Origin of the sequence: Povalibacter sp., assembly GCF_036735925.1 — a bacterium.
Taxonomy (GTDB): Bacteria; Pseudomonadota; Gammaproteobacteria; order Steroidobacterales; family Steroidobacteraceae; genus Steroidobacter.
In genome coordinates this window covers 1-44,649 of sequence record NZ_DAINNK010000045.1, presented here as the reverse complement: position 1 = coordinate 44,649, position 44,649 = coordinate 1, and the positions used below count along the sequence as shown (strand labels likewise).

Sequence of the window (44,649 nt, the reverse complement as noted above, 5' to 3'; positions counted from 1 at the left end):
TGGCGCACTCAATGTCGCCGGATCAAAGGGGGGGACGGGTCCATCCCATTATTGGAGCTAGAGCCGGATGGGCTCTGGCTCACAGCTCATCGCTCGCTGCTCGCAGCTAGATGCTCCTGATCCCGTTCATCAGCATCTGCACGCTGATCATCACCAGCAGCATGCCCATCAGCCGCTCCATCGCGATCAGTCCGCGCTGGTGCAGGATGCGATAGAAGAACGGCGCTGCCAGCAGGATCGCCGCCGTCAGCCCCCACGCCGCCGTCACGGCGATCCACAGGTCCCAGGTCGCGCCCGGTTCGGTACGCTGCAGCAGCAGGAGTGCCGCGAGCGTCGACGGTCCGGCAATCAGCGGGATCGCCAGCGGCACGACGAACGGCTCGCCTTCCGGCGCGTCGGCGTGCAATCCGCCGGGCGAGGGGAAAATCATGCGCAATGCGATCAGGAACAGCACGATGCCGCCGGCGATGCTGATCGTTTCCTGATCGAGATGCAGCACCTGCAGAATGTGGCGTCCGAAGAACAGGAAGGCCAGCAGCACGACATAGGCAATCAGGACTTCGCGGATCAGAATGATCCGGCGCCGCGCCGGCGGGACGTCCTTGAGGATCGAGAGGAACACCGGCACGTTGCCGAGCGGATCCATGATCAGGAACAGCGTGACGATCGCGGACGTCAGATCTTTCATGCGGCCGATTCTGGCATGCGTGAAGGCGGCGCGACCATCGTCGGGAGAGTGGAATGACTGCGAAATACGACCATGATCTGCTGGTCATCGGCGCCGGCTCGGCAGGCGTGCGTGCCGCGCGCATTGCCGCGGGCCACGGCGCCCGCGTTGCCATCGTCGAGGATCACCGCATCGGCGGCACCTGCGTCATCCGCGGCTGCGTGCCCAAGAAGCTGCTCGTGTACGGCTCCCAGTTCGCCGAGGATCTCGAAGACGCCGAGAACTTCGGCTGGTGCATCGACGGCGCGCGCTTCGAGTGGCCGACGCTGCGCGACAACGTGCTGAACGAAGTCTCGCGACTGAGCGAGATCTACACCCAGACGCTCGCCAATCACGGAGTCGTCATGCATCGCGGCCGCGCCGTCGTCACTGGCGCGAACAGCGTGCGCATCGACGACCGCACCGTGACCGCGCGCATCATCCTCATCGCGACCGGTGCACGGCCAGAGATGCCGGAATTTCCCGGTCGCGAACATGCCATCACCTCGAACGACGCGTTTCATCTGCCGGCATTGCCGCGGCGGATCGCCATCGTCGGCGCCGGCTACATCGCGAACGAATTCGCCGGCGTCTTTCATGGACTCGGTTCGAAGGTCACGCTCATCCATCGTTCCGACCAGATCCTGCGCGGCTACGATCAGCAGATCCGCGACCGCCTGCTGCAGATCTCGATGGCGAAGGGCATCCAGTTCCTGCTCAACACGGCCGTCGAGCGCATCGAGAAGAACGGCGACGGCGCACTCGCGCTGTCGCTGAGCGGCGGGATGACGCTGGCCTGCGATGCCGTGCTCGTGGCGGTCGGCCGTGTGCCGAACACGGATGGCCTGGGTCTCGACAGCGCCGGCGTGCGGCTCGATCCGAAGGGCGGCGTCTGCGTGGACGGCAACAACTGCTCCACGTGTCCGTCGATCTACGCGGTGGGTGATGTCACGAACCGCATCCAGCTCACGCCCATCGCCATCCGCGAAGGCCAGGCCTTTGCGGATTCCGTGTTCGGCAATCGACCGACGCAGCTCGACTACGAATGCATTCCTTCAGCTGTCTTCAGTCATCCGCCGCTCGCGGCCGTCGGCATGACGGAAGCCGAGGCGCGCAACAAGCTCGGCGAAGTGAAGGTCTACACGGCGGATTTCCGCCCCATGAAGAACGTGCTCGCCGGTCGCGACGAACGCGCGCTCTACAAGCTCGTCGTCGATGCCGCGACCGATCGCGTCGTCGGCGCGCATCTCATCGGTCCCGATGCGCCGGAAATCGTGCAGATACTCGCGGTTGCCGTGAAGGCAGGCCTGAGCAAGTCGCAGTTCGACGAGTGCGTCGCCATCCATCCGACCATGGCGGAAGAACTCGTGCTGATGCGGTAAGAGAAGGCTGGGAATTTCACACGGAGAGCACGGAGATCAGAGAAGAAGAATTTTCCACGGGGGACACGGGGAACACGGGGCTCGGAACAGAAAAAATCTTCTCTTGTCCCCGTGCTCCCCGTGTCCCCCGTGGAAATTCCTCTTCTCTTCTCCGGTCTCTGTGCTCTCCGTGATCTCCGTGTGAAACTCCTCGTCTTCTCCGTGGAATCTTCACGCAGCCCCGTAAATCGCCTTCAGCGCCCGCGCAGCCGTGTCGTAGCGGAACTCGAACCCGAGTTCCTGTGCACGCCGCGGAATGACGCGCTGGCCTTCTACCAATAGCTGCGACATTTCGCCGAGTCCCGCCCTGACGATGGCGGCGGGCACGCGCATCCAGATCGGTCGATGCAGTGCGCGGCCGAGCAGGCGATAGAACTCGTCGTAGCGCACGGGTTCGGGCGCCGTGCCGTTGATCGCGCCGCTGTAGCGGCCGTTGTCGAGCGTCTGCAGCAGCAGGCGGATGAGATCGTCGATGTGGATCCAGCTCAGCCAGTGATGGCCGCTGCCGAGGATTGCGCCTGCGTACCAGCGCACGGGTCGCGCGAGGCGCGGCAGGGCGCCGCCGTCGCGGCTCAGCACGACGCCGATGCGGATGCACGTGACGCGCATGCCGGTGGTGGCTGCGGCGAAGGCGGTTGCCTCCCATTCGCTGCACAACCGGCTCTGGAACATTGCCTGCGCCGGGTCGCTTTCGTCGACCGGTTCATCGCCACGCACGCCGTAGTAGCCGACGGCCGAGCCGTTGACGAGCACGGCCGGACGCGTGTGCAGGCGATTGCACAGTCCGACGATGCCGCGGGTGATGTCGATGCGGCTTGCCAGCAGTCGCCGGCGGCGCGCGGCGGTCCATGGCCGTCCGAGAATGGGTTCGCCGGCCAGATTGACGATGCCGTCGAGAGACGCTTCGTCGGGGATGTCCGCGAGCGAAGCCACGACGTGAACCCTGGCGCCGAGCTGGCGCCGCGCGCGTTCGGGCCGGCGCGCGAGTGCGACGACGTGATCGCCGCGGCGCAGCAGCGGTTTGATCAGATGACTGCCGATGAAGCCGGTGGCACCGGTGATCAACCAGGTACGACCTGCCGATGGCCGCGGCAGCCAGGCCGAGGTCCCGTTCCCCACGATTGCTTCCCCTGCGCTGCGTCGTTGCGCGACGGCATGACATGCGCGAGGTCGATGCTGACAGGCGGGTCACGTGCCCGACATAGGGTTTTTACGCGCGAAAGGCGCGCTTTGCGTCGCTCTGTGGGGCCGGCTTCAGCCGGCCTGAGCTGTCAGGCTGAAGCCTGACCTACAGTCAGAGGCCGGCTGAAGCCGGCCCCACAGCCAGAGGCCGGCTGAAGCCGGCCCCACAGGGAGAGGGGATTCAGTCCGGTTGTTCGCCGGAGAACCTGATGGCCGTCGCGCCCGTGACCGGACCGATCTGCGCGCGGTCGCTCACGTAGAGTTCGACTTCGCGTTCGAATTTCAGCTCGCCCTGCACGACGGCGTCGGGCCCGATGACGATCACCGGCGGCTTGCGATTGCCGAACCAGTTCGTGCCCCGGAGTTTCTCGACGAGGATGCCGCCCTCGACGCGTGAACCGCGACCGACGGTGATGCTGCCGTTGGTCGTCTCGAGGCCGCCGCCCACGTGCGCTGCATCGAGTTCGATCCGGCCGTTGACGTTCTCCACCTCGCCGCGCACGTCCGTGCCCTTCGCCAGCGAGATCGAGCCGTTCACGGCCGAGACATCGCCGCTGACCTGCGCGCCGGCGCCCAGCCGCACGCTGCCGTTGACGGTGTCGACCGAGCCCGTCGTCGCCTGATCGCCCAGGCGGATGCCGCCGTTGACGCTCTCGATCTTGCTGGTGGCTGCACGATTGCCGATCGTGATGGAGCCGTTGACCGTTTCGACCGACTTCGCCGTGGCGCCGTCGCCGATCGTGATCGATCCATTGACCGTGCCGACGTCGCCGACCACCTGTCCGGCCTCGACGCGAATCGCGCGGTTGACCTTCGAGATGTCGTCGTCGGCTGCCGCGAGCAGCGGAAGGGTCAACAGCAATGCATACAGCAATCGGGTCATGGTGGTCTCCTGTCGTGATGCGGTTTGGACGCGGGCCGCGACGCAAGGGTTGCAATACGTCGGCGGGGAAGATTCGTGTATGGTTGCCGGCGTCCAGTCCGGAGATACGTCATGAAGCTCTACTACGCCCGCGGTGCCTGTTCCCTTTCTTCGCATATCGCCCTGCGCGAAGCCGGGGCCACCTTCGATCTCGTCAGGGTCGATACCAAGACCAAGCTGATGGACGCCGGCGCGGATTTCCGCACCGTCAATCCCAACGGCTACGTACCCGTGCTGGAACTGGATTCCGGCGAGCGCCTGAGCGAGAACGCGGCCATCCTGCAGTACATCGCCGATACGTATCCGGCCGCGAATCTGGCGCCGCCGCCCGGCAGCATGGCCCGCTACCGGATGCTGGAATGGCTGACGTTCATTACCTCGGAAGTGCACAAGGGCTACAGCCCGCTGTTCAATCCCGCCACGCCCGAGGACTACAAGTCCATCACGCGCGAGCGGCTGGCCGGGCGACTTGCGTACGTGGATCAGAAACTCGCCGGCCGGCAGTACCTGCTCGGCGATACGTTCTCGGCCGCCGACACCTATCTGTTCGTCTGCGTGAACTGGTCCGGTGCGGTGAACGTCGACGTATCCGCATTCGCCAACCTGCAGGCGTTCCAGGCGCGCGTCGCGGCGCGTCCGGCCGCGCAGGCGGCGATGCAGGCGGAAGGTCTGATCAAGAAGGCCTGATCCGGCGCAGGACGGTCGAACAACAAGAAAGAAGCCGCATCGCAATGACCCTCACCGATTCGCTGTTCCATGTCACCGGCGTCGCGCAGGTCATTCAACTCGCGGTTGCGCCCGTCTTCCTGCTGGCCGGCGTCGGCACCACGTTGAACGTGCTCGCGACGCGCATCGGCCGCATCATCGATCGGGCGCGCCTGATGGAGGATCGATTGCACACGGCCTCGCCGGAACATGCCGAGGAGCTGCATGCACGACTGCGCGTACTGTCGAAGCGCGCCAGCCTGATCAATCGCGCGATCGCGCTGTGCGTGCTGTGCGGCCTGCTCGTGTCGCTGGTGGTTGCCGCGCTGTTCGTGAGTTCCTCGCTGCACATCGATCTGGCGATGCCGATCGCGATCACGTTCGTAGTGGCTTTGCTGAGTCTCGCGGCGGCATTGATCTACTTTCTGCGCGAGGTATTCATCGCCACGGAAGCCACGACGTTCGGCGGCGCAAGGAAGGAACACCCGCCGAAGTGATCGGACAACGCCCGAGGCGTCGCCAGGCAATGACACAAAGCAACCAAACGTGTCAGTCGCGCCGACGAGCGGTCGCGACCGCACCGATTTCCGTGATCCAGTCCTCACCGTACGCGGTGCCCGACCGGCAAACTGCCATCGAGGAACGCGCTCGCGTTCCGGAGAATCCGAATGTCGGCAGCCCGTCCGGAAATGCTGGTCCAGCCTGATGCGTATCTCGTCTCGAAAGGCGAGTCGCAGCTCGTTGCCGAGCTGACGGCGGCGCTGGCGGTGTGCGTCTACGACGACACGCAGCCGGTCGCGGGACTTCTGCATCTGCGCTATGTCGCGACCGACAACGACCAACCGCTCGATCTCACCGACAACACCCTGAGTTCCGACTTGCTGCTGATGGATCGCTTCTGCAAGGAACTGCGGGCGGGCGGCGGTCGCAAGCAGAGCTGGCGCGTGAGCATCTTCGGCCATACGCCGACCACGCCGGGCATGGCTGATCCCGCGGCCACCGTGATCGACCTGGCCAAGGCGTATTTCTCCGACGGCCGCCTGCCGGTGGAGTGCAAGGAAACCGTGCGGCCGCTCGGCCTCGTGGTGCGGCTCGATGCGCGCGAAGGCAGGATCTGGGTCAACGGCACGCCGGGCACCGCGAGCGGCGCGCGATTCGCGGCGCCTGCTGCGTAGAACTTCCTCTTCTTTGATTCTTCCTGTGGGGCCGGCTTCAGCCGGCCTTGCACTTGAAGAGCCGGCTGAAGCCGGCCCCACAGGAAGAGCTTCCTGTTTCTTTGCATCCGCCGGACGCGGCCGCGCTTGCAACTGCGACCGTCGTCGGTAGCCTGTCCCGGTCGCCTATAACAACGATGCCGGGTCATGGCCACCGACGCAGCTCCGCAGCCCTTCTATCGCACGCTGTATTTCCAGGTCCTCGTCGCCATTGCGATCGGCGTGCTGCTCGGGCACTACGCTCCGGAAGTCGGGGCGCAGATGCGGCCGCTGGGCGACGGCTTCATCAAGCTCGTGAAAATGATGATCGGCCCGATCATCTTCTGCACCGTCGTTTCCGGCATCGCCGGCATGGAGAGCATGAAGTCGGTCGGACGCACCGGCATGCTGGCGCTGCTGTATTTCGAGATCATGAGTACGGTCGCGCTCATCATCGGCCTGGTCGTCGTCAATGTCGTGAAGCCCGGCGCCGGCATGAACATCGACGTCTCGAAGATGCAGGTCGACGCGGCGGATGCCGGCAAACTCGCGGGCTACGAGCACGCGGCGCAGGAACAGAGCACCGTCGACTTCCTGATGAACGTGATCCCGACGACGGTCGTCGATGCCTTCGCGCGCGGCGAAATCCTGCAGATCCTGCTGTTCGCGCTGCTGTTCGGTTTCGCCCTGCACGCAGCGGGCGAACGGGCGCGGCTGGTCTACGAGTTCATCGAGCGCCTGTCGCAGGTGCTGTTCCGGATCATCGGCATGATCATGCGGCTGGCGCCCATCGGCGCCTTCGGCGCGATGGCCTTCACGATCGGCAAGTACGGTGTCGGCAAGCTGGGGGATCTGGCCTGGCTGATGATCTGTTTCTACGCCACCTGCCTGCTGTTCATTTTCGTCGTGCTCGGTGCAGTCACGCGTCTGCACGGTTTCGGCATCGGCAAGTTCGTGCGTTACATCCGCGAAGAACTGTTCATCGTGCTCGGTACCTCGTCGTCGGAATCGGTACTGCCGCGCATGATGACCAAGATGGAAAACGCCGGCTGCTCCAAGCCGGTCGTCGGCCTGGTCATCCCGACCGGCTATTCCTTCAATCTCGACGGCACGTCGATCTACCTCACCATGGCCGCCGTGTTCATCGCCCAGGCGACCAACACGCCCATGACCCTGCTGGATCAGCTCACCCTGCTGGCCGTGCTGCTGCTGACTTCCAAGGGCGCGGCCGGCGTCACGGGCAGCGGCTTCATCGTCCTGGCGGCGACTCTATCGGCCGTCGGTACACTCCCGGTCACCGCGCTGGCCCTTATTCTGGGCATCGACCGGTTCATGTCCGAGGCGCGCGCCCTGACGAACCTGGTGGGCAACGGAGTCGCGACCGTCGTCGTCGCGAAGTGGTGCGGCGAGCTGGATGAAAAAAAGCTGCAGCAGGAGCTCGACGGTCCCTGATACCTTGGCGGTCATGACGCTCACCTTCGACCCCGCGCGCACCGACGCCGACATCGCCGCCATTGCCGAGTTGGCCCGGACCATCTGGTACGAGTACTACGTGCCGCTGATCGGGCGCGATCAGGTCGATTACATGGTGGAAAAATTCCAGACCGCAGCGGCGATGCAGCAGCAGGTGCGCGAGGGTTACGCCTACTTCACAGTGCGGCGGGACGGTTCGCCCATCGGCTACACGGCGATCCGACCCGACAAGGACGGCAGCCTGTTCGTCAGCAAGTTCTACCTGCTCCGCGAGGCGCGCGGCGGCGGAACCGGCCGCGCCATCATGACGTTCATCGAGGAATGGGCGCGTCAGCGGGATCTGGGTCGGCTATGGCTGACAGTCAACAAGGGCAATCCGGCAGTCCAGGCGTACCAACGCCTCGGCTTTCGCATCGCCGCACCGATCGTGATGGACATCGGCGGTGGCTTCGTCATGGACGACTACCGGATGGAGAAGACGCTGATCCAGCAATAGCGCCAGAAATTGTGGGCAGGGCAGCACCCACGTTGGTCGGGTCCGGTCGGGAGCGAGCGACAGATGTGCGTCTGCGTCGCGTCTCATAGACTTCGACCGCAATGAGTGTCTCGATGAGCAACGGGCCGAGCGACGAAACCGCCGATGCACGCGGCGATCTTGCCATCTGGCTGGACGATTACACCGCCGGCCGGTGCGATCGTGCGCAGATGCAGGCTTCGTTCCTGGAGATCTGTCGCAGCAATCCGGAGGCGCCGTGGGATGCGCTGGCGCTGCTCGATCAGTACCAGCGGCGCGGCCGCGTCGATCCGGCGCTGGCGCGCACGCTGAAGAGCGATATCGCGCAGCTCGTCTTCGGCGTCGTCAATCAATCCGAAGACGAGGACGAAACAGCCTCGCGTCCGACGTCGCCCACGACGGATCCCGCGCCGGTGTCTGCGGACACCACGGGCACCCGCTGGCGCCGGATGGCCGCGGAGCAGGAGACGCAGGCCAGCCGGCCCGCCGCGGCATTCGTCGATCCCATGCAGTTCGTGCGGGAAGCGCCGCATTCGCGCCCGATGCCGCCCGTGCGTCATCCGGCGGCCGATGAGAGTGCGCCCGGCGGTGTGCTGCGCGATCGTTACGAACTGCTCACGATCCTCGGCCGCGGCAATGCGGGCACCGTCTACAAGGCGCTCGATCGGCATCGCGCGCATCTCGATCCTGCCGCGCAGTGCGTGGCGCTGCGCGTGCTCAAGCGCAATTACCGCGATCGCCCGCAGGCGCTCGGCGAACTCGAGCGCCAGTTTCATATGGCGCAGTCGCTGTCGCATCCCAACATCGTCAGCGTCTTCGATCTCGATCGCGACGGTCCGACGTACTTCCTGGTGATGGAACTGCTCGAAGGCGAACTGCTCTCCAGCCTGCTGCAACGTCTCGATCACCGGCCGATGCCGCGCGAACAGGCGCTCGCCATCCTCGGCAGCATCGGCGCCGGTCTCGCGCATGCGCATCGTCGCGGTGTGGTGCATTCGGATCTGCGGCCGGGCAACGTGATGATTGCGGCCAACGGCGAGGTCAAGCTGCTCGACACCGGCTTCGCGCGCCGCGAACAGGTCGACACGCATCGACCCGAACCCTGGATCGGCGATCCGGTCCTGGGCGGTCGCCAGCCCGCGGTCAATCTCGCGTATGCGAGCGAGGAACGCGTCAATGGCGAACCGGCGGAAGCGGGCGAAGACGTCTACAGTCTCGCGTGCATCGCGTATGAACTGCTGTCCGGACAGCATCCCTTCGGCGGACGCTCGGCGCCGCTGGCGCGCGCCCAGGGCCGGCCGCCGCAGCGCATCGCGGGATTGACCAGCAGACAATGGACGGCGCTGCAGACCGGACTCAAATGGTCGCGTGCCGAACGCAAGATCGACGTCGTCGAACTGATCGCGGCGCTCGGCTGCGCGGAAGTGCCGCAGCGGCTGATGCCGCCGCAGATGATCGTCGCGGCGCCGAAGCGGCGGAAGCTCGGCGGCCTGGGAATGGCGGCGCTGGTGCTGTTGCTCGCGGGCGGCGCGGCAGCGGCTTACTGGTTCAATCGCGATTCGCTGCCGCAGCTGGCAACGCCCACGGCGCCATCGCCGCCGGCGGGCGATGCCGAAGTCATCGCCGATCCGGCGCCATTGCCTGCTGCACAGCTGCCGGCTGAAGCCGGGGAACCTTCCGACACGCCGCCGGAGGCGATCGCCGCGGCGCCGGTCGAATCCTCCGCGACGAAACAGGGCGATCCGACGCCGGCACCCACGGCGCGACAGGAGCCCGCGCAGCAGCCTCCGAAGGCGGCCGAAGCCCCGGCGGGCCGCAGTACGATCGCCTTCGACAAGGACACCTTCGTTTCGACCGAAAGCGACGGCAGCGTGAAAGCCACGGTGAAGCGTTCGGGCAGTGCGGCAAAGGCGGTGACCTTCGAATGGCACCTGTTGCCGAACTCCGCCGAGGCGGGTAATGATTTCGCCGGCATCGGCCCGGGAACCGAGACGATTCCCGCTGGCGCACGCTCCGCGACCATCACCATTCCGCTGGTGTCCGACGCAGTGAAGGAAAGCACCGAACTGTTCCTGATCGAACTCTCCGATCCCGGCGACGGCGCCGAGATCGGCGAACAGTCGCGCGCCGCGATCATCATCGTCGACGACGATTGAGCGTGAACGTCCGACTCGCAGAGGGTGCCGTTCGCATCCGCGTCTCCCGCGGCGAATTCGATACGCTGCTGTCCTCGCGCGCGCTGACGCTCAACGTCGCGCTGCCGCGCAATCATGTGTTCCGCGTGAACGTCCGCCCCGCCGCGATCGGCGGCTGGTCGCTCGACAGCGATCCCACGGGACTGTGGCTCACCATCCCGCGCGCCGATCTGGAAACGTTGTCGCAGTCGCTGCCGAGCCGCGATGGGCTCGAACGTGCGTTCGAGCTGGCGAACGGCGGCAGCGTGGTGGTGAGTTTCGAGGTGGATGTGAAGGCGCGCCGGGCAGAATAAGGAAGAAATGGCCGCAAAAAGGCGCAAAGATCTCAAATCAGAGATTCCAGGCTCTGATTTTTGAGTCTCTTGCGCCTTTTTGCGGCCATTCTCTTTCTCTTCAGTTACTTCCCTCTGTTCTCCCTCGCGATCGCCCGATACCCGATATCGCGACGGAACTGGATGCCGTCCCAGTGGATGCGATCGACGAGGGCGTAGGCGTTCTGTTGGGATTCGCTCACTGATTCACCAAGACCGACGGCGCACAGGATGCGGCCGCCGTTGGTCATGACCTTGCCGTCGACGAGCTTCGTGCCCGCGTGAAAGACTTTCCCCGGCAATTGCGCCGCGGCGTCGAGTCCATGAATGACGTCGCCCTTGCGGTAATGGTCGGGATAACCGCCCGCAGCGAGCACGACGCCGACGGCGGCGCGTTCGTCCCATTCGGCCGCTACCTCAGCGAGCTTTCCCGCGAGTGCAGCTTCGCACAGGCCGGTGAGATCCGATTTCAGGCGCGCCATGATCGGCTGCGTTTCCGGATCGCCGAAGCGGCAATTGAATTCGAGCACGTTGGGCGTGCCGTCGGGTGCGATCATCAGGCCCGCATACAGAAAACCGCAGTAGGGCGTGCCGTCGCTGATCAAGCCGCGCACTGTCGGTTCCATCACTTCGCGCATGACTCGTGCGTGGATCTCGGGGGTCACGACGGGCGCGGGCGAGTAAGCGCCCATGCCGCCCGTGTTCGGACCCTGATCCGCATCGTCGCGGCGCTTGTGATCCTGCGAGGTGGCGAGCGGCAGGATGTCGGTGCCGCTGACGATGGCGATGAAGCTCGCTTCCTCGCCTTCGAGAAATTCTTCGACGACGACCTTGTCGCCCGCGGCGCCGAACTGACCCTCGAACATCGCCTGCGCGCTGCGCACGGCTTCTTCCTGGGTTTCGCAGATGATCACGCCCTTGCCGGCCGCGAGGCCGTCGGCCTTCACCACCAGCGGCGCGCGCTGCGCGCGAACCCAGGAGGGATCGAAACTGGATTTCGTGAACGTCGCGAACGCCGCTGTCGGAATGCCGTGGCGCGTGAGGAAGTCCTTGGTGAAGGCTTTCGAACCTTCGAGCTGCGCCGCCGCCTTGCGCGGCCCGAAGCACTTCAGTCCTGCCGATTCGAAGGCGTCGGTCACGCCGATGACCAGCGGTGCTTCGGGGCCGACGATGGTCAGGTCGATCTGTTCCTGCTTCGCGAATGCAACCAGCGCCGGAACATCGTCGGATGCGATATCGACGTTCTTCACGCGCGGTTCGAGCGCGGTGCCCGCATTGCCAGGGGCGACGAACACCGCAGCGACGCGAGGTGACTGCACAACTTTCCAGGCGAGGGCGTGTTCGCGGCCGCCGGAACCGATGATGAGGACTTTCATCGCGCTCTCCGCGCACCGGCGGCTGGCGACTGGCGACTGGCGGCTGGCCAGAATGTGAAGAGACGAGTTGGCATCGAATTTCCCTGCAGTGCGATCAATGGTACTGGCCCTCTCAGACAAGTCAGAACCGCAGTCTGGCCAGTCGCCAGCAGCCAGTTGCCCGCGGCTCGTTCAATGCCTGAAATGCCTCATCCCCGTGAACACCATCGCCATGCCGTGCTCGTCGGCGGCGGCGATGACTTCGTTGTCGCGGATCGAACCGCCGGGCTGGATCACGGCCTTGATGCCGAACTCTGCCGCGACATCGAGGCCGTCACGGAACGGGAAGAAGGCATCGGAGGCCATCGCGGCGCCCTGCACGACGAGGCCTTCGTCCTTCGCCTTCATCGCCGCGATGCGGCTCGACACGACGCGGCTCATCTGGCCGGCGCCGACGCCGAGCGTCATGCGATCGCGCACGTAGATGATGGCGTTCGACTTGACGTACTTGCACACGCGCCAGGCGAAGAGCAGATCGTCGAGTTCGGCGGCGGTGGGCTGGCGCTTCGTGACCACTTTCAGGTCGGCCTTCGCGACCATGCCTTCATCGCGCGTCTGCACCAGCAGGCCGCCGTTGACGCTGCGGTATTCATGACGCAGGTTGCTGGGCTTGAGGCCACCGGTCGACAGCACGCGCACGTTCTCCTTGCGCGCGCAGATTTCCAGGGCTTCGGCATCGACTTCCGGCGCAATGATCAGTTCGACGAACTGACGCTCGACGATGGCGCGCGCAACATTGGCGGTGAGCGGGCGATTGAACGCGATGATGCCGCCGAAAGCGGAGGTGGGATCGGTCTTGAATGCCTTGTCGTAAGCCGCGAGCGTGTCGGCGGCGATGGCGACGCCGCAGGGATTGGCGTGCTTGACGATGACGCAAGCCGGTTCGTCGAACTGGCGCACGCATTCGAAGGCCGTGTCGCCGTCGGCGATGTTGTTGTACGAAAGAACCTTGCCCTGCAGCTGGGTCGCGCTGCCGATGCTGGCGCCCTGGGCATCGGCGACGGTATAGAACGCGCCAGTCTGATGCGGGTTTTCGCCGTAGCGCAGGTCGATGCGCTTGCGGAAATGCAGGGCGAGCGACTGCGGGAATTCCGCGGAGGCGCTTTCGGTGACGCGGCCGAGGTAGCTGGCGACGGCGGAGTCGTAGCTCGCCGTATGTGCGAAAGCTTTCGCGGCGAGCCGCTTGCGCGTCTGTTCCGAGACGCCGCCGTCGGCGGTGAGCTCATCGAGGAGGACGCTGTAGTCGAGCGGATCGACGACGACGGCGACGCGATCGTGATTCTTGGCCGCCGCGCGCACCATCGCCGGGCCGCCGATGTCGATGTTTTCGATCGCGTCTTCGAAGGTGCAATCCGGCTTCGCGATCGTCGCCGCGAACGGATACAGGTTCACCACCAGCAGATCGATCGGATCGATGCCGTGCGTTTTCATTACGGCGTCGTCGACGTTGCGCCGCCCGAGCAATCCGCCGTGGATCTTCGGATGCAGCGTCTTGACCCGGCCATCCATGATTTCCGGAAAGCCCGTATGCGCCGAGACTTCGGTCACCGGCACGCCGTTCTTTTCCAGCAGCGAGGCCGTGCCACCCGTCGAAAGAATGACCACGCCGCGCTGGTGCAATGCGCGAGCAAAATCGACAAGGCCGTCCTTGTTGGAAACGCTGAGGAGGGCGCGGCGGATGGGTTGAGTCATGGTGAGATCAGGAGTGACACGAGTGACGAAAGTCACGGAAGTGACGAGGGTTCGGATGGAATTCGTACTGACCTACGTCACTTTCGTCACCCTCGTGACCATCGTCACCGGCTCGCGAACATCAGTTCGCGAGCCCATACGTCTTCAGCTTCTTGCGCAGCGTGCCGCGATTGATGCCGAGAATGTCCGCAGCGCGGCTCTGGTTGCCTGCCGCGTAATCCAGCACGGCGCGGAACAGCGGTTCTTCAACCTCGCGCAGCACGAGATCGTACAGCTGACCCGGCTTGTGACCGTTCAGCGACTCGAAGTAGGAGTTCAGGGCTTCCGCAGTCATCGTGCGCAGCGGCACTGCGCGGGAAGCGGCGGGTCGGACAATCGGCTCTCTGCGAGCTCTCGTTTTTTTCTTCGGCGCCATGGGCTCTCCGCCAATTCGTTCCAGGATCTGCGGGCATCAAGCCGCGTCGTTCAACTTCTCCTGGGCATCGGCAAGCGCATCGAAATACGCCCGGGCCTGATCGAGTTGTGATCGCGCGTCTGTTGCCTGCATCAAGGCATGTCGCAGGGCATGCGCACTCGCGCGGCCCTTGGCATACCAATCAATGTGTTTGCGCGCGACCCGGACTCCGACGTCTTCCCCATAGAAAGCATGCAGGTCGCGCAAATGGGTGAGCATGATATCACGTACTTCCGCGATGGAAGGCTCGTTGCTGACGATGCCGTCGCGCAAATACGTTTCGATCTCGCGAAAAATCCACGGACGGCCTTGTGCGCTGCGTCCGATCATCAGGCCGTCTGCGCCCGTTTGTTCAAGTACAAGCTTCGCCTTGTGCGGCGAGTCGATGTCGCCATTGGCAAAAATCGGAATCGCAACGCTTTGTTTGACGGCGCGGATCGTTTCGTACTCGGCATTTCCCTGATACATGCACGCGCGCGTTCTGCCGTGGACCGCCAGCGCCTGAATGCCGATGTCCTGCGCCATGCGGGCAATGGCGACTGCATTGCGCGTCGTCGCGTCCCAGCCGGTGCGCATCTTCAGCGTGACCGGCACATCGACTGCCTTGACAACGGTTTCGAGGATCTGGCGCACCAGCGGCTCATCCCGCATCAACGCGGAGCCCGCAGCCTTGTTGCAGACCTTCTTGGCCGGACAACCCATGTTGATGTCGATGATCTGCGCGCCGGCATCGACATTGCGCTGCGCGGCTTCGACCATCATTTCCGGATCGCCGCCGGCGATCTGTACGACGCGCGGTTCGGACTCGCCGCTGTGATCCATGCGCCGTCGCGATTTCTCGGTGTGCCATAAACGCACATCGGAAGTCAGCATTTCTCCCGCAGCAATTCCCGCTCCCATGCGCCGGCACAACAACCGGAACGGCAGATCCGTCACGCCGGCCATGGGCGCGAGCGCGAGGTTGTTCGGGAGCTGGTAGGGGCCGATGCGCATGGAGGCAGCTTACCTACTGCGGTACTTCCGACGCACACACCACCGCATTCGTCCTGCTCCGCAGGCAGATGTCGAAGCGGAAGCCTTCGGCGTCGGGACCGGGATCCACGATGGTGATCGTGGCGTTCGTCGGCTGGCCGGGCGGCAGCAGGCGGTTGGTCGGCGTGCCGGGGTCGAGATATTCCGCCGGCTCGAATTCGCGGGCGCGGACCTGGTCGCCCCAGCGGTCTTCCAGCATCAGCTTCAGCAAGGGATAAGGCTGCGGGAAGCCGGCCCGATTCGTGACGCTCGCCCGCACCTTGAGCGTGCCCGGCTGCGAGGCGTCGGAGACGACGCCCCACTGCTTCACTTCGTACGCATGCAATTGCCAGTCGGGCGTCAGCTGGATGCCGAAGGTTTCGTAGATACGCACGACGAGCGGCCCGAGCGTCGGATTGCGGGCGAAATCCGCACGATAGTGATGGACGAACTGGGCCAGCAGCGCCAGCACGAGCGGTGCGGCGAGAATGCTCCATAGCAGTGGCGTACGCGTCGCGCCCGATCGCCCGGCGAGCGCGTGCAGTTCCTCGTCCGACGTCGATTCTTCCAGTACGCGTTGCCGTCCCGACGCGAGGCGCCGCGCAAAGCGTTGCTGCTCGGATTCGTCGGCGGGCGGCGCCGAAATCCCTTCTTCGTCGACCTCTTCGACCGCCTCGAATTCGTCGATGTCTGCGTCGTGTTCGGAAACCTCGATACCGTCGTCAGCCGGCGGTTCGTCGAGGATTTCCTCGTCCACCTCGTCGAGGTCGACCCATTCCTCCGTGACTTCCTGGCGGATCTGCGGATCTTCCGGATCGTCCATCACGCGATAGGTGCCGGTGATTTCGATGTGCCGGCCTTCGAGCGTGATGTCTTCCTGCGCCGGCGGTTCGTCGACTTCGATGGCGGCGGCAGGCGGCTCCGGCTTCACGTAGCGGCCGGAACTGGTCTCTTCGACTTCGTTCTCTTCGATCAGCCGTGCCAGCGCATCGAACTGCGTGTGGCAGCGCCCGCACCGCACCTGACCATGCGCGACGCGCAGGATTTCGCTGGTGATGCGAAATATGGTCTGGCAACTGGGGCACTGGGTCAGCAAGCGCGGTCCTTTCGAATGCCGTCGATGCGTGCCCAACCGTCGTGCACGCTTACGGGGGCGATATCAAACCATGGTGTGTAGTGCGTCGCCACCCGTTCGGCTTGCTCGGTCAACAGGCCGGACAGCACGATGCGGCCGCCGGGTTTGACGAGCGAAGCCAGCGTTGCGGCGAGCGTCGTGAGCGGTTCGGCAAGGATGTTGGCCAGCACGACGTCTGCCGGTTCCGCGGCCATCTCTGCCACCGTGCAGACCGCGAGGCGCTCGGCGACTTCGTTGCGAGCCGCGTTGTCGCGCGTGGCGATCACTGCCTGCGGATCGATGTCGACGCCCAGGGCAGAACGTGCGCCGAGTTTCAGGGCGGCAATCGCCAGGATGCCGGAGCCGCAGCCGTAGTCGATCACCGTTCTGTCGCGAAGCTCCGCGCCATCGAGCCAGGTGAGGCATAGCGCCGTGGTGGGATGTGTGCCGGTGCCGAAGGCGAGGCCGGGATCGAGGTCCAGGAAAACGGGTGCGAGAGGCGCGCGTTCTTCCCCTCCTCCGCTTGCGGGGGAGGGCAGGGTGGGGGCTGTCTCCAGTTGTTCCGGTCGCATCCCCGCCGGGCAGATCCACAGTCGCCGGCCGAAGCGCATCGGCCGGAAGTCCTTGAGCCACTCGCGTTCCCAGGGCCGGTCGTCGAGCGTTTCGAACTGCAGCGCCGGCAGACGCGCTCCCAGTTGCGATCGCAACAGCGCTTCGATGACCAGCGGATCGGCGCCGGCATCGAACAGCGCCTTGATCCTGACGCTCGGCCACAGCGGCGTCGTGCCCGGCGCCGGCTCCAGCACCGGATTGTCTGCCGCGTCCTCGAGCGTGAGAGACACGGCGCCGGCGGCGAGCAGCGCGTCTTCGAAAGGCTCGGGATCGGCCGAGCCGACGGGGAAGGTGAGTTGGAGAAAGGGCATGGTGACTGTCGTCACCGTCGTCACTTGATGCCGAGTCTCCGCTCCAGATAGTGAATATCCAGTCCGCCGGCCTTGAACGCCGCGTGATTGAAGATTTCCTGGTGCAGCGGGATGTTGGTCTTGATGCCTTCGATCACCATCTCCGACAGCGCGTTCTTCATGCGCGCAATGGCGGTATCGCGGTCTTCGCCGTAGGCGATCACCTTGCCGATCATCGAGTCGTAGAACGGCGGTACGACATAGCCGCTGTACAGATGGCTGTCGACGCGGATGCCGGGACCGCCGGGCGGATGGAACAGCTTCACCGGGCCGGGCGAAGGAATGAATCCTTTCGGATCTTCGGCGTTGATGCGGCATTCGATCGCGTGGCCGCGGATCTGGATGTCGTTCTGGGTCCAGGGCAGCTGTTCGCCGGCGGCGATGCGCAACTGCGCCTTCACGATGTCGATGCCCGTGATGAGTTCCGACACCGGATGCTCGACCTGCACGCGCGTGTTCATTTCGATGAAATAGAACTCGCCGTCCTGGTAGAGGAATTCCAGCGTGCCCGCGCCGCGATAACCGACGTCGCGGCAGGCGGCGATGCAGCGATCGCCGATCGCCTTGCGCTGCTTCGGGGTGATGCCGGGCGCAGGCGCTTCCTCGATGACCTTCTGGTGGCGGCGCTGCAGCGAGCAGTCGCGCTCGCCCAGGTGAATGACGTTGCCGTAGTGATCGGCCAGCACCTGGATCTCGATGTGGCGCGGCTTTTCGAGGAACTTCTCCATGTAGACCTCGGGGTTGCCGAAGGCCGCCAGGGCTTCCGCCTGCGTCACATTGATGGCATTGAGCAGCGTCGCATCGCTGTGCACGACGCGCATGCCGCGGCCACCGCCGCCGCCCGACGCCTTGATGATCACCGGGTAGCCGATCTCGCGCGCGATACGGAAAGTTTCATCGTTGTCCGTGCCGATCGGGCCGTCCGATCCCGGCACGCACGGCACGCCGGCCGCCTTCATCACGCGGATCGCCGACACCTTGTCGCCCATCATGCGGATCGTTTCCGGCTTCGGGCCGACGAAGATGAAACCGCTCTTCTCGACGCGCTCGGCGAAATCCGCATTCTCGGAAAGGAAGCCATAGCCCGGATGGATCGCCACCGAGTCGGTCACTTCCGCGGCGCTGATGATCGCCGGCATGTTGAGATAGCTTTCTTTCGACGCCGGCGGCCCGATGCAGACGGACTCGTCCGCGAGCAGCACGTGCTTCTGGTTGAAATCGGCGGTCGAATGCACGGCCACCGTCTTGATGCCGAGTTCGCGGCACGCGCGCAGGATGCGAAGCGCGATTTCGCCGCGATTGGCGATGACGACTTTTTCAAGCATGGGTGTGAGATCTTTTAAGAGTTCACACGGAGTTCACGGAGTTCACGGAGTTTTCCGATGAGGGGAAGGCCTCTCTTGCGGTTCTGCCGTTTCGACTCCGTGATCTCCGTGAACTCCGTGTGAAATTCTTCGGCTCTTACTCGATGATGAAGAGAGGCTGGCCGAACTCGACCGGCTCGCCGTTCTTCACCAGCACGGCCGTCACCTTGCCGGCCTTGTCGGACTCGATCTGGTTCATCATCTTCATGGCTTCGATGATGCAGAGCGTGTCGCCGACGTTCACTTCGCTGCCGATGTCGACGAACGACTTGGCGCCGGGCGTGGGAGCCGAATAGAACGTGCCCACCATCGGCGCCGTCACGGTGTGGTCATTGCGCGCGGCGACGGCCGGCGCGGCGGCTGCAACGGGAGCGACTGCGGGTGCAGCGATCGGCGCAGCAGCCGGCGCGGCTGCGTAGTGCACCACCGGTGCAGCGGCGCCGCCGCCCGGGGGATAGCGGCTGATGCGTACCGACTCTTCCCCTTCGCTGATCTCGATTTCTGCGATGCCCGATTCTTCGAGCAGTTCGATGAGTTTCTTTACCTTGCGGATATCCATGCGATGTCCTCTTTGTTCTTTTCCTATTTGCGGCTGTGGGCGGCGAGGTGATGAGCTGCGGCGCGCAGCGCCAGCTCGTACCCGAAAGCACCCAGTCCGGTGATGGTGCCGACAGCAATGTCGGAGAAATACGAGTGATGCCGGAAGGCCTCCCTCGCGTGAACGTTGCTCAGGTGCACTTCGATGAAGGGAATCTTCACGCCCAGCAGGGCATCGCGCAGGGCGATGCTGGTGTGGGTCAGTGCAGCCGGATTGAAAATGATGAAGGCGACATGCGTGCCCGGCGCTTCATGGATCTGGCCGATCAGTTCCGCTTCCGAATTGCTCTGGAAGGCGGACAGGTGATGGCCGGATTCCGCGGCGATCTGGGTCATCCGGGCCGTGATCTGGTCCAGGGTGACCGCCCCATAGAGGCCCGGCTCGCGCGTACCGAGCAGGTTCAGATTCGGGCCATTGAGGAGCAAAAGGTGGGCCATAAGCCGTGTGTCGAGCGGGCTCGTCAGGTCACTTAGCCGGAGATGGCGGCGATTTGTATCAGTTTTCTGTCGCTTTAGCGATGCTTTCGCGGCAAAGGCAGGCGTTGCCGGGCGACAGGGCCGGGGTTCAGCCCTCGGCCGGCTTGATCTCGTCCAGTTGGTCGGCGGCAACGGTGCGGGCCGCGGCGGGGGTGAGTTCGCCGCTGTTTACCCGCTTCACGGCATCGATCATGACGGCCGACTGGGGCTTCGTCAGCTCCCCGAGATGGGTCAGGACGATGCGGCCCTGATTGTCGGTGAAGACGGTGAAGGGAAAGCCGATCGACCCCATGCCGAAGCTGTTGACCGCGTCGAGGCCGTCCTGCTCGCCGATCAGGATCGGGTAGTCGATCCCGATCTCGGTCGCGTACTTGAGCACGTCATCGCGGAAATCCACCGCGACGCCCACGACCTGGAAGCCCTCCGCTTCATGCGCCTTGTTGATCTCGCGCAGCAGCGGGATTTCGCGGCGGCACGGCGCACACCAGGTGGCCCAGAAGTTCACGATCATCGATTTGCCGGTCCACGAGCGGATCGACCTCGGGGTGCCTTCGCGATCCTCCAGCGTGAAATCGGGCAGATCGGTGGGGATTTTCGCTTCCGCAGGTTCAGGCGCTGCCGCGGTCACCGGCGCAGCTTCCGGCACGACCTGCGGGGCGATGCCATAGCGATAGATGGCGAACCCGGCGGCGGCGGCCACGACCGCAACGGCGACATAGACGACTGCTTTCACGCGGAACCTCGGCGGAGAGAGGAGACGAGAGCCGTATAAAAGAGGAAAAAAAGAAAAGGAAAATTCGCTGCTCGGAAAGCAGGGATTTTCGAGTATTTCTTTTATGCCTCTTTTTATTGCGGCTCCCGCTTCTGAACGGACTAACCGGCCGCGAAGGCCGCCACGACATGGTCGCGGAAACGCTCGGCGGGGGTGAATCCTACCAGCCGGAAGTTCCTGCGTTCGACTCCCGCGGACGTGAAGAAGGCGATGGTCGGCGGGCCGAAGATCTCGAAACGGGCCAGCAGCGCCTTGTCGTCTTCGTCGTTGGCGGTGATGTCGGCCTGCAGCAGCACGGCGCCGCTCAGGGCCGCCTGCACGCCGGCGTCGGTGAAGGTGTATTTCTCCATTTCCTTGCAGGCGACGCACCAGTCCGCATAGAAATCGAGCATCACGGGCTTGCCGGCTGCAGTGGCGGCAGCGACTTCGCGATCGAGATCGGCGACGGACTTGATGCGTTGAAAAGCGAGGCCGTGATCTGCCTGCGCAGCCAGCGTCGTTCCGCCGCCGAGGCGCAGATTCCCCAGCGGCTGCAGCGGATCGTGATTACCGGAGGCGGCGCCGATCAACAGCAGGATGCCGTAGACCAGTGCCATGAGCCCGACGGCGCGCACGGGCGAGGCGATCGGTTGGCCGCTGCGGCCCTTGAGCGAAAAGATCCAGAAACCGGCGATGCCGGCGAGCGCCGACCACAGCAGCATCGTGAATGCATCCGGCAGCAGCGGCTGCGCGAGATAGATCGCAACGCCGAGGAACAGCACGCCGAAGAGCTGCTTGACCGTGTCCATCCACGGCCCCGCCTTCGGCAGCAGCGTTCCTGCCGAGGCGCCGACGATCAGCAACGGCACGCCCATGCCGAGTCCCGTCGCGTACAGCGCCGCGGCACCGCGCAGGATCTGGCGCGACTGGCTGATCACCGACAGCGCCGCGATGATGGCCGGCGCAACGCACGCCGTGACGACCAGCGCCGACAGCGCCCCCATGATGAACGTGCCGATGTAGGTGCCCGACTTCTGCTGGTTGCTGACGTCGGTGAGACGGGTCTGTAGCGCCGCCGGCATCTGCAGCGTGTAGGCACCGAACATCGCGAACGCCAGCGCCACGAACAGCAGCACCATCAGCGTGATGATCCAGGGCTGCTGGAAGAACGCCTGGGGCGCCTGCTTGAAGGCGAGCACGAAGATCGCGCCGGCCGCGGCGTAGGTCAGCGCCATGCCCTGCACGTAGGTGAAGGCGAGGGCGAAGCTGCGTTTGCGGGTCACGTTCTCGCCCTGGCCGACGATGATGCCGGACAGGATCGGGATCATCGGCAGTACGCAAGGTGTCAGCGACAGCAGCAGCCCGGCGCCGAAGAACGTCAGCAGTGCGTACATGAGATTGTCGCCCTGCAGTGCCGAGGCCAGACGATCCTGCTCCGCCACCAGCGGCGCGCCCGCCGAAGGCTTTTCCACCGCTGCAGGCAGCGTGGTGGCGGCGTCGGTCGGCAGCAACTCCACCGCGACCGTCTTGGTGATCGGGTTGTAGCAGAGCCCGCCCTCGGCGCAGCCCTGATAGGTGACATTGAGTGTGAGTGTTCCCGTCGACCCCGCTGCCCGCGCGATGGGCAGGCTGGCTTCGAGCACCTCGTGATAGACCTCGGTATCGCCGAAGAACTCGTCGTGCTTCGGATCGCCCTGCGGCAACTGCAACTGGCCGAGTTGCACGTTCGACGTATCGCTGGTGACCGAGATGCGGTGCTTATAGAGGTAGTAGCCGTCGGCGATGATCCAGGTGAGCGCCACCGAGTCGGGCCGTTCCATGCCCGCGCCGAAGCGGAACGCCTGGTCGGGCGGCAGGAATTCGTCGTTGGATGCCTTTGGTTTGAGGAAGGATTTCAGATCCGCGCCGCCTGCGGCCGCAGCCGGCACGACGACTTCGGTCTTCCATTTCAGCGGCGGATAGCAGAGCCCCGCATCCGCGCAGCCCTGCAGTTTCAGTTCGACGGCGAGCTTGTCCGGTCGTCCTGAGTGGAAGGTGAGCGGTACGGGGACATCGACCTTGCCGCGATAGATCTCCTGCTCGCCGAAGTATTCGTCGCTGTGCGCCTCGCCCTTGGGCCAGAGGGGCTCGCCGCTCTGCACGGTCGACATCGTCGAGGCTACGCCCATCTTCTTCTTGTAGAGGTAGTAGCCCTTCTCGATGGTCCAGCTGACGATGAGCTGATCGTTCTCGATCCGGGTCGTGTACTTGTAGGCGTCCTCGGGGCGCAGGAAGTCGTCCTTTGCAAAGGATGGCCCGGTGATCGCCAATGCCAGCAGCATCAATCCGGTTCTGGCCAGTTGCCAGCCGCCAGTCGCCAGTCGGCCTGTCTTCATCTTCCGTCCTTATCCGTAACGCCCTGTCGGACCCACTCCAGATATCGTTCGTTCCCGCCGCTCACGGGCAGGATCAGCCATTCTGGAAGCTCATAGGGGTGCAGGGCCTTGAGCCGCGCCTCAAGTTCGCCAACCCGTCCCGCCGTGGTCTTGATGACCAGAAGCACCTCGGGATCGTCCTGAAGCTCGTCCTGCCAGACATAAGTCGACCGCACGCCTTCGATGCGATTGACGCAGGTGGCCAGCCGTTCGGTGACCAGCGTCTCGGCCAGCCGTTGCGCCGTGGCGGCGTCGGGACAGGTCGAAAGCACCACAATTACTTGATCGGTCATGGATTTAGTGCCATCGCCGGGGCCGCGAGGATAGCGGTGCGATCCCGCGGGTGTCACCCACGTCCCATGGAAACTCGGCTTGAAATTAAAAAGTCGCCCCCTATGATTAGCAGCCGCCAAGGGTGAGTGCTAACGCCGGTTCCGACGGGGCCGCCACCCGAGCGAATCCCGATTCGTTTCCTATCCATCAAGACCTTAATTCGAGGTTTGAGTTATGGCTGACAAGCTGAAGATTCGTCCATTGCACGATCGCGTGATCATCAAGCGTCTCGACGAGGAGCGCACCTCCCCGGGCGGCATCGTGATCCCTGACTCCGCGACCGAGAAGCCCATCAAGGGCAAGGTCATCGCCGTGGGCAAGGGCAAGATCCTCGAAGACGGCAATGTTCGTCCGCTCGACGTCAAGGTCGGCGACAACATCCTGTTCGGCAAGTACAGCGGCACGGAAGTGAAGGTCGACGGCGAAGAGCTTCTCGTCATGCGCGAAGAAGACGTGATGGCCGTCATCGAGAAGTAATCGCTTCTCCTTCCATCGCACAGAATTTTCTGAATCAGAGGTTGAACTCAAATGGCTGCTAAAGAAGTACGTTTCAGCGATGACGCCCGCGCGCGCATGCTCAAGGGTGTGAACATCCTGGCAAACGCCGTCAAGGCGACGCTCGGCCCCAAGGGCCGCAATGCGGTGCTCGAGAAGAGCTTCGGCGCCCCCACCGTCACGAAGGACGGTGTGTCGGTCGCGAAGGAAATCGAGCTCAAGGACAAGTTCGAAAACATGGGCGCGCAGATGGTGAAGGAAGTTGCTTCCAACACCTCTGACGAAGCCGGCGACGGTACGACCACCGCCACCGTGCTCGCCCAGGCCATCGTCCGTGAAGGCCTGAAGGCTGTCGCCGCTGGCGCCAACCCGATGGACCTGAAGCGCGGCATCGACGCCGGCGTCGCCGCCGCCGTCGAAGAGCTGAAGAAGCTCTCCAAGCCCTGCAAGGACCAGAAGGCCATCGCGCAGGTCGGCACGATCTCCGCGAACTCGGATGAATCGATCGGCAAGACCATCGCCGACGCGATGGAAAAGGTCGGCAAGGCCGGCGTGATCACCGTTGAAGAAGGCTCGGGCCTGCAGAACGAACTCGACGTCGTCGAGGGCATGCAGTTCGACCGCGGCTACCTCTCGCCGTATTTCATCAACAACCAGCAGGCGCAGACCTCGGAGCACGACAACCCGTACATCCTCCTGTACGAGAAGAAGATCTCCAACGTCCGCGAAATGCTGCCGCTGCTCGAAGGCATCGCGAAGGCCGGCCGTCCGCTGCTGATCGTCGCTGAAGACGTCGAAGGCGAAGCCCTGGCAACGCTGGTCGTCAACACGATCCGTGGCATCGTCAAGGTGGCTGCCGTCAAGGCGCCGGGCTTCGGCGATCGCCGCAAGGCCATGCTGCAGGACATCGCGATCCTCACCGGCGGCACCGTAATTTCTGATGAGGTCGGATTGTCGCTCGAAAAGGCGACGCTGAACGACCTCGGCGAAGCCAAGAAGATCGTCGTCGAGAAGGAAAACAGCACCATCATCGACGGCAAGGGCAAGAGCTCGGAGATCAAGGCCCGCATCGAGCAGATCAACCAGCAGATCAAGGACGCGACGTCCGACTACGACAAGGAAAAGCTGCAGGAACGCGTTGCGAAGCTCTCCGGCGGTGTTGCCGTGATCAAGGTCGGCGCTGCCACCGAAATCGAAATGAAGGAAAAGAAGGCCCGCGTCGAAGACGCGCTGCACGCAACCCGTGCCGCCGTTGAAGAAGGCGTGGTCCCTGGCGGTGGCGTTGCCCTGATCCGCGCTCAGAAGGCCGTCGAGAAGCTCGAAGCCAAGAACGAAGATCAGCAGTTCGGCATCCGCATCCTGTCGCGTTCGATCGAAGAGCCGCTGCGCCAGATCGTCACGAACGCCGGCGAAGACGCCGCGGTCGTGCTGGCGAAGGTGAAGGAAGGCAAGGGCACGTACGGCTACAACGCTGCAACCAGCGAGTACGGCGACATGCTCGAGCTCGGCATCCTGGATCCGACCAAGGTCACGCGCCTGGCACTGCAGAACGCAGCGTCGGTCGCCGGCCTGCTCCTGACGACCGAGGTGATGATCGCCGAGGCGCCGAAGGAAGAAGCCGACCACGCTCATGGCGCCCCGGGCGGCATGGGTGGAATGGGCGGAATGGATATGTAATTCAGGCCAACGGGCCTGCCGGCAAACTGGCCTGCTGGCCAGAGCCGGAAAAGAGCTGGAAGCTCCGGAAAGCCCCGCGCAAGCGGGGCTTTCTTTTTGGCGTCTCGGTCTTGTCTGGAACGAAGCGCGACCACTAAACTAAGGTTAGTTCACAGCCGCAGCCGTACCCTCATGAGCAGCACCGTCAACATCCATGAAGCCAAGACGCACCTGTCGCGCATCGTCGACGACGTTGCAGCAGGGGCGGAGGTCATCATTGCCAAGGCGGGCAAGCCCATGGCGCGTCTTTCTCCTATTCAAGGCATCGTTCGACCCAAGAAATTCGGCCTGCTGAAGGGCAAGCTGAAGATTCCCGAGGATTTCAACGCGCCGCTGAGCGACGACGAACTGTCGGCGTTCGACGGGCGCTGACAATGCGCCTGCTGCTTGATACGCATCTACTGCTCTGGGCGCTCGCACAGCCAGACAGGCTCTCTGCAGCAACCCGCAAGCAAATCTCCGCAGCCGAGGTCTATGTCAGCGCTGCGTCGATCTGGGAGATAAGCATCAAGGTCGGACTGGGAAAGCTCGACGCTGACCCAGATCAGATTCTTGAGGCGATTGAGCCTGCTGGCTTCATGCTGTTGCCCATCACCGCCGAGCACGCCGTCAAAGTCGCGAAACTCCCTGCATTGCACAAGGATCCATTCGATCGCATGCTGGCCGCACAGGCTTCGGTCGAGCCGATGATCCTGCTGACGAACGATGAAGCATTGCGCGGCTATGGATCGTTTGTGACGATCGTCTGATGACCCGGGAACGCCGCGCCATCTGATGGAAACTTCCGCAGCATTCTTCGCGGACCAGCGGCTGCACTTCTTCCGCCCGCTCACCGGCAAGTACCGCGAGCAGGTGATGGCCTGTCTGCGCGCGCTGTATGCGCGCCTCTACAGCTCGCTAGCCGACTACAGCCGCATCGTGCAGCGCGATCTGGTGATGGAAGTGTTCCAGGAAGCGATCACCCGCACGCCCGTGCTGGATGCGTCGGAGGACGACACGGTGCTGCCGGTGCGCGGCGACCGCGAACAGGCTGGCTGGATGCTGAACCTGCTGCTCGAATACGGCTGGCTCGAACGCCACGTCGACGAAGTGACGCTGACCAGCACCTATGCGTTTTCGCGCATCGGCCGGCTGTTCACGCAGCCGATGCACGAGCTGGAGGGCGGGCGGTTCCGTACGCGTCATCGCAATACCCGAAACACCTGCAACGCGCTGCGTTCCTTTCTCGACAAGCCCGAACACGAGGCATCCAACCTGCTCGACGCCTACGAATACTCCGAACGCATCGTCTCGGATTTTTCCGACGTCATCGCCGAACTCGAAGAGCGCAAGCGCGAGCTGATCCGCGACGTCGAGGCGCAGCAGCTCGTGCAGCGCGCCTCGGACGAATTCTTCGATTTCATGGAAAAGCGCTTCATGCCCGACCTCGCGGTGCGCTTTTCCGAAGACAGCGTCATCAAGTATCGCGAGGAACTGGACGGACTGTTGCGCCGCGCGCGGGCGCAGCGCCGCGACACCAAGGCCAATGTCGAGCGCGAGCTGCGCCGTATTGCGCCCGAACTCGTGACCGGTCCGCGCGATTCCGTCTACGTGCAGGTGCTGAACCAGATCGAGAACCGCCTGCACAGCGCGGCCGACACCATGCTGCCGGCGCTGCGCAACTCTCTGCATGGCTTCACTCGACGCGCCGACATCCTGCTGCGGCAGTTGAGCTTCTCCGAAGCCAGCCAGCACCTGCTGCTGGATGCCTTCGATGAGTTGTCGAAGCAGACGCCGGAACAGCAGGAGCAGGCGTTCGCCGCCGCCGCCGAGCACATGGCGGTGCTGGAAGTCGGCTTCGTCGATCCCGATCGCCTGCGGCTCCACAACGCCGAACGCCGCCGCGTCATCGATCGCAGCATCGAATCCGTGCAGGACGATCCGCAGGCGCGGCGCCGGCTGTTCATCGAGCAGGCGCTGGAGCGCGCCTTCGCCGTGAACAATCGCGAGCTGTACGGCTACCTGGTCGATTCGCTGGCCGGCGGCCACGAAGTGCGCACGGCCAGCCTGCCGGTGCGCGATGCGCGCGAATTGCTGTATGCGGCCCATGCCATCGAGGCCGGCGCCTCCGGCTGGGGCGCGAACGCGGGCTATCGTTTCGAAGTCGTCGAAACCGGCCGGCGCCTGCGCACGGAGTACTACGACGCCATGGACGAGTTCGTCATTCGCGTGATCGAGGAACGACCGACCGCATGAACCTGCAGAGCTACATCGAAGACCGCCTCGGAGCGAGCGCCATCAGCGTCGATCAGCTGCAGGAGCTGCTGGTGCGCCTGCTCAACTACGGCGTGCTGGTGCGTGACGACTCGCAGACCGTGCGCGACCTCTACGATCGCTTCGTGCGCATCGAAGAGCTGGTCACGGAAATCCTGGCGCTGCAGGCGATCCAGGTGCATCACGACCGGCGCTTCGAATACGTGCGCCTGTATCCGCCCGGCAGCCGCACGCCCGGCATGGACTTCGCCGAAGAGCACGCCTTCGGCGGCAGCCTGCGCGCGCTGCTCACGCAGAACGAAGTCGCCGTCGTGCTGGTGCTGCGTGCGCAGTACGACAAAGCCGTGCGCGAGGGCAAGATCGACGAGCACGGCTATGCCGCCGAACCGCTCGAAGCCATCAGCCTCGCGATGAAGAAGTGGCTGAATCGCAGCATGCCGGAGCGACTGTCAGACCGGCGTGAGGTGTTCAAGCGGCTGCGCAAGCTGCGACTGATCGACTATCGCGACGAGGAGGACCTGGAGCAGGTCGAAGCCTGGATCCGCATTCATCCGATGATCGTCGACTTCGTCGGCACCGAGGCCATCCAGGCGTTGCAGCCGCCGGCCGCCGAGAACGGAGCAGCGCGTGTTTCTTAAGACGCTCGTCCTGATCAACTGGGGCAACATTCCCAACGGCGAATTCGCCATGGGGCCGATCAACCTGTTCTCGGGCGCGAACGGCTCGGGCAAGACGACGGCTGCCGATGCGCTGCAGACCCTGATGACGGCGGCGCACGAGAACCTGTTCCACTACAACCCCGGCCAGGAGGAGACGACGCAGCGCGGCCGCGGCGGCAAGCGCGTGCGCACGCTCGCGTCCTACATTCTCGGCTGCGATGACGGCAGCTACGCGAGAACGCAGCCGACGGATGGCTACATCGCCGCCGTGTTCCATCCGACGCAGGGCGAGTCCGCCGAACCGTTCACTGCGGTCATCGCGGTGCGGGCGTGGCTCGATGCCTCGGGCAAGCAGCCGCTGGCCCGCGAAGACCAGATCGCGTTCTTCGTGCTGCCGGGCATCGAACTGGGGCTGGATGCGTTCGTCGCGAAACAGCAGGTCGCGCTGCTGGACGACATCGAAAAGTCGCTGATCACGCGCTTCGGCAAGAAATCCGTCGAACGCTACGACCAGAAGCGCGCCTACCTGCGCCGGCTGTATGCGGCGCTGCGCGGCAAGAAGGATTCCGTCGCCGAACGCGAAGCGATGGCGGCGGCCCGCGCGTTCTCGCGCTTCATGGCCTACAAGCCGGTCAGCAGCATCACGCAGTTCGTCGCTGACGAAGTTCTCGAACGCAAGGATCTCGGCGAAGCCGTGCGTTCGGTGTCGAGCCAGCTCAAGACCATTCACGACATGGAGCGCGAAGCGCAGGCCTACAAGGAAAGCGCGGCACTGCTGGAGCAGGCGGGGCACCACGCGCAGTCCTACATCGAAGGCTGGATCGAGCGCGTGACGCTCGACTATTCGCTGGCGCAGGCCGATTACCGGCAGCGTCAGGAGCACTATCTGAAAGCGCGCAGCGAGCGCGATGCGGTGACGCGCCAGGTCAAGGACAACATCGACGAACTCGCCGCGATCGAACAGCAGCGTGAACAGGTGCACAGCGCGGTGGTACGACTGGAGGCGCAGCGCGAGAACGTCGAGCCGCTGCGGCGCAAGGATCAGCTGGAGCGCGACCAGAAATCGCTGACGGGAAAACTGACGGAAACCGTGCGCGAACTGCTCGGTCAGGACCAGCAGCTGCAGCGCAACCTGCAGGCGGCGCGCAGCCTCGCGCAATTGCTCGCGTCGCCGTCGCTGCTGGCGGAGCTGCCGCATCTCGCCGACATGCAGGGCCGGCGTCTGGTCGAGCAGGCGCGTTCGTTCGACAAGGTCGGCGACGTCGATCTGTCGAGCTTCCTGCAGAAGGATCTGACCGGCGACCTGACGATGCTGGAACAGCACCTGCAGCTCGCACGCAATGCGCAGCGCGCGCACAACGAACTCGCGGATCACTGGCGTCTGGCGCAGCCGGACCAGCTCACGCGGCGCGATCAGCTCGCCGATGCGCATGGCGCGCGCCGTCGCCGCTATGAAACGCTGGCGGGTCAGTGCCAGCAGAAGCAGCAGGAGATCGAACGACTCGAAGCGAAACAGACGGTGTATCCCATCTACGTCGAGCGGGCGCTGGCGGCGATCCGCGCGCAATGCCCGAAGGCCGATGCGCGCGTGCTGTGCGATCACATCGAAGTCACCGACGTGCGCTGGCAGTCGGCCATCGAGGGTTACATCGGCGGCGCGCGCTTCGGCATCATCGTCGATGCCGACTACGAGGCCGACGCCATCCGCATCGTGCGTGCGATGCCGGGCCGCGACAATCGCGCCCGCGTGATCCAGGGCGCGAAGGCGCTGCGCGACGCGTCGCGCGTCAATCTGCAGTCGGCATCGATCGTCCATGTATTGAAGTTCACCCACGGCGTGGCGCAGGCGTACATCACAGCGAGCTATGGCGGCGTCGTGCGGGTCGACACCGCCGAAGAACTGCGCCAGACCGCGCGCGGCGTGACCGCCGACGGCATGGGCTCCGGCAACTACGCCATGTTCCGCTGCGACATCGCCGACGCCGATCTGGTGTTCGGCGCCGCCGCGCGGGAACGCGCACTGAACGCGCGCCGCCAGGAACTCGAACAGTTGCTGCGCTCCCGCCAGGAAGCGAACGACCAGATGCAGGAAACCGCGCGCCTGCTCGACGCCGTGGATCGACTCCAGCCGGTGACCTACGCCGATGGACTCGGCGCCGTGCTGGCGACGCATCGCGACATCCGCGCCATCGACATGCTGCTGGCGCAGCTCGACGTCGGCGCCTGGAAGTCGCTCGACGAACAGTTGCAGCGGCTGCAGGGCGAGGAGCGCGACCTGTGGTCGCGCATCGGTGCGCTCAACAAGCATCGCGGCGAACTCGATCACGAGATGACGACGCTCGCGCGCCGCATCGAAACGCTCGGCGAACAGAAGGACACCGCGCAGGATCAGATGCAGGCAGCCGAGGATCAACTGCGCGTCCTGCATACCGGCTGGCCGGAGTTCGATCTCGACGCGCGCCTGCGCTACGCCGCGCAGGAATCGCAATCGATCGACCTGACCCGCGCCGAGGCGCTGCGCGAAGAAGTCACCGCCCGGCTCATGAAGTCCGAACGGGCCATGGGCGAGACCCTGCAGGAACACAATCGCCGCACGACGCGTCCCTCGGACGCCATCGTCTACACGAGCTTTATCGGCACCTACGACGCCGCGTTGTTCGACGGCATCTGCGGACTGCGCCGCGAGATCGACCGCGTCTACAACATTCTCCGCAACAACGTGCTGGTGGAAAAACACGCGCAGCTGCAGCAGTTGAAGCTGAGCTTCAACAATGCCTTCGTCTCGCATCTGTGCCAGGAAATCCACCAGGCCATCAGCGAGGGCAAGCGCCACCTGGATCTGCTCAACAAGGAGCTGGAAGGGCATCGCTTCGGCTCGGATCGCGAACACTTCCGCTTCGCCGCCGAGTGGGTGCCCGAATATCGCGACTACGCACGCTTCTTCGAGGACGTCGTGCGCAATCCCGGCGTCGAGGGCGACACCCTGTTCGAGAGCAAGCTGTCGGCGAAGTCGGCCGCGGTGCGCGATGCGCTCATGTCGCTGCTGCTCGGCGAAGACGAACAGAAGTCGCAGCGCGAACTGGAACGCATCGCCGACTACCGCAACTACTATCGCTACGAGATCTACAAGGAAGTCGAAGGCAAGCCGCCGATCGCGCTGTCCGAGTACGGCACCGGCAGCGGCGGCCAGCTCGAAACGCCGGCCTACATCATCCGCGCCGCCAGCATCACCTCGGCGCTGCGCTATACCGAAGGCGTCAATCACCTGCGCATGGTGCTGGTGGACGAGGCCTTCTCGAAAATGGACGAGACCCGTTCGCGCGAAGTCATCGACTACCTGACCCGCACGCTCGGCCTGCAGCTGCTGTTCATCATGCCGACCAGCAAGTGCGGCCCGTTCATGGATCTCATCAGCAACGAGTTCGTGTTCGCGAAAGTGCCGAGCGCGCCGCGCGGCGAACTGCACACGCGTGTGCTGGTGGATCGCAAGCAGTGCAACCAGGAACGCATCAAGGCGCTGTGGGCGCAGCATCGCCGCACGGTGCAGCAGCAGGCGGAAATGGATTTCATGGACGACGTGCTGGAAGCGCAGCCTGCCGGATCGCGCTGATGGACGCGCGGCCGGTCTGGCTGGATGACGAGCCGGAACTGCTCGCGCTGCTGAATGCGGTCCTGGACCGCTTCGATCATCAGTCCGGCGAGACGCGCCAGAAGTCGATCGTATTCAAGGTCGAAGAACATCTGCCGTCGCTGGCCAGCGCCGATGCGGCGGCCGACCAGCGCTGGGCGTTGCTGCAGATGCTGAAGCGATACGGCGTACTGTCGATCCGCAGCGGACGGCGCAGTGTCTATGACCCCGAATGGCAGGCCGCGAAGGTCGCATTCGCTCCGGAGTCGGAAGAGATACTGCGCGCCTGGCTCGGCCGCGCGCCGACCGAACGCGCGATGCAGGCGTGGCGTCGCGCGGTGCTGTCTCATGCGCTGGCATTCGCCGATGGCGGTGCGGCATTGCTGAGCCGGCGCATCGTCATCGGCGACCGCACGCCGGATGAAGTCGTGGCGGCCCTGGCCCGCAGTGCGGACATCGCCGGTCCGGCGACGCTGCGACAGCTGAGCGCCTTCGCGTTCTGGGGCGATTCCAAGGTGCTGGACGAACGCGGCGATCTGGTGGCCGCGCTGTTCCCGCAGCTCGACGTGCTCGATCGTCCCATCGTCGTCGCCGTGCATCTGCCGGCGCGCGCCGACGGCATCCTCTTCATCGAGAATCAGGATACGTACACCGCCGCCGCGCGCGGCACGCCGGCGCAGGCGCAGGATCTGGCGCTGGTGTATGCCTCCGGATTTCGCAGTTCCGCACTGCGCATCCGCGCGCGCTCCGGCGCATTGCTGCACTTTGCGGGCGCCGGCGCGGCGGATGCGCGGGCTGCTTTCGAGCGCTGGTGGTTCGATGCGGGTGAACCCGCGGGCCCGTGTCATTTCTGGGGCGATCTCGATTTCGCCGGCATGCAGATACTGAAGACGCTGCGACAGCGATTCGGCGACGTGACTGCCTGGCGGTGCGGCTACGAGCCGATGCTGGCGGTGCTGCGCCAGTCCGGTGGCCACCGGGGCGGCAGCGAGTCGCGCGGCCAGATCGATCCGGTCGCCACGGGCTGCGCGTTTGCAGACGAGGCGTTGCTGCCGGCCATTCGCGAGTACGGCCAGCTGGACCAGGAACTCCCGATGGGGTTGTGATCCGGCGTCTGCGGCGTCGAGCTTCTTTTGTTTCGGGGCCAGTGATACAACGCCGGTGTCGATGCGCCAACTCCGCAAACACCATAACGATGAAGGGATGTCATGAGCTGCAGGATCTGGGGGGTGCTGGTACTTGCGTTGCTGTCCGCACTGACGGCGACCGCGGCGGACAAGGAAAAGAAATGCACGCTGCAACAGATGGGCGAACTGCCCGTCACCATGTCGGGTACGCGACCGCTCATCGCCGGCACCATCAACGGTCAACCGGCCCGGTTTCTCGCCGACAGTGGCGCTTTCTTCAGCATGCTCACGCCCGATGCGGCCGAGAAGCACGGATTGAAACTGGGTTCGCTGCCGCCGAACATCCGCGTGCTCGGCACTGGGGGTGTCGAGCGGATGCAGCTGACGAAGGTGCAGAAGTTCTCGCTGGCGGGCTATGCAGGCGGTCGAACTTTCGAGAACGTGGATTTCCTCGTCGGCGGCAACCGCTTCAGCGGCGAAATCGACGGCATCATCGGTCAGAACCTCATCGGCCAGGCGGACACCGAGTACGACCTGGCGAACGGCTTTCTGCGCCTGTTCCGCGCTCAGGATTGCAAGGGTGCATTGCTGGCGTACTGGAGCGCAGGCCAGTCGGTTGCAGCGATGGAATACGAGCCGACCACGCTGCGTCAGCCGCACTTTGTTGCTACGGCCCGCCTCAACGGCAAGAAGATCCGCGTCATGTTCGATTCGGGCGCGTCGGTTTCATTTCTTACGCTCGATGCGGCGGCACGTGTTGGTATCGAGCCGGAGGATGAAGGCGTGCAGGCAGCAGGTCTGTCGCATGGCATCGGCAGGAAGGCGACGGAAAATTTCATCGCACGCTTCGACAGTCTCGATCTGGGCGGCGAAGTGATCAGAAATGCACGTCTGCGCATGGGTGACATCCACTCGGGCGACGGCGTGGACATGCTGCTTGGTGCGGACTTCTTTCTTTCGCACCGGATCTACGTCGATTCGAAGCTGCGCAAGATTTATTTCACGTACAACGGCGGTCCCGTGTTCGATCTGCGCCGCAAGCCGCAGCTCGCCGCGATGACGGCGGAAGGTGCGCCATCCGACGCGGCGGACGAAACGCCCGTGCCTGCAAGCGAGCCGGCGAGCGCAGCTGCTGCCAGCGCTCTCAGCGCCGCCGACCTGCGCCGGCGCGGCGCCGCATCCGCCGCGCGACGCGACTACGCCGCGGCCATCGTCGATCTCGATGCAGCCGTCAGACTCGATCCGGCCGATGCCGAGAACTGGTATCAGCGCGGCGTCGTGCTCTGGCAATCCGGCAAGCCGCTGCAGGCCGTCGACGATTTCACGCAGACACTGTCGCTGCAGCCCGATCACATCGCCGCGCTGATGGCGCGCGGTACCTTGCGGTTGCAGAGCGACGGGAGCGCAGCCCGTGCGGATTTCGACAAGGCGGTGAGTCTCGCGCCGGACGATGCGGCACTGTCGCTGCAGATCGCGCGTGCGCTCGACGGCGCCGGCAAGAGGCAGGAGGCCATCGCCGCTCTCGATGCCTGGGTCGCCAGGCATCCGAAAGACGATCGATTGCCGGGCGTACTGAACCAGCGCTGCTGGCTGCGCGCGATGGAAGATCTGGAACTGCCGCTCGCGCTCGCCGATTGCGACGCGGCAATCAAGCAGGGGGCGCGCAACTCCGCCACCTACGACAGTCGCGCGCTGGTGCATCTGCGCATGGGGAACTACGCCAGGTCGCTCGACGACTATGAACGTGCGCTCAAGCTGCAGCCGAAGGAGGCCTGGTCGCTGTACGGTCGCGGGCTCGCCAGAATCCGGCTGGGCCGGAAAGAACAGGGCGATGCGGATATCGAGGCGGCTACGGCGATCGATGCCAGCGTTGCGCGGCGCTATATCGAGGCGGGTCTGTCTCCGTAGTGCGTTCTGCGTCGATCGACGCCCCGCCCGGCAGGGAATCGAACGGCAGCGCAGCCAGCTCGCTGGTGACGATCCGCTGCAGCCTTTCGGCGAAGACTGCTCCCGAATAATCGCGCGCCACCTTCTCGCGACCGCGCTGGCCGAAGGTCTGGCGCAGCACCGCATCGTCGAGCAGCCGGCGTAGCGCGCGGGCGATGGCCTCGGGATCGTGCGGGTCGACCGTGAAGCCGTCGACGCCATCCTCCACGACTTCCGTCGAGGCATCGACATTGCCGCACACGACCGGCAGTGCCTGACGCCAGGCTTCCAGAAAGACGATGCCGAAGCCTTCCTTGGAAGAGGGCAGCAGGAATACGTCTGCTTCGTCGTAGATCGATCGCAGCGCCTGTTCGGCCACGCGTCCGAGGAATTCGACCCGCGTCTGCAATCCCAGCTCGGCCGCCAGCGCCTCGTAGCCGGAACGCAGCGCACCGTCGCCGACGATCCGATAGCGCAGTTGCGGAAACTGCGGAACGAGCAGCGCGATCGCGCGCAGCGCGGCGGAAATTCCCTTCGGCAGATCGTGCGGGTCCATGCGCGCGACGGTCAGGACGACCGGCTGATGCATGACGGGCCGCGGCTCGCGCACCTGCGCATCCTCCGGCGACAGGTCGAGCGCATTCGGCAACAGGTGCAGTCGATGTCGTGTCGCGGCGAAGGCGTCGCGAAACCTGCGTGCGGTAAAGCGGCTGACGGAGACGACGTCATCGACGCAGAACCTGACGATGGCGCGCGCTGCGAGGCGGTTGCGTCGGGTCCTGCCCGCGCTCCACGCCTCGATGCCGTGCACGAACAGCAGGTAGCGGCTGCCGGGGAAAAGCAGTCGTGCCGGCCAGAGGGCCTTCTGCAGCCGCAGGTGGGCGACGAAAACCAGGTCGAGCTGCGCGCGCCGGTGTCTCTGCAGCAGCAGCCACAGCAATCGCGCACGACTGCCGTCGGCCGTGACGAGCCTGATTGCTTCGGGCAGGGCGATGCCGGTCGCCACGCCGTTCAGCGCCAGGACTTCGAACTCGTATCCCAGCTCCTGTGCAATGCCGGACAGCGTACGCAGCACCCGCAGGTCGAAGCGCTGAATGCCGCCCACGGCACCGATGCGCTCGTGAATCACGTGCAGGATGCGACGCCGCGTCGTCACACCGGTCCCTTGATGAGGCGTCGTACTGCGTTCAGGACGATCGGCGGCGTGATCTGCTCGGCGGCGCGACGCAACGCCGACTTGCGTCTGCGATAGAACGCGGGCGCGAAGCGCGAGCTGTGCGGCGTGATCCTGTCGCCCGCGCCGCCGTGGGCCGTGTGGTAGTAGACCAGGAACGATCGCCGCATGCGGTCCGCCGGGCATTCGAGCGGCTGCGGCACGCCGTGATAGTTGGGATAGGCCACTTCGAAGATGACGGTGCGATTGAACTCGGGCTCGATCGACACCTCGCAGCGCTCGCCGGCGTGGTTCCACAGTTCGAGCTGGCCGCGATATTCCGGGCGCCAGTGCCGGTTGAGGAACACGATCACCACCAGCCGCCGCGTCAGTCCCGTGTCGTAGGCGACGTTCCTGTCCGCGTGCACCTTGAAGAAGTCGCCGCGTCTCATCATGGCGTGGCCCGCGCCCTGCAGATAAGGGTCCGGCAACAGTTGCCACACGCCCGTGATCTCGGAGAGCAGGTACAGGAATGCCGCCGAATGCATGAGCGCGACCATTTCGCTGCCGGCGCTGCCCACATCCATGGCGGAGCGCATGCGGTAGGTGCGTTCCAGGTCTTCCCGCTCGAACGTCTGCCATTGTTCCGCTTCCGGCGGCGGCGCTTCCGCCACCAGCCGGTCGAGGAATGCAGCGGCGAACAGGTTGTCCACGACCACGTGCGGAAACGGTTGTGCGCTCCGGTAGCGTTCGCGCAGCACATCGACGTCGCGCGGTACGTCGAGACTCTGGCCGAAATAGTCCTGCAGCGATGCGACGTTCGATTTCATGGGCGTCCGATCGGGTGGGTCGGCTAGGCATCCCGGAAGCGTGCGAAGGGATTGCCGCAGGCAGGCATCGCGCCGGCATAGAAGATGACTTCGCGCCGTGGATCGGCAACGCGAAAGAAGTTGCTGCCGGTCAGGAACTCCGACACCACCATGCGTTCGGCGCGCTCGATGCGATCACCGGCCTTCGGCAGACGCCGCGCAATGCCCGGCAGGGCGTGGTCCATCCACAGGGCGATGCGCTGGCGCGTGTCCTGAAAGCGCCAGTGCCGCATGAGTTCCTCCGCGAACCGCTGCAGCGATGCTGCATCGAGGGTGATGCCCGGCAGATGTCTGCGCACCGTGGCGACGATCCAGTCCTTTCTGTCATACGGCCGCAGGCCCAGCCAGCCCGCGCCGGCAACGCCGAGGACGGCGAGGGCGGCCAGCAGTCTGCGGCGGGCCGGAGATCGCGGTGTGTCTGGCGACGTCATGACGTTCAGGCGATCAGATGGGCGCTGCGCAGCGACAGCGCGGCAACCGTGAGGCTCGGATTCGAACAGGGACACGAGGGAAACACCGACGAGCCCGTGACCACCAGGTTGCGTACGTCGTGATGGATCTGGCGCGCGTCGACGACCGAACTCGCGCGGTCATGCCCCATGCGCAGGCTGCCTTGCACGTGCGACTCCGTCGGCCGCATCTGCAGGAAGTCGATGCGCTCGACGGGCAGGGGCGCCAGCACCCGGTCGAGCGCCGCGAAGGAACGATCCACGCCGCGGCTCGCGTATTCCGACGGCGCCGCGTGCGACACCCGCGGCATGCCGTCGCCGTCGACGGTGACGCGATTGTGATCCTGCGGCAGGTCTTCCACGACGATCGTCAGCGGCAGCAGCTGGCGCCAGCGGCCGTACTCGTTGCGCAGGCCGAACGGCCAGCGGTTTTCGAAGTAGATGAGCGCGCCGCCGTGTTCGCTGCGGAAGTCGCCGTCGTACAGCGTGTAGTTGAGACCGGTGGTGAGGGTGCCGCCGTCGAAGTTGTCCATGCCGTCGAGCAGTGCCTCGGCGTAGTAGCCGACCTGTTCGTTGATGCCCGCGCCGGTGAGCGGGTGATCCACGCCGGAGCGCAGCAGGATCGCCGGGCTGTGGATCGCGTTGGCGCCGAGCACGACGAGTTCGCCGCGGGCCGACGCTTCACCGTTCGACGTGCGGTAGTGCACGGCACGAACGGTGTCGCTGGCGACATCGAGATGCGTCACTTCGCATCCCAGGCGCCACTCGATGCCGGGCTGCGCGCGCAGATGACGGAAGCCATTGTGGAACGTGAACTTGGCGTCCACCGGACAGAGATTGCAGCGCGCACTGGAGCAGCAGCGGGCGCGTTCTGGATTGGCGATGCTGGCGCGGGCGGTGGCGATGGGAAAGTGAAATTCCGGTTGCGCAGCGCGCATCGCCGCGTCGACCGACGTCACGATGTGCGGCGGCTGCGGAAACGGTGCGGAGCGCGGCAGGAGCGTCGTCATGTCCTCGCTGCCCGCCACCTGCATGCGGCGTTCGGCGGCGAGATAGAACGGTTCGAGATCCTCGTAGCTCAGCGGCCAGTCCTGCGAGACGCCGTAGCGGCTGCGGACGCGGAAATCGCTGGGATGAAAGCGCGGTGTCTGGCCGAACCAGCAGTGGGTGCCGCCGCCGAGGCCGATGGTGAAGTTCCAGGTCTTGTGCCCCTCCGGCTTGCGGAAGGTCGACTCGGGCGCAATGTCGGAATTGCGGCCGTGCTGCAACTGCCAGGCGTGGGAATGCTCGCTGCCGCGTTCCAGGACCAGGATGCGTGCGGCAGGCCGCTTCTGCAGGAATCCTTCGATGAAGAACAGCGAGCCAAAGCCGGAGCCGATGACGACGAGGTCAAAGGCTTCGGTCGGGTTGGACGCCGGCGCGGTCATCCCGAGTGCGTGCTGCGCGTCGCGCGCCACGGCGCGATGCGCTGTTTGACCCAGTTCTTCAGCCGGCCGACACGGTGCCGCGCGTGCCAGTTCATCGTGCGATACGCAGCGCCTGGGGAAATGCCGCCCGGCAGATACAGGTTCATGTCGGCGATGCACAGCACCGGCCGCTGCGCCAGTTCCGCGATCTCGCGCGCCTGCTTCACGTCGCTTTCATAGAACAGGATCGCGCCGGTCTCGCGATACACGCGCGCCTTGTGACTGGCGTGCGACCCGAGCCGTTGCCGCTCGGCGGCGGACGGCAGATCGATCAGATGCAGCCGGTCGTACGCGATGCCCTGCGCCTGCAGCCAGCGTTCGGTCGGTTCCCGGTACTTTTCCAGACGTGCGGAAACGATATGGCCGATTTTCTGTGTCGGCACGATCAGCGGTTTCGCCTTGCCTACGAACTCGAGATAACGCGGCCCGTCGTCGTTCTCGCGATCGGTGGGATCCACGCACAGGATGCCGTCCATGTCGAAGCACGAGTTGCTGACCTGCGGGTGATGGAAGGCATTCCATTCGAACAGCCGCGGATGCGGCATCTCGCGGAAGTGATGGTCCACCTCGGCGCGCTTTTCCGGAACGACCACCGCGGCACACGTCGAGATCTTTCCCGCGTAGCCGGCTTCGCGCACGCGCCGGACGCAGCGCCGCATCGAATCGCCGGTGCGCAGGCTGTCGTCGACGAGCAGTACGTGCTGCGCAGCCAGCGGTGAAGCCACGGTCGCGCCCACCGCACGCGTACTGCCGTGACCCGGCAGGCGATCGGCGAGAAAGCTTTCGAGATCGACGACCAGCCGGTTGGTGAACAGTCCGATCATGTACGCGGGAATCATGCCGCTGCGGGGAATTCCCACGATCAGATCGATGTCGCGCGGCAATGCGTGCAGCCCCGCGCGGATATCTGCCGATAACTGGCCGATCGAAACATATCCGAACATGCAGTCAGTCCATCCGTCGTTGCAGTGTGGTCGATGATTGTTTCATTCGCGATTCCGGCCGCGGCACGCGCGGCTGCACTGTCGCATGGCGCCGACGAGTTTTCGTTGCGCGCGCATGGTGCGCATCGTTCGCTTCACTGAACGGGAACCAATGTGCAACGGCGTGAATTTGTTCCTTCGAGTCCCGGCCGCGCCAGTCACGAGGAATCGCTTGGTCACACTTCCCCGGCAACGAATTTGCAGTGTCCTTCGTTGCATGAACACGCAGACCCTTCATCGTTCCGTCGCGCCGGTCACTCATCATGAGCGCAGGTCTTGCCAGAACCGTTCCAGCCGGCCGGCCGCACTGACGACGATGCCCGTCACCCTCGTGCTGCATTGAATCATCGTGTCAGCCGTCAACAACGCCCGCTGGATCGCCGCGTCGCAGGCGGCGAAGATCGCCGTCCAGTTCGTCAGCGTCGCCGTGCTCGCCCGGCTGCTGACGCCGGCGGACTACGGCCTCATCGCGATGGTCTGGGTGGTGGGCAATCTCGCCACGTTGCTGCGCGACATGGGCACCGCCGCCGCGATCGTCCAGGAACCGGACCTGACCGACGAGACGACCAATTCGGTCTACTGGTTCAACGTGGCGGTCGGCACGTCGCTGTGTCTCGGTCTGCTGGCGCTGTCGCATCCGATCGCCGGCGTGTTCCGGACCGATGCGGTCGTGCAGCTGCTGTACGCACTGGCGCCGACGTTCCTGATCAGCAGCCTCGGGTCGGTGCATCGCGCGCTGCTCGAACGGCGCTCGGCGTTCCGCATCGTTGCGACCGTCGAGATCGCCACGTCGGTCTTCGGTCTGATCGTGACCATCGTCGCGGCCTGGTTCGGCGCCGGTGCGATGAGTTTCGTGCTCGGCATGCTGACGATGTCGACGGTATCCACCGTGGCGTTCTGGAACAGCGCGCGCTGGCGCCCCGGACGCATTGCTGGCAGCGAACGGTTCCGCGCCGTGCTCAGGTTCAGCGGACACCTGTCGGCGTTCAACCTGGTGAACTATTTCGCGCGCAACGCCGACGCCTTCGTCATCGGGCGTTATCTCGGCGCCTCCGCGCTCGGCATCTATTCGACGGCGTACAAGGTCATGCTCTTTCCGCTGCAGAACATGACGTTCGTGGCGAACCGCGCCCTGTTTCCGGTGATGTGCCGCTTCAAGACCACGGCGGAGATGCGCTCGCTGTATCTCAAATCCGTATCGGTGATCGCGATGCTGACGGCGCCGCTCATGGCCGGCGTCTTCGTGCTGCGCGAGCCGTTCATCCACACCTTCCTCGGCGCGAAATGGCATGCAGCGGCCGACGTGCTGATCTGGCTCGCGCCGGTCGGCTTTCTGCAATCCATCGTCAGCACGACGGGAACGGTGTCGATGGTGCGCGGCCGTACCGATCAGCTCATGGTCATCGGCCTGGTCGTGGCCGGATTGCAGGTGATCTCGTTCTTCATCGGCGTCCGCTGGGGCGTCATGGGCGTGGCGTCCTGCTACTTCGTGGCCAATCTGATCGGCGCCGTTCCCGCGCTTGCCGTCGCGCTGAAGCTGCTCGATGCGAAGTTCTCGGAGCTGTTGCGCCAGATCTGGGCCGCGATCGCGTGTGCGCTGCTGATGGGCTGCGGCATCCGGGCGATGGAGAAATGGCTGCTGCCGCCGGAGTCGTCGGCGCTGCTGCATCTGCTCGCCGGCATCGCAACGGGCGCCGTGATCTACGGCGCACTGATGCTGGTGCTGTTTCCCGGCCGGGTGCGGCTGGCATTCACGCTCGTGCCGGATTTCCGCCCGCGGGGAGCGCAATCATGACCATCGTCTCCGAGGGCATCCTGGTTTCGATCTACCTGCCGACGAAAGACCGGCGCGAGCTGGTGCAGGCGGCCGTCGAATCGGTACTCGCGCAGACGCATCGTCCGATCGAACTGATCGTCGTCAACGACGGTTCGACCGATTCGACCCGCGCCTGGCTCGACGAACTTGCGGCGACGCATGACTTCGTCCGCGTCATCCATCACGAGAAGCCGCTGGGCGCGCCGCGTTCGCGCAATGAGGCGATCCGCGCAGCACGCGGCGAGTGGATCACGGGGCTCGACGATGACGACGAGTTCGAGCCGGGACGGGTCGAGGCATTGCTGCACTTCGCCCTGACGCTGGAGAAGGCCGGCATTGCGTTCTCCGCCGTCTATTCGCAGTACAACACCGTGCGCGGCGGCAGCGTGCTGCCGACCTCGAAGCGCGGCAGCGTCGGTCTCGACGACCTCTTCGTGAACAACTGCGTCGGCAACCAGATCTTCGCGCGCAAGCAGGTGTTTCTGGACGCCGGGCTGTTCGATGAATCGCTGCCGGCCTGGCAGGATCTGGATCTCATCATGCGCGTGGTGCACACCGGCGGTCCGGCGCGGATCTTCGATGCGCCGCTCTATCGTTTTCGCGACGACGAGCGCGACGACCGCATCTCGCGCAAGCTGAAGACGCGCATTCTCGATGCCTACCGCCACGTGGTGGCGAAGTATCCGCAGGCCAGTCCGGCGGCGCGGCGCGCGCTCTACTGGCAGGTCTTCGGCAATCACTACGGATTTCCGGTCGAATGGTCGGATGTCCGTTCCTATGTCGCACTCGGTGCCACGCCGCGCGAACTCGCGCGCATGCTCGCGACCGGCTGGCGTCGCCGGCGTCAGGCCGCATCGAGTCGCTGAACGTGTTCACTTTCGTCGACGGAACAGACCCATGCAGTGGCTGAGGGAACGGGCGCATCGCAATCCGTGGGTGGCGGGCTTCTTCGACCGCGCGCGCGAGCGACGTCGTTCGCGCCACTTCGGCGAACATCTGCAGGCGAGCATCGGCATGGCCGTGCGCTGGCGACGGCGCGAGGCAGCGGTCGCCTGCCTGTGCACGCAGGTGAGCGAACTGCTGGCCGTGCGTCCGCCGCCGCCGCGCAAGGGCTCGCCGTCGCGCATCACGATCCGCGAACCGGATCTGTCGCGCATCGAAGCGGCCTGCCGCAATCCGGCGACGATCGAGATCGGCGCGGACGAGCTGCAGGCCGCCGCGCGCGTCGCCTCGCTGGATCCGGCGAACGTGCGCGCGTTCCAGCTGTATCTCGCAGCCTGCTGGCTGCACCACGAACCGCTCCTTGCTTCGTTGCGACAGGTGCTGAGCGAACGGATCGTCATTCACATGAGCTGTGCACCGCGACTGGCGCGCGCGAATCTCAGCATCGCCAGCTTCGCGTCGCAGAGGCTGCCGCGCGTGAGTCATCTGAAGCTCATCGGCAATGGCGATCACAGCACGTTCGACGCGGCGAACGGTCTGCTCGCCGTGGCCGCCGCCGACAGCTACGAAAGCCTGCCGCAGAAGATGTTCCAGGGTCTCGCGCTGCTGGTCATGGCCTGCGATCCGCAATGCATCCTGAAACTCGACGACGATCATCGACTCCGCAGCGCCGCGGCATTGACGCCGCTGTTCGATTTCGCGGCGGCGTCGCGCGAGCCGATGCAGATGGGCCAGATCAACCGCGTGCTCATCCCTTCCGCGCATCATCGCGCCTGGCACTTCGGCAAGTGCGTCGATCCGGATCTCAACGAACGGATCCTCGCGGCGCCGACGCCGCTGCAGTGGGCTGCCGGCTCTGCGGGCTACCTGCTCAATCGCCCGGCGCTGTGGCGCATCCTGTGGGCGTCGCTCTATTACGATCGCTGGCTGAACGAGATCCTCTATGAAGATCTCGCGCTCGCTGAAGTCGCTGCCAAGACCGGTATCCGCATCGTGAACGCGCCGCTGGCGCGGGCGATCGGCGCGGTGTCGGAATACTGAAGGCGTTCGTCCTCCGCCTGTAGGTCAGGCTTCAGCCTGACTCCTCAGAAGGCCGGCTGAAGCCGGCCCCACAGGAAGAGGAGGAGCACCCGCGGCTCGCTGGCCGGGCGGTACGCAAAGCCTTATCGTACCGGCATGTTCGCGTACATCGATCCCACGATCCGCGCCCGGCTCATCGCGGCCGGCAAGCTGATCCGCATCAACGCCCAGGGCGAAGCCGTCGACCCGAATGCCTCCATCGTCGAAGGCGGCAGCATCCTGCTCAATGTTCTCGGGCCTGTGCCGTTGCCGATCCGCATCGGCGGTGAGCCGACGACATTCCAGTGGTACGCGTTCGTGCGTCACACCGAACTCGCCGAGGCCAACCGGATGGCGGACGCCCTGCGCGGACGCGGCGAGCCGCAACTGTTTTCATTGATGTCGAAGAGCATGACCGTCAACAGCGCGCTCGTGCTCGGCGATCTGCGCGCGGCGCAGAACCCGCTGGTGCGCGTGCATTCCTGCTGTCTCACCGGTGACGTGTTCGGTTCGGCGCGCTGCGAATGCGGCCCGCAGCTCGAACTTGCGTTCCGCCGCATCGAAGCCGAAGGCACCGGCGCCGTCATTTACATGAGCGGCCACGAAGGTCGCGGCATCGGCCTGTGGGCCAAAGCGGTGACCTACGTACTGCAGGACGGCGGCGAAGACACCTACCAGGCCAACCGCTCACTCGGCCTGCCGGACGACAGCCGCGACTTCAGCGATGCCGCCTCGATCCTGCTGCATCTGCGCGGCGACAAGCCGATCCGCCTGCTCAGCAACAACCCGAAGAAGCACGCCGACCTGCGCGCCGGCGGCCTGCATCACCTGCAGGCGGAGAAACACGTCACCGGCATCAGCGAGAGCAACCGCCGCTATCTCAATGCGAAGCGCGGCTGGGG

41 protein-coding genes are annotated in these 44,649 nt (G+C 64.9%); 21 read left to right on the top strand and 20 right to left on the bottom strand.

What is annotated here, in order from left to right; genetic code table 11:
- Nucleotides 1-106: 106 nt before the first annotated feature.
- Entirely contained in the window at nt 107-688 is a 582-nt protein-coding gene (locus V7D81_RS14470) for a YhgN family NAAT transporter (RefSeq protein WP_324317448.1), read from the bottom strand.
- A gap of 53 nt (nt 689-741) precedes the next feature.
- Here V7D81_RS14470 and gor point away from each other — a divergent pair, with 53 nt between their 5' ends.
- Nucleotides 742-2,088: a glutathione-disulfide reductase gene (gor, locus tag V7D81_RS14465; RefSeq protein ID WP_324317446.1), complete on the top strand. Its 1,347-nt coding sequence runs from the start codon at nt 742-744 to the stop codon at nt 2,086-2,088.
- A gap of 210 nt (nt 2,089-2,298) precedes the next feature.
- Here gor and V7D81_RS14460 read toward each other — a convergent pair whose 3' ends face one another.
- Both V7D81_RS14460 and V7D81_RS14455 read right to left on the bottom strand, forming a co-directional pair.
- A complete protein-coding gene (locus V7D81_RS14460; RefSeq protein ID WP_324317444.1) occupies nt 2,299-3,246 on the bottom strand; it encodes a TIGR01777 family oxidoreductase in 948 nt (315 codons plus the stop codon).
- A 244-nt stretch (nt 3,247-3,490) separates the two neighbouring features.
- The gene (locus tag V7D81_RS14455; RefSeq protein ID WP_324317442.1) at nt 3,491-4,192 is read right to left on the bottom strand and encodes a hypothetical protein; all 702 of its coding nucleotides are present in this window, start codon (nt 4,190-4,192) and stop codon (nt 3,491-3,493) included.
- Between the two features lie 111 nt (nt 4,193-4,303).
- On the opposite strand from V7D81_RS14455, the gene gstA reads away from it, so the two are divergent.
- From gstA to V7D81_RS14420, 7 genes are all read left to right on the top strand, one after another.
- The gene (gene gstA, locus V7D81_RS14450; RefSeq protein ID WP_324317440.1) at nt 4,304-4,918 is read left to right on the top strand and encodes a glutathione transferase GstA; all 615 of its coding nucleotides are present in this window, start codon (nt 4,304-4,306) and stop codon (nt 4,916-4,918) included.
- A 44-nt stretch (nt 4,919-4,962) separates the two neighbouring features.
- A complete protein-coding gene (locus tag V7D81_RS14445) occupies nt 4,963-5,433 on the top strand; it encodes a DUF2721 domain-containing protein (RefSeq protein ID WP_324317438.1) in 471 nt (156 codons plus the stop codon).
- 171 nt (nt 5,434-5,604) lie between these two features.
- Entirely contained in the window at nt 5,605-6,111 is a 507-nt protein-coding gene (locus V7D81_RS14440) for a hypothetical protein (RefSeq protein ID WP_324317436.1), read from the top strand.
- 186 nt (nt 6,112-6,297) lie between these two features.
- Nucleotides 6,298-7,581, top strand: coding sequence for a dicarboxylate/amino acid:cation symporter (locus tag V7D81_RS14435; protein ID WP_324317434.1), 1,284 nt, complete (start codon nt 6,298-6,300; stop codon nt 7,579-7,581).
- A gap of 13 nt (nt 7,582-7,594) precedes the next feature.
- The gene (locus tag V7D81_RS14430; RefSeq protein WP_324317432.1) at nt 7,595-8,098 is read left to right on the top strand and encodes a GNAT family N-acetyltransferase; all 504 of its coding nucleotides are present in this window, start codon (nt 7,595-7,597) and stop codon (nt 8,096-8,098) included.
- A gap of 113 nt (nt 8,099-8,211) precedes the next feature.
- Complete coding sequence (locus V7D81_RS14425) at nt 8,212-10,272, top strand: protein kinase domain-containing protein (RefSeq protein WP_324317430.1); 2,061 nt, start codon at nt 8,212-8,214, stop codon at nt 10,270-10,272.
- Nucleotides 10,273-10,274: 2 nt separating this feature from the next.
- Entirely contained in the window at nt 10,275-10,604 is a 330-nt protein-coding gene (locus tag V7D81_RS14420) for a hypothetical protein (RefSeq protein WP_324317428.1), read from the top strand.
- Between the two features lie 104 nt (nt 10,605-10,708).
- Here V7D81_RS14420 and purD read toward each other — a convergent pair whose 3' ends face one another.
- From purD to cutA, 12 genes are all read right to left on the bottom strand, one after another.
- Nucleotides 10,709-11,998: a phosphoribosylamine--glycine ligase gene (purD, locus tag V7D81_RS14415; protein WP_324317426.1), complete on the bottom strand. Its 1,290-nt coding sequence runs from the start codon at nt 11,996-11,998 to the stop codon at nt 10,709-10,711.
- A 171-nt stretch (nt 11,999-12,169) separates the two neighbouring features.
- Nucleotides 12,170-13,729 carry a bifunctional phosphoribosylaminoimidazolecarboxamide formyltransferase/IMP cyclohydrolase gene (gene purH / locus V7D81_RS14410; RefSeq protein WP_324317424.1) on the bottom strand — a complete coding sequence of 520 codons (1,560 nt, stop codon included), beginning with the start codon at nt 13,727-13,729 and terminating at the stop codon, nt 12,170-12,172.
- A 121-nt stretch (nt 13,730-13,850) separates the two neighbouring features.
- Nucleotides 13,851-14,144, bottom strand: coding sequence for a DNA-binding transcriptional regulator Fis (gene fis / locus V7D81_RS14405; RefSeq protein ID WP_324317422.1), 294 nt, complete (start codon nt 14,142-14,144; stop codon nt 13,851-13,853).
- Between the two features lie 36 nt (nt 14,145-14,180).
- A complete protein-coding gene (dusB, locus tag V7D81_RS14400) occupies nt 14,181-15,176 on the bottom strand; it encodes a tRNA dihydrouridine synthase DusB (protein WP_324317420.1) in 996 nt (331 codons plus the stop codon).
- A gap of 13 nt (nt 15,177-15,189) precedes the next feature.
- A complete protein-coding gene (locus tag V7D81_RS14395; protein ID WP_324317418.1) occupies nt 15,190-16,290 on the bottom strand; it encodes a DUF3426 domain-containing protein in 1,101 nt (366 codons plus the stop codon).
- Complete coding sequence (gene prmA / locus V7D81_RS14390; RefSeq protein WP_324317416.1) at nt 16,284-17,231, bottom strand: 50S ribosomal protein L11 methyltransferase; 948 nt, start codon at nt 17,229-17,231, stop codon at nt 16,284-16,286. The genes V7D81_RS14395 and prmA overlap by 7 nt, the downstream gene beginning before the upstream one ends.
- Nucleotides 17,232-17,251: 20 nt before the next feature.
- The gene (accC, locus tag V7D81_RS14385; protein ID WP_324317414.1) at nt 17,252-18,595 is read right to left on the bottom strand and encodes an acetyl-CoA carboxylase biotin carboxylase subunit; all 1,344 of its coding nucleotides are present in this window, start codon (nt 18,593-18,595) and stop codon (nt 17,252-17,254) included.
- A gap of 136 nt (nt 18,596-18,731) precedes the next feature.
- The gene (accB, locus tag V7D81_RS14380; RefSeq protein WP_324317412.1) at nt 18,732-19,193 is read right to left on the bottom strand and encodes an acetyl-CoA carboxylase biotin carboxyl carrier protein; all 462 of its coding nucleotides are present in this window, start codon (nt 19,191-19,193) and stop codon (nt 18,732-18,734) included.
- 23 nt (nt 19,194-19,216) lie between these two features.
- Nucleotides 19,217-19,669, bottom strand: coding sequence for a type II 3-dehydroquinate dehydratase (gene aroQ / locus V7D81_RS14375; RefSeq protein WP_324317410.1), 453 nt, complete (start codon nt 19,667-19,669; stop codon nt 19,217-19,219).
- Nucleotides 19,670-19,796: 127 nt separating this feature from the next.
- Nucleotides 19,797-20,408, bottom strand: coding sequence for a TlpA family protein disulfide reductase (locus V7D81_RS14370; protein WP_324317408.1), 612 nt, complete (start codon nt 20,406-20,408; stop codon nt 19,797-19,799).
- Between the two features lie 173 nt (nt 20,409-20,581).
- Nucleotides 20,582-22,834, bottom strand: a complete 2,253-nt coding sequence (locus tag V7D81_RS14365; protein WP_324317406.1) for a protein-disulfide reductase DsbD — start codon at nt 22,832-22,834, stop codon at nt 20,582-20,584.
- Nucleotides 22,831-23,166, bottom strand: coding sequence for a divalent-cation tolerance protein CutA (gene cutA, locus V7D81_RS14360; protein WP_324317404.1), 336 nt, complete (start codon nt 23,164-23,166; stop codon nt 22,831-22,833). The genes V7D81_RS14365 and cutA overlap by 4 nt, the downstream gene beginning before the upstream one ends.
- Before the next feature lie 226 nt (nt 23,167-23,392).
- Here cutA and groES point away from each other — a divergent pair, with 226 nt between their 5' ends.
- From groES to V7D81_RS14315, 9 genes are all read left to right on the top strand, one after another.
- Nucleotides 23,393-23,683 (top strand): co-chaperone GroES, encoded by a 291-nt coding sequence (gene groES, locus V7D81_RS14355; protein ID WP_324317450.1) that lies wholly within the window; start codon nt 23,393-23,395, stop codon nt 23,681-23,683.
- Nucleotides 23,684-23,734: 51 nt separating this feature from the next.
- On the top strand, nt 23,735-25,378 hold the full coding sequence (gene groL / locus V7D81_RS14350; RefSeq protein WP_324317402.1) for a chaperonin GroEL: 1,644 nt from the start codon (nt 23,735-23,737) through the stop codon (nt 25,376-25,378).
- A 171-nt stretch (nt 25,379-25,549) separates the two neighbouring features.
- A complete protein-coding gene (locus V7D81_RS14345) occupies nt 25,550-25,789 on the top strand; it encodes a type II toxin-antitoxin system Phd/YefM family antitoxin (protein WP_324317400.1) in 240 nt (79 codons plus the stop codon).
- 2 nt (nt 25,790-25,791) lie between these two features.
- Nucleotides 25,792-26,166 (top strand): type II toxin-antitoxin system VapC family toxin, encoded by a 375-nt coding sequence (locus V7D81_RS14340; RefSeq protein ID WP_324317398.1) that lies wholly within the window; start codon nt 25,792-25,794, stop codon nt 26,164-26,166.
- Between the two features lie 25 nt (nt 26,167-26,191).
- A complete protein-coding gene (locus tag V7D81_RS14335; protein ID WP_324317396.1) occupies nt 26,192-27,652 on the top strand; it encodes a Wadjet anti-phage system protein JetA family protein in 1,461 nt (486 codons plus the stop codon).
- Nucleotides 27,649-28,308, top strand: a complete 660-nt coding sequence (locus tag V7D81_RS14330) for a DUF4194 domain-containing protein (RefSeq protein ID WP_324317394.1) — start codon at nt 27,649-27,651, stop codon at nt 28,306-28,308. The genes V7D81_RS14335 and V7D81_RS14330 overlap by 4 nt, the downstream gene beginning before the upstream one ends.
- Nucleotides 28,298-31,939, top strand: a complete 3,642-nt coding sequence (locus V7D81_RS14325) for an ATP-binding protein (protein WP_324317392.1) — start codon at nt 28,298-28,300, stop codon at nt 31,937-31,939. The genes V7D81_RS14330 and V7D81_RS14325 overlap by 11 nt, the downstream gene beginning before the upstream one ends.
- The gene (locus V7D81_RS14320; RefSeq protein ID WP_324317390.1) at nt 31,939-33,063 is read left to right on the top strand and encodes a Wadjet anti-phage system protein JetD domain-containing protein; all 1,125 of its coding nucleotides are present in this window, start codon (nt 31,939-31,941) and stop codon (nt 33,061-33,063) included. Before V7D81_RS14325 ends, V7D81_RS14320 begins: the two co-directional genes overlap by 1 nt.
- A 102-nt stretch (nt 33,064-33,165) precedes the next feature.
- Nucleotides 33,166-34,992, top strand: a complete 1,827-nt coding sequence (locus V7D81_RS14315; protein ID WP_324317388.1) for an aspartyl protease family protein — start codon at nt 33,166-33,168, stop codon at nt 34,990-34,992.
- On the opposite strand, the gene V7D81_RS14310 is transcribed toward V7D81_RS14315, so the two are convergent.
- From V7D81_RS14310 to V7D81_RS14290, 5 genes are read right to left on the bottom strand one after another with little or no spacing between them, the layout of a single operon-like run.
- Entirely contained in the window at nt 34,934-36,166 is a 1,233-nt protein-coding gene (locus tag V7D81_RS14310; protein ID WP_324317387.1) for a glycosyltransferase family 4 protein, read from the bottom strand. The genes V7D81_RS14315 and V7D81_RS14310 overlap by 59 nt on opposite strands.
- Complete coding sequence (locus tag V7D81_RS14305; RefSeq protein WP_324317385.1) at nt 36,163-36,993, bottom strand: 2OG-Fe(II) oxygenase; 831 nt, start codon at nt 36,991-36,993, stop codon at nt 36,163-36,165. The genes V7D81_RS14310 and V7D81_RS14305 overlap by 4 nt, the downstream gene beginning before the upstream one ends.
- 23 nt (nt 36,994-37,016) lie before the next feature.
- Nucleotides 37,017-37,463 carry a hypothetical protein gene (locus V7D81_RS14300; protein ID WP_324317383.1) on the bottom strand — a complete coding sequence of 149 codons (447 nt, stop codon included), beginning with the start codon at nt 37,461-37,463 and terminating at the stop codon, nt 37,017-37,019.
- A gap of 5 nt (nt 37,464-37,468) precedes the next feature.
- Nucleotides 37,469-38,908 carry a GMC family oxidoreductase gene (locus V7D81_RS14295; protein WP_349257664.1) on the bottom strand — a complete coding sequence of 480 codons (1,440 nt, stop codon included), beginning with the start codon at nt 38,906-38,908 and terminating at the stop codon, nt 37,469-37,471.
- Nucleotides 38,905-39,891, bottom strand: a complete 987-nt coding sequence (locus V7D81_RS14290; RefSeq protein WP_324317379.1) for a phosphoribosyltransferase family protein — start codon at nt 39,889-39,891, stop codon at nt 38,905-38,907. The genes V7D81_RS14295 and V7D81_RS14290 overlap by 4 nt, the downstream gene beginning before the upstream one ends.
- A gap of 388 nt (nt 39,892-40,279) precedes the next feature.
- On the opposite strand from V7D81_RS14290, the gene V7D81_RS14285 reads away from it, so the two are divergent.
- The 4 genes from V7D81_RS14285 to V7D81_RS14270 form a co-directional block, all read left to right on the top strand.
- Nucleotides 40,280-41,725 carry an MOP flippase family protein gene (locus V7D81_RS14285; protein ID WP_324317377.1) on the top strand — a complete coding sequence of 482 codons (1,446 nt, stop codon included), beginning with the start codon at nt 40,280-40,282 and terminating at the stop codon, nt 41,723-41,725.
- Nucleotides 41,722-42,612, top strand: coding sequence for a glycosyltransferase family 2 protein (locus V7D81_RS14280; protein ID WP_324317376.1), 891 nt, complete (start codon nt 41,722-41,724; stop codon nt 42,610-42,612). Before V7D81_RS14285 ends, V7D81_RS14280 begins: the two co-directional genes overlap by 4 nt.
- 31 nt (nt 42,613-42,643) lie before the next feature.
- The gene (locus tag V7D81_RS14275) at nt 42,644-43,729 is read left to right on the top strand and encodes a hypothetical protein (protein WP_324317373.1); all 1,086 of its coding nucleotides are present in this window, start codon (nt 42,644-42,646) and stop codon (nt 43,727-43,729) included.
- Between the two features lie 135 nt (nt 43,730-43,864).
- On the top strand, nt 43,865-44,649 hold a 785-nt coding region (locus tag V7D81_RS14270; protein ID WP_324317371.1), incomplete at its 3' end, for a GTP cyclohydrolase II.

Excerpts from the sequence above, each read along its gene's own strand:
- V7D81_RS14470 (WP_324317448.1), bottom strand. The coding sequence starts at position 688 with ATGAAAGATCTGACGTCCGCGATCGTCACGCTGTTCCTGATCATGGAT.
- gor (WP_324317446.1), top strand. The coding sequence starts at position 742 with ATGACTGCGAAATACGACCATGATCTGCTGGTCATCGGCGCCGGCTCG.
- V7D81_RS14455 (WP_324317442.1), bottom strand. The coding sequence starts at position 4,192 with ATGACCCGATTGCTGTATGCATTGCTGTTGACCCTTCCGCTGCTCGCG.
- gstA (WP_324317440.1), top strand. The coding sequence starts at position 4,304 with ATGAAGCTCTACTACGCCCGCGGTGCCTGTTCCCTTTCTTCGCATATC.
- V7D81_RS14445 (WP_324317438.1), top strand. The coding sequence starts at position 4,963 with ATGACCCTCACCGATTCGCTGTTCCATGTCACCGGCGTCGCGCAGGTC.
- V7D81_RS14440 (WP_324317436.1), top strand. The coding sequence starts at position 5,605 with ATGTCGGCAGCCCGTCCGGAAATGCTGGTCCAGCCTGATGCGTATCTC.
- V7D81_RS14435 (WP_324317434.1), top strand. The coding sequence starts at position 6,298 with ATGGCCACCGACGCAGCTCCGCAGCCCTTCTATCGCACGCTGTATTTC.
- V7D81_RS14430 (WP_324317432.1), top strand. The coding sequence starts at position 7,595 with ATGACGCTCACCTTCGACCCCGCGCGCACCGACGCCGACATCGCCGCC.
- V7D81_RS14425 (WP_324317430.1), top strand. The coding sequence starts at position 8,212 with ATGAGCAACGGGCCGAGCGACGAAACCGCCGATGCACGCGGCGATCTT.
- purD (WP_324317426.1), bottom strand. The coding sequence starts at position 11,998 with ATGAAAGTCCTCATCATCGGTTCCGGCGGCCGCGAACACGCCCTCGCC.
- purH (WP_324317424.1), bottom strand. The coding sequence starts at position 13,729 with ATGACTCAACCCATCCGCCGCGCCCTCCTCAGCGTTTCCAACAAGGAC.
- fis (WP_324317422.1), bottom strand. The coding sequence starts at position 14,144 with ATGGCGCCGAAGAAAAAAACGAGAGCTCGCAGAGAGCCGATTGTCCGA.
- dusB (WP_324317420.1), bottom strand. The coding sequence starts at position 15,176 with ATGCGCATCGGCCCCTACCAGCTCCCGAACAACCTCGCGCTCGCGCCC.
- prmA (WP_324317416.1), bottom strand. The coding sequence starts at position 17,231 with ATGCCCTTTCTCCAACTCACCTTCCCCGTCGGCTCGGCCGATCCCGAG.
- accC (WP_324317414.1), bottom strand. The coding sequence starts at position 18,595 with ATGCTTGAAAAAGTCGTCATCGCCAATCGCGGCGAAATCGCGCTTCGC.
- accB (WP_324317412.1), bottom strand. The coding sequence starts at position 19,193 with ATGGATATCCGCAAGGTAAAGAAACTCATCGAACTGCTCGAAGAATCG.
- aroQ (WP_324317410.1), bottom strand. The coding sequence starts at position 19,669 with ATGGCCCACCTTTTGCTCCTCAATGGCCCGAATCTGAACCTGCTCGGT.
- V7D81_RS14365 (WP_324317406.1), bottom strand. The coding sequence starts at position 22,834 with ATGAAGACAGGCCGACTGGCGACTGGCGGCTGGCAACTGGCCAGAACC.
- cutA (WP_324317404.1), bottom strand. The coding sequence starts at position 23,166 with ATGACCGATCAAGTAATTGTGGTGCTTTCGACCTGTCCCGACGCCGCC.
- groL (WP_324317402.1), top strand. The coding sequence starts at position 23,735 with ATGGCTGCTAAAGAAGTACGTTTCAGCGATGACGCCCGCGCGCGCATG.
- V7D81_RS14345 (WP_324317400.1), top strand. The coding sequence starts at position 25,550 with ATGAGCAGCACCGTCAACATCCATGAAGCCAAGACGCACCTGTCGCGC.
- V7D81_RS14340 (WP_324317398.1), top strand. The coding sequence starts at position 25,792 with ATGCGCCTGCTGCTTGATACGCATCTACTGCTCTGGGCGCTCGCACAG.
- V7D81_RS14335 (WP_324317396.1), top strand. The coding sequence starts at position 26,192 with ATGGAAACTTCCGCAGCATTCTTCGCGGACCAGCGGCTGCACTTCTTC.
- V7D81_RS14330 (WP_324317394.1), top strand. The coding sequence starts at position 27,649 with ATGAACCTGCAGAGCTACATCGAAGACCGCCTCGGAGCGAGCGCCATC.
- V7D81_RS14320 (WP_324317390.1), top strand. The coding sequence starts at position 31,939 with ATGGACGCGCGGCCGGTCTGGCTGGATGACGAGCCGGAACTGCTCGCG.
- V7D81_RS14315 (WP_324317388.1), top strand. The coding sequence starts at position 33,166 with ATGAGCTGCAGGATCTGGGGGGTGCTGGTACTTGCGTTGCTGTCCGCA.
- V7D81_RS14305 (WP_324317385.1), bottom strand. The coding sequence starts at position 36,993 with ATGAAATCGAACGTCGCATCGCTGCAGGACTATTTCGGCCAGAGTCTC.
- V7D81_RS14300 (WP_324317383.1), bottom strand. The coding sequence starts at position 37,463 with ATGACGTCGCCAGACACACCGCGATCTCCGGCCCGCCGCAGACTGCTG.
- V7D81_RS14295 (WP_349257664.1), bottom strand. The coding sequence starts at position 38,908 with ATGACCGCGCCGGCGTCCAACCCGACCGAAGCCTTTGACCTCGTCGTC.
- V7D81_RS14290 (WP_324317379.1), bottom strand. The coding sequence starts at position 39,891 with ATGTTCGGATATGTTTCGATCGGCCAGTTATCGGCAGATATCCGCGCG.
- V7D81_RS14280 (WP_324317376.1), top strand. The coding sequence starts at position 41,722 with ATGACCATCGTCTCCGAGGGCATCCTGGTTTCGATCTACCTGCCGACG.
- V7D81_RS14275 (WP_324317373.1), top strand. The coding sequence starts at position 42,644 with ATGCAGTGGCTGAGGGAACGGGCGCATCGCAATCCGTGGGTGGCGGGC.